This window comes from Pelosinus sp. sgz500959 (genome assembly GCF_042610375.1).
Classification (GTDB): domain Bacteria; phylum Bacillota; class Negativicutes; order DSM-13327; family DSM-13327; genus CTSoil-075.
In genome coordinates, this window is sequence record NZ_JBGJZL010000002.1 from 1 (window position 1) to 57,671 (window position 57,671).

Annotated in this window: 65 protein-coding genes (1 of these 65 running past the window's edge); 63 read left to right on the forward strand and 2 right to left on the reverse strand. The window is 36.5% G+C overall.

What is annotated here, in order from left to right; all coding sequences use genetic code 11:
* The 37 genes from ACAN52_RS02630 to ACAN52_RS02810 all read left to right on the forward strand — a co-directional run.
* On the forward strand, positions 1 to 161 hold a 161-nt coding region (locus ACAN52_RS02630; protein ID WP_378953076.1), incomplete at its 5' end, for a flagellar basal body rod C-terminal domain-containing protein.
* 61 nt (positions 162 to 222) lie between these two features.
* Positions 223 to 417: a flagellar FlbD family protein gene (locus tag ACAN52_RS02635; RefSeq protein ID WP_378951830.1), complete on the forward strand. Its 195-nt coding sequence runs from the start codon at positions 223 to 225 to the stop codon at positions 415 to 417.
* Positions 418 to 565: 148 nt separating this feature from the next.
* The gene (gene fliL, locus ACAN52_RS02640; protein WP_378951833.1) at positions 566 to 1,039 is read left to right on the forward strand and encodes a flagellar basal body-associated protein FliL; all 474 of its coding nucleotides are present in this window, start codon (positions 566 to 568) and stop codon (positions 1,037 to 1,039) included.
* Between the two features lie 62 nt (positions 1,040 to 1,101).
* Positions 1,102 to 2,106 (forward strand): flagellar motor switch protein FliM, encoded by a 1,005-nt coding sequence (gene fliM, locus ACAN52_RS02645; RefSeq protein WP_378951836.1) that lies wholly within the window; start codon positions 1,102 to 1,104, stop codon positions 2,104 to 2,106.
* A complete protein-coding gene (gene fliY / locus ACAN52_RS02650; RefSeq protein ID WP_378951839.1) occupies positions 2,099 to 3,196 on the forward strand; it encodes a flagellar motor switch phosphatase FliY in 1,098 nt (365 codons plus the stop codon). The genes fliM and fliY overlap by 8 nt, the downstream gene beginning before the upstream one ends.
* Before the next feature lie 50 nt (positions 3,197 to 3,246).
* Positions 3,247 to 3,609: a response regulator gene (locus ACAN52_RS02655; protein WP_378951842.1), complete on the forward strand. Its 363-nt coding sequence runs from the start codon at positions 3,247 to 3,249 to the stop codon at positions 3,607 to 3,609.
* A gap of 2 nt (positions 3,610 to 3,611) precedes the next feature.
* Complete coding sequence (gene fliO / locus ACAN52_RS02660) at positions 3,612 to 4,178, forward strand: flagellar biosynthetic protein FliO (protein ID WP_378951845.1); 567 nt, start codon at positions 3,612 to 3,614, stop codon at positions 4,176 to 4,178.
* A 32-nt stretch (positions 4,179 to 4,210) separates the two neighbouring features.
* Entirely contained in the window at positions 4,211 to 4,948 is a 738-nt protein-coding gene (gene fliP, locus ACAN52_RS02665) for a flagellar type III secretion system pore protein FliP (RefSeq protein WP_378953077.1), read from the forward strand.
* 11 nt (positions 4,949 to 4,959) lie between these two features.
* Positions 4,960 to 5,229, forward strand: coding sequence for a flagellar biosynthesis protein FliQ (gene fliQ / locus ACAN52_RS02670; RefSeq protein WP_378951848.1), 270 nt, complete (start codon positions 4,960 to 4,962; stop codon positions 5,227 to 5,229).
* Between the two features lie 18 nt (positions 5,230 to 5,247).
* Entirely contained in the window at positions 5,248 to 6,033 is a 786-nt protein-coding gene (gene fliR, locus ACAN52_RS02675) for a flagellar biosynthetic protein FliR (protein WP_378951851.1), read from the forward strand.
* Positions 5,981 to 7,138, forward strand: a complete 1,158-nt coding sequence (gene flhB / locus ACAN52_RS02680) for a flagellar biosynthesis protein FlhB (protein WP_378951853.1) — start codon at positions 5,981 to 5,983, stop codon at positions 7,136 to 7,138. Before fliR ends, flhB begins: the two co-directional genes overlap by 53 nt.
* A gap of 19 nt (positions 7,139 to 7,157) precedes the next feature.
* Positions 7,158 to 9,230 carry a flagellar biosynthesis protein FlhA gene (flhA, locus tag ACAN52_RS02685; RefSeq protein ID WP_378951855.1) on the forward strand — a complete coding sequence of 691 codons (2,073 nt, stop codon included), beginning with the start codon at positions 7,158 to 7,160 and terminating at the stop codon, positions 9,228 to 9,230.
* Complete coding sequence (gene flhF, locus ACAN52_RS02690; protein ID WP_378951857.1) at positions 9,231 to 10,415, forward strand: flagellar biosynthesis protein FlhF; 1,185 nt, start codon at positions 9,231 to 9,233, stop codon at positions 10,413 to 10,415.
* A complete protein-coding gene (locus tag ACAN52_RS02695) occupies positions 10,412 to 11,302 on the forward strand; it encodes a MinD/ParA family protein (RefSeq protein ID WP_378951859.1) in 891 nt (296 codons plus the stop codon). Before flhF ends, ACAN52_RS02695 begins: the two co-directional genes overlap by 4 nt.
* Before the next feature lie 36 nt (positions 11,303 to 11,338).
* Positions 11,339 to 11,986, forward strand: a complete 648-nt coding sequence (locus ACAN52_RS02700) for a flagellar brake protein (RefSeq protein WP_378951862.1) — start codon at positions 11,339 to 11,341, stop codon at positions 11,984 to 11,986.
* A 23-nt stretch (positions 11,987 to 12,009) separates the two neighbouring features.
* Positions 12,010 to 13,053, forward strand: a complete 1,044-nt coding sequence (locus ACAN52_RS02705) for a chemotaxis response regulator protein-glutamate methylesterase (protein ID WP_378951865.1) — start codon at positions 12,010 to 12,012, stop codon at positions 13,051 to 13,053.
* 17 nt (positions 13,054 to 13,070) lie between these two features.
* The gene (locus tag ACAN52_RS02710; RefSeq protein WP_378951868.1) at positions 13,071 to 15,137 is read left to right on the forward strand and encodes a chemotaxis protein CheW; all 2,067 of its coding nucleotides are present in this window, start codon (positions 13,071 to 13,073) and stop codon (positions 15,135 to 15,137) included.
* A gap of 14 nt (positions 15,138 to 15,151) precedes the next feature.
* Positions 15,152 to 15,616: a chemotaxis protein CheW gene (locus tag ACAN52_RS02715; RefSeq protein ID WP_378951871.1), complete on the forward strand. Its 465-nt coding sequence runs from the start codon at positions 15,152 to 15,154 to the stop codon at positions 15,614 to 15,616.
* Between the two features lie 37 nt (positions 15,617 to 15,653).
* Complete coding sequence (locus ACAN52_RS02720; RefSeq protein WP_378951874.1) at positions 15,654 to 16,274, forward strand: chemotaxis protein CheC; 621 nt, start codon at positions 15,654 to 15,656, stop codon at positions 16,272 to 16,274.
* Positions 16,274 to 16,759: a chemotaxis protein CheD gene (locus tag ACAN52_RS02725; RefSeq protein WP_378951877.1), complete on the forward strand. Its 486-nt coding sequence runs from the start codon at positions 16,274 to 16,276 to the stop codon at positions 16,757 to 16,759. The genes ACAN52_RS02720 and ACAN52_RS02725 overlap by 1 nt, the downstream gene beginning before the upstream one ends.
* Positions 16,760 to 16,774: 15 nt before the next feature.
* Positions 16,775 to 17,092 (forward strand): hypothetical protein, encoded by a 318-nt coding sequence (locus tag ACAN52_RS02730; RefSeq protein WP_378951880.1) that lies wholly within the window; start codon positions 16,775 to 16,777, stop codon positions 17,090 to 17,092.
* Positions 17,093 to 17,123: 31 nt separating this feature from the next.
* Positions 17,124 to 17,882 carry a FliA/WhiG family RNA polymerase sigma factor gene (locus ACAN52_RS02735; RefSeq protein WP_378951883.1) on the forward strand — a complete coding sequence of 253 codons (759 nt, stop codon included), beginning with the start codon at positions 17,124 to 17,126 and terminating at the stop codon, positions 17,880 to 17,882.
* A gap of 27 nt (positions 17,883 to 17,909) precedes the next feature.
* Positions 17,910 to 19,538 carry a DUF342 domain-containing protein gene (locus ACAN52_RS02740; protein ID WP_378951886.1) on the forward strand — a complete coding sequence of 543 codons (1,629 nt, stop codon included), beginning with the start codon at positions 17,910 to 17,912 and terminating at the stop codon, positions 19,536 to 19,538.
* Positions 19,539 to 19,594: 56 nt separating this feature from the next.
* On the forward strand, positions 19,595 to 19,933 hold the full coding sequence (locus ACAN52_RS02745; RefSeq protein ID WP_378953079.1) for a hypothetical protein: 339 nt from the start codon (positions 19,595 to 19,597) through the stop codon (positions 19,931 to 19,933).
* 33 nt (positions 19,934 to 19,966) lie between these two features.
* Positions 19,967 to 20,476, forward strand: a complete 510-nt coding sequence (locus tag ACAN52_RS02750) for a DUF6115 domain-containing protein (protein WP_378951889.1) — start codon at positions 19,967 to 19,969, stop codon at positions 20,474 to 20,476.
* 161 nt (positions 20,477 to 20,637) lie between these two features.
* Positions 20,638 to 21,339: a 30S ribosomal protein S2 gene (gene rpsB, locus ACAN52_RS02755; protein ID WP_378951892.1), complete on the forward strand. Its 702-nt coding sequence runs from the start codon at positions 20,638 to 20,640 to the stop codon at positions 21,337 to 21,339.
* A 75-nt stretch (positions 21,340 to 21,414) separates the two neighbouring features.
* Complete coding sequence (tsf, locus tag ACAN52_RS02760; protein ID WP_378951895.1) at positions 21,415 to 22,062, forward strand: translation elongation factor Ts; 648 nt, start codon at positions 21,415 to 21,417, stop codon at positions 22,060 to 22,062.
* Between the two features lie 169 nt (positions 22,063 to 22,231).
* Complete coding sequence (gene pyrH / locus ACAN52_RS02765) at positions 22,232 to 22,957, forward strand: UMP kinase (protein WP_378951898.1); 726 nt, start codon at positions 22,232 to 22,234, stop codon at positions 22,955 to 22,957.
* Complete coding sequence (gene frr / locus ACAN52_RS02770) at positions 22,957 to 23,514, forward strand: ribosome recycling factor (protein ID WP_378953081.1); 558 nt, start codon at positions 22,957 to 22,959, stop codon at positions 23,512 to 23,514. Before pyrH ends, frr begins: the two co-directional genes overlap by 1 nt.
* A 3-nt stretch (positions 23,515 to 23,517) precedes the next feature.
* Positions 23,518 to 23,721, forward strand: coding sequence for a hypothetical protein (locus ACAN52_RS02775; RefSeq protein ID WP_378951901.1), 204 nt, complete (start codon positions 23,518 to 23,520; stop codon positions 23,719 to 23,721).
* A gap of 4 nt (positions 23,722 to 23,725) precedes the next feature.
* Positions 23,726 to 23,893 carry a DUF362 domain-containing protein gene (locus ACAN52_RS02780; RefSeq protein ID WP_378951904.1) on the forward strand — a complete coding sequence of 56 codons (168 nt, stop codon included), beginning with the start codon at positions 23,726 to 23,728 and terminating at the stop codon, positions 23,891 to 23,893.
* Between the two features lie 61 nt (positions 23,894 to 23,954).
* Positions 23,955 to 24,722, forward strand: coding sequence for an isoprenyl transferase (locus tag ACAN52_RS02785; RefSeq protein WP_378951907.1), 768 nt, complete (start codon positions 23,955 to 23,957; stop codon positions 24,720 to 24,722).
* A 19-nt stretch (positions 24,723 to 24,741) separates the two neighbouring features.
* Positions 24,742 to 25,569: a phosphatidate cytidylyltransferase gene (locus ACAN52_RS02790; RefSeq protein WP_378951910.1), complete on the forward strand. Its 828-nt coding sequence runs from the start codon at positions 24,742 to 24,744 to the stop codon at positions 25,567 to 25,569.
* Positions 25,570 to 25,612: 43 nt separating this feature from the next.
* Positions 25,613 to 26,767, forward strand: a complete 1,155-nt coding sequence (locus ACAN52_RS02795) for a 1-deoxy-D-xylulose-5-phosphate reductoisomerase (protein ID WP_378951913.1) — start codon at positions 25,613 to 25,615, stop codon at positions 26,765 to 26,767.
* Positions 26,768 to 26,856: 89 nt separating this feature from the next.
* Positions 26,857 to 27,888: an RIP metalloprotease RseP gene (gene rseP, locus ACAN52_RS02800; protein WP_378951916.1), complete on the forward strand. Its 1,032-nt coding sequence runs from the start codon at positions 26,857 to 26,859 to the stop codon at positions 27,886 to 27,888.
* A 75-nt stretch (positions 27,889 to 27,963) separates the two neighbouring features.
* Positions 27,964 to 29,031 carry a flavodoxin-dependent (E)-4-hydroxy-3-methylbut-2-enyl-diphosphate synthase gene (gene ispG, locus ACAN52_RS02805; protein WP_378951919.1) on the forward strand — a complete coding sequence of 356 codons (1,068 nt, stop codon included), beginning with the start codon at positions 27,964 to 27,966 and terminating at the stop codon, positions 29,029 to 29,031.
* Positions 29,032 to 29,034: 3 nt separating this feature from the next.
* Positions 29,035 to 30,738: a proline--tRNA ligase gene (locus tag ACAN52_RS02810; RefSeq protein WP_378951922.1), complete on the forward strand. Its 1,704-nt coding sequence runs from the start codon at positions 29,035 to 29,037 to the stop codon at positions 30,736 to 30,738.
* A 4-nt stretch (positions 30,739 to 30,742) separates the two neighbouring features.
* Here ACAN52_RS02810 and ACAN52_RS02815 read toward each other — a convergent pair whose 3' ends face one another.
* Entirely contained in the window at positions 30,743 to 31,081 is a 339-nt protein-coding gene (locus ACAN52_RS02815; RefSeq protein WP_378951925.1) for an arsenate reductase family protein, read from the reverse strand.
* A gap of 85 nt (positions 31,082 to 31,166) precedes the next feature.
* On the opposite strand from ACAN52_RS02815, the gene ACAN52_RS02820 reads away from it, so the two are divergent.
* The 5 genes from ACAN52_RS02820 (at position 31,167) to ACAN52_RS02840 (ending at position 35,195) form a co-directional block, all read left to right on the forward strand.
* Entirely contained in the window at positions 31,167 to 32,000 is an 834-nt protein-coding gene (locus ACAN52_RS02820; RefSeq protein ID WP_378951927.1) for an RMD1 family protein, read from the forward strand.
* A 102-nt stretch (positions 32,001 to 32,102) separates the two neighbouring features.
* Complete coding sequence (locus ACAN52_RS02825) at positions 32,103 to 32,495, forward strand: CoA-binding protein (RefSeq protein ID WP_378951930.1); 393 nt, start codon at positions 32,103 to 32,105, stop codon at positions 32,493 to 32,495.
* Positions 32,496 to 32,499: 4 nt separating this feature from the next.
* Positions 32,500 to 32,823: a thioredoxin gene (gene trxA, locus ACAN52_RS02830; protein WP_378951933.1), complete on the forward strand. Its 324-nt coding sequence runs from the start codon at positions 32,500 to 32,502 to the stop codon at positions 32,821 to 32,823.
* A 145-nt stretch (positions 32,824 to 32,968) separates the two neighbouring features.
* Positions 32,969 to 34,891, forward strand: a complete 1,923-nt coding sequence (gene feoB / locus ACAN52_RS02835; protein ID WP_378953083.1) for a ferrous iron transport protein B — start codon at positions 32,969 to 32,971, stop codon at positions 34,889 to 34,891.
* A 76-nt stretch (positions 34,892 to 34,967) separates the two neighbouring features.
* Positions 34,968 to 35,195 (forward strand): ferrous iron transport protein A, encoded by a 228-nt coding sequence (locus tag ACAN52_RS02840; protein WP_378951936.1) that lies wholly within the window; start codon positions 34,968 to 34,970, stop codon positions 35,193 to 35,195.
* A 113-nt stretch (positions 35,196 to 35,308) separates the two neighbouring features.
* Here the strand turns inward: ACAN52_RS02840 and ACAN52_RS02845 are convergent, their stop codons facing one another.
* Entirely contained in the window at positions 35,309 to 35,527 is a 219-nt protein-coding gene (locus ACAN52_RS02845; RefSeq protein ID WP_378951939.1) for a DUF1858 domain-containing protein, read from the reverse strand.
* 146 nt (positions 35,528 to 35,673) lie between these two features.
* Between ACAN52_RS02845 and ACAN52_RS02850 the strand changes: the two genes are divergently transcribed.
* The 21 genes from ACAN52_RS02850 to sigE all read left to right on the forward strand — a co-directional run.
* Positions 35,674 to 36,492, forward strand: a complete 819-nt coding sequence (locus tag ACAN52_RS02850) for a polysaccharide deacetylase family protein (RefSeq protein ID WP_378951942.1) — start codon at positions 35,674 to 35,676, stop codon at positions 36,490 to 36,492.
* 175 nt (positions 36,493 to 36,667) lie between these two features.
* A complete protein-coding gene (gene mraZ / locus ACAN52_RS02855; protein ID WP_378953085.1) occupies positions 36,668 to 37,099 on the forward strand; it encodes a division/cell wall cluster transcriptional repressor MraZ in 432 nt (143 codons plus the stop codon).
* Positions 37,100 to 37,149: 50 nt separating this feature from the next.
* Positions 37,150 to 38,088 (forward strand): 16S rRNA (cytosine(1402)-N(4))-methyltransferase RsmH, encoded by a 939-nt coding sequence (gene rsmH, locus ACAN52_RS02860; protein WP_378951945.1) that lies wholly within the window; start codon positions 37,150 to 37,152, stop codon positions 38,086 to 38,088.
* 54 nt (positions 38,089 to 38,142) lie between these two features.
* On the forward strand, positions 38,143 to 38,574 hold the full coding sequence (locus ACAN52_RS02865) for a cell division protein FtsL (protein WP_378951948.1): 432 nt from the start codon (positions 38,143 to 38,145) through the stop codon (positions 38,572 to 38,574).
* 24 nt (positions 38,575 to 38,598) lie between these two features.
* Positions 38,599 to 40,686, forward strand: coding sequence for a stage V sporulation protein D (locus ACAN52_RS02870; protein ID WP_378951951.1), 2,088 nt, complete (start codon positions 38,599 to 38,601; stop codon positions 40,684 to 40,686).
* 190 nt (positions 40,687 to 40,876) lie between these two features.
* Positions 40,877 to 42,373, forward strand: coding sequence for a UDP-N-acetylmuramoyl-L-alanyl-D-glutamate--2,6-diaminopimelate ligase (locus ACAN52_RS02875; RefSeq protein ID WP_378951954.1), 1,497 nt, complete (start codon positions 40,877 to 40,879; stop codon positions 42,371 to 42,373).
* On the forward strand, positions 42,373 to 43,728 hold the full coding sequence (gene murF / locus ACAN52_RS02880; protein ID WP_378951957.1) for a UDP-N-acetylmuramoyl-tripeptide--D-alanyl-D-alanine ligase: 1,356 nt from the start codon (positions 42,373 to 42,375) through the stop codon (positions 43,726 to 43,728). The genes ACAN52_RS02875 and murF overlap by 1 nt, the downstream gene beginning before the upstream one ends.
* Positions 43,729 to 43,745: 17 nt before the next feature.
* Positions 43,746 to 44,717, forward strand: coding sequence for a phospho-N-acetylmuramoyl-pentapeptide-transferase (gene mraY, locus ACAN52_RS02885; protein WP_378951960.1), 972 nt, complete (start codon positions 43,746 to 43,748; stop codon positions 44,715 to 44,717).
* A gap of 1 nt (position 44,718) precedes the next feature.
* Positions 44,719 to 46,077 (forward strand): UDP-N-acetylmuramoyl-L-alanine--D-glutamate ligase, encoded by a 1,359-nt coding sequence (murD, locus tag ACAN52_RS02890; RefSeq protein ID WP_378951963.1) that lies wholly within the window; start codon positions 44,719 to 44,721, stop codon positions 46,075 to 46,077.
* A 30-nt stretch (positions 46,078 to 46,107) separates the two neighbouring features.
* A complete protein-coding gene (spoVE, locus tag ACAN52_RS02895; protein WP_378951966.1) occupies positions 46,108 to 47,211 on the forward strand; it encodes a stage V sporulation protein E in 1,104 nt (367 codons plus the stop codon).
* 49 nt (positions 47,212 to 47,260) lie between these two features.
* A complete protein-coding gene (gene murG, locus ACAN52_RS02900) occupies positions 47,261 to 48,367 on the forward strand; it encodes an undecaprenyldiphospho-muramoylpentapeptide beta-N-acetylglucosaminyltransferase (protein ID WP_378951969.1) in 1,107 nt (368 codons plus the stop codon).
* A 101-nt stretch (positions 48,368 to 48,468) separates the two neighbouring features.
* Positions 48,469 to 49,848 carry a UDP-N-acetylmuramate--L-alanine ligase gene (murC, locus tag ACAN52_RS02905; protein WP_378951972.1) on the forward strand — a complete coding sequence of 460 codons (1,380 nt, stop codon included), beginning with the start codon at positions 48,469 to 48,471 and terminating at the stop codon, positions 49,846 to 49,848.
* Between the two features lie 89 nt (positions 49,849 to 49,937).
* Positions 49,938 to 51,191, forward strand: a complete 1,254-nt coding sequence (murA, locus tag ACAN52_RS02910; RefSeq protein ID WP_378951975.1) for a UDP-N-acetylglucosamine 1-carboxyvinyltransferase — start codon at positions 49,938 to 49,940, stop codon at positions 51,189 to 51,191.
* Between the two features lie 12 nt (positions 51,192 to 51,203).
* Positions 51,204 to 52,136: a D-alanine--D-alanine ligase gene (locus tag ACAN52_RS02915; RefSeq protein ID WP_378951978.1), complete on the forward strand. Its 933-nt coding sequence runs from the start codon at positions 51,204 to 51,206 to the stop codon at positions 52,134 to 52,136.
* 127 nt (positions 52,137 to 52,263) lie between these two features.
* Complete coding sequence (locus ACAN52_RS02920; RefSeq protein ID WP_378951981.1) at positions 52,264 to 53,019, forward strand: cell division protein FtsQ/DivIB; 756 nt, start codon at positions 52,264 to 52,266, stop codon at positions 53,017 to 53,019.
* 61 nt (positions 53,020 to 53,080) lie between these two features.
* Positions 53,081 to 53,773, forward strand: a complete 693-nt coding sequence (locus ACAN52_RS02925; protein ID WP_378951984.1) for a DUF881 domain-containing protein — start codon at positions 53,081 to 53,083, stop codon at positions 53,771 to 53,773.
* A complete protein-coding gene (locus ACAN52_RS02930) occupies positions 53,774 to 54,103 on the forward strand; it encodes a small basic family protein (protein ID WP_378951987.1) in 330 nt (109 codons plus the stop codon).
* Between the two features lie 146 nt (positions 54,104 to 54,249).
* On the forward strand, positions 54,250 to 55,446 hold the full coding sequence (gene ftsA, locus ACAN52_RS02935; protein WP_378951990.1) for a cell division protein FtsA: 1,197 nt from the start codon (positions 54,250 to 54,252) through the stop codon (positions 55,444 to 55,446).
* A 31-nt stretch (positions 55,447 to 55,477) separates the two neighbouring features.
* Complete coding sequence (gene ftsZ, locus ACAN52_RS02940) at positions 55,478 to 56,527, forward strand: cell division protein FtsZ (protein ID WP_378951993.1); 1,050 nt, start codon at positions 55,478 to 55,480, stop codon at positions 56,525 to 56,527.
* Between the two features lie 213 nt (positions 56,528 to 56,740).
* Complete coding sequence (locus tag ACAN52_RS02945) at positions 56,741 to 57,664, forward strand: sigma-E processing peptidase SpoIIGA (protein ID WP_378951996.1); 924 nt, start codon at positions 56,741 to 56,743, stop codon at positions 57,662 to 57,664.
* A protein-coding gene (gene sigE, locus ACAN52_RS02950) for an RNA polymerase sporulation sigma factor SigE (protein ID WP_378951999.1) crosses the window boundary here: on the forward strand, positions 57,655 to 57,671 show its beginning. The gene runs 721 nt beyond the window's last position; only the first 17 of its 738 coding nucleotides appear in the window; the start codon lies at positions 57,655 to 57,657; the stop codon falls past the right edge of the window. Before ACAN52_RS02945 ends, sigE begins: the two co-directional genes overlap by 10 nt.

Sequence of the window (57,671 nt, forward strand, 5' to 3'; positions counted from 1 at the left end):
GACTAGGGACTTTCAATTCTGGTTCATTAGAAATCTCTAATGTGGATTTATCACAACAATTTAGTGATATGATTGTTACACAACGTGGTTTTCAGGCTAACTCAAAAATTATTACGACAACTGATTCAATGTTAGAAGAATTAATAAACCTCAAACGTTAGTGGTGGGGGGGATTTCCCCCTCTATTCATTTAGTTTTGTAAAAAGATAGGGAGGTGTTTTTATGATTAAAGTAGCGCGTCTTAAAGCTCAAGATGAGTTTATTTTAAATGCCGAATTAATTGAAACAATTGAGGAAACTCCTGATACAGTCATTACTTTGACCAGTGGACGGAAGTTGATTGTTGAAGAATCAATGGATCAAGTTGTACGCAAAATAATGGATTATCGGCGAGCTCTTCAGGGGAAATTTAGATAAAATATAAATGCTCTTTGTGATAATGGCTATGTATATGTTATTAACGATTTTTTAAGAAGAACCTTAGTCATTCTTACCTAGAATCAAAAAGTGATTTACTTTTTAATTCTGATAAAAATAATGATTAGCCTAAAATGGAGGTGTAATAGTGGCTGAAGGTGGAAAAAAATTACCTATGATGCTTATTGTTGGGATGATTGTAGTCGGCTTATTGTTAGCTGGTGGTATCTCATATTTTATTGCGACCAAAATTGTCGCTGATAAATCTGGTGAAAAAAGTTCTTCTCAACATGAACCAGGAGTATTCATCAAATTAGGTGATATGAAAGATGGTTTAATTATCAATATTGGTGGTTTAAATAGTGGGCGCTATTTAAAAATTGGCATGATTTTAGAATTAAAACCTGATAAAAAGGCAGCACCTGCTACAGGTAAATTACCTTCTCCTGATGAAATCAAAATACTTGATACTGCCGTAACAGTATTACGATCACAGAAAATTGAAGATTTTGATCCACTTAAACAAGAACAATTAAAAGAGCTTGTTAAAAATGAGGTCAATAAAGCTTTTGGTGAGGAAAAGGTTTACGAGGTGTATATTACCAACTTTGTATTACAGTAGATTTTAGTGTTGATATTGTATTATAATAGTAACTAAAAAGGTGTCGGAAGGGGGGAGGGCTATTGGCAGGATCTGATATATTATCCCAATCTGAAATTGATGAATTATTATCAGCATTGTCCACTGGTATGGTTTCCGCTGAAGAAATTAAAGACGAGCAGAAGCAAAAGAAAATTAAGGTTTATGACTTTAAACGCCCTGATAAATTTTCTAAAGATCAGATTCGGACTTTATACATGTTACATGAACATTTTGCCCGCCTGGTAAACACCTATCTTTCTGGTAGTCTTCGAACAATTGTGCATATTGATGTTGCTTCTGTCGATCAATTAACATATGAAGAATTTATTCGTTCGTTACCTAGCCCGAGTGTGATTGGTGTTTTCCAAATGGCTCCACTTAAAGGAAATGCAATATTAGAAATAAATCCCAATATTGTATTTTCAATTATTGATCGATTGTTTGGCGGACCTGGATTGCCGCCCGCCAAGATTCGTGCACTCACTGATATTGAGGATGCAATTATCCGCCGGGTGATCAATAAGACTTTAGAGTGTTTTCAGGAAGCTTGGAAACAAGTTGTTAACATTCAACCCAAGATAGATGTGATAGAAACAAATCCTCAGTTTACCCAAATTGTACCTCCTAATGATATGGTTGTCATTGTGACGTTGCATATTAAGATTGGACAGGCTGAAGGATTGATTAATCTTTGTATACCTTATTTGGTAGTAGAACCCATTATGTCTAAGTTAACTACGACTTATTGGGTAGCATCTTCAACATCAAAACAAGATTCAGCTGAACATAATAATGCAATTCAACGTAAAGTAGAGAAGACCTTAATACCTATGCTAGTAGAATTGGGTCGTGCTACAGTTACCGTACAGGAATTGTTAGGTTTAGCGGTTGATGATGTGTTACAATTAGATAGTAAAATTGACAATGACCTTAATATTATTATAGGTCAAAGTGAAAAATTTAGAGGTAAACCAGGAATTTCAGGACGAAAAGTTGCGATACAAATTACACAGTTGGTTTCCGAAGGAGATGATAATAATGAGTGAAGGTTTCCTTTCCCAAGAAGAAATTGATGCCTTGTTAAGGGGCGATCCAATTTCATCTCCTACAGTGCCTGATTTATCAGATATGGAAAAAGATGCTCTTGGTGAAATTGGCAATATTTCTATGGGAAATGCAGCAACTACCTTATCAGTATTACTAGGTCGACGAGTATCTATTACTACGCCTCGCGTATCTGTTGTGAGCATGGAAGAAATTAAAGGGCAATATCCTCTGCCTTATGTGGTTATTGAAGTTGGATATACTCACGGTATTTTAGGAACGAATTTGCTTGCAATTCGAGAACAAGACGCTTTAATTATTTCTGATCTAATGATGGGAGGCGATGGGACAAATCCACCAGCCGAATTAAATGAACTTTATTTGAGCGCTGTGAGTGAAGCGATGAATCAGATGATGGGTGGAGTCGCTACTTCTATGTCAACCATGTTTCGCAAGAAAATTGACATTTCACCCCCCAATATTAATTTAATTGATTTTGCAGTGGCTTCAACTATTACGGATGCTGTAGGTACCGATGACTATGTTGTCAGTATTGCTTTTCGCATGGAAGTTGAGGAGTTAATCGACAGTGAAATTATGCAAATCCTTCCGCTTAATGTCGCAAAAGAAATGGTAGACAATCTTATGAATCCAGTACAAACACCTGCAGCACCCGTAGCGGCTCCTACACCACAAAAACCTGCTGCTGCCGCACCTCAACAAGTGCAACAACAAGTTGCAGCACCAGCTCCTAAGGCACAACCCACACAACATGTGAATGTTCAACCAGTACAATTTGCTCCATTAGTACAACCAACTTTGCCGAGTACCGATGGTAATATTAATTTATTGATGGATGTTCCTTTACAAGTAACCGTAGAATTAGGACGAACTCGTAAATTAATTCGCGATATCTTAGAACTATCACCAGGTTCGGTGATTGAGCTTGATAAATTGGCTGGAGAACCTGTTGATATTTTGGTTAATGGTAAATTGATTGCTAAGGGTGAGGTTGTAGTCATTGATGATAATTTTGGTGTAAGAATTACTGATATTGTGAGTCCTTTGGAGCGTTCTTATAGTTTGCAGTAGACTTTATCCATTTTAATAAAAATATTTAATAATTAAGGAGAGATATAGTAATGGCTATTAGAGTATTAGTTGTTGATGATGCAGCGTTTATGCGCATGATGGTAAAAGATATTTTGAGCAAAAATGGGTACGAGGTTGTTGGTGAAGCTGAAAATGGTCTTAAAGCAGTTGAAAAATGGCAGGAATTAAAGCCTGATTTAACAACAATGGATATTACTATGCCAGAAATGGATGGTATCAGTGCTGTTAAAGAAATTAAAAAGTTAGATCCAAGTGCAAAAGTAATTATGTGTAGTGCTATGGGGCAACAAGCTATGGTTGTTGAAGCCATACAAGCTGGTGCGCGTGATTTTATTGTTAAACCATTTCAGCCTGATCGGGTATTGGAAGCTGTTCGCAAAGCAGTAGGTTAATAATGAGTAAGAAGTATTATCTAGGTTTGTATATGTTATTGCTGATGTTTTTTTTCTTTGGAATAGCTTTTGAAGGAATTGTATATGCAGCAGAACCTACGGGTGAATATTTACAATATCAAGAATCAAAACCAGGAGCATATTCATCTGGATTATCAACTCTTGCTTATGTATTTTCTTTATTAGTAACTTTTGCGATTGTTATTGGTCTTGCATATTTTGCTTCTCGCTTTTTAGGAGAAAAGATGGGAAGCAAATTGGCAATGGGCAATCAGAAGATTATTGCTACATTGCCAATGGGGGCTAATCGTGCTATTTATGTTGTTGAAATTGCAGGTAAGTTCTTGATCGTTGGAGTTACAGATCATAGTATTAATGTCTTACAAGAAATAACCGATCCTGTGGAAATAGAAAAAATGCAGGCAGAAAAAGTGTTATCACCTGAAATTCCATTTGATAAAGTATTTCAACGGCAACTTGCTTCCTTACAACGACTATCTCCTAAATTCCCTAATGTTTTTAATACTCATCAGTCGAATGAGGAAAAACATGAAGGCGAGAAGAGGTAATGCAAGTGTCTAATTATCAACATATAGTCAGAATGATGATTCTGTTATGTTTTCTACTACTAATACCAATATTTGCAGAAGCGGCTCCATTGGTTCCAATTCCCAATATTAATATTGGTGTAGAAGCTGCCGCAAATCCTAAAGATGTTGCAATGAGTTTGCAAATTTTATTTACATTAACAGTGCTCACATTAGCACCGTCAATTTTGATTATGATGACATCTTTTACACGTATTATTGTTGTCTTATCCTTTTTGCGTAGTGCTCTTGCGACTCAGCAAATGCCACCGAATCAAGTATTGGTTGGTTTGGCTTTGTTTATTACTTTTTTTACGATGTCCCCATACTTAGAACAAGTCAATAAAGATGGATTACAGCCTTATTTAGCGGGGACAATCAATCAAGAAACGGCAATGACAGCGGCTTTAAAACCAATGCGAACTTTTATGTTTAAGCAAACGAGAGAAAATGATCTGGCTTTATTTGTAAATTTATCAGAAGGACCACGTCCAAACTCTCCAGATGATGTACCGACCATGACTTTAATACCCTCGTTTATTATTAGTGAACTTAAAACAGCATTTCAAATTGGTTTTTTGATTTACATTCCGTTTATTGTGGTTGATATGGTGGTAGCAAGTACTTTGATGTCCATGGGGATGATGATGGTGCCGCCAGCTATGATTTCATTACCTTTTAAATTGCTATTATTCATATTAGTGGATGGCTGGCATTTAATTATTAGTTCTCTGATTGCCAGTTTTCATTAAAGGAGGATCTTATGTCAGGTGATATGGCAATACAAATTGGTCGTGATGCCCTATATATGGTGATGCTTATATCAGCACCAATGTTGGGGTTAGGCTTATTAGTTGGTGTTATGGTGAGTATCTTCCAAGCAACCACACAAATACAAGAGCAGACATTGGTCTTTATTCCTAAAATTATTGCAATTTTTATTGCGATTGTTGTGTTTGGTCCTTGGATGCTCAGTTTAATGGTTGATTATACTCGTGAGATTTTAAGTAGTATGCCTAACATGATACGCTAATTTGAGGAGTAATTATTTGTGGATTTTTTTACCTTGATTCAAGGTCAGTTAGGTTTTTTTTTACTAATCTTTGTACGGATTAGCGGTATTTTTATGATTGCGCCAATATTTGGTAGTCGTAATATTACAGGACGTGTCAAAGCATGTTTGGCTCTTATTATTACCTATATCATATTCCCTTTAATTTTCAATAGTCATACTCCGATACCAGAGCAATTTTTGCCTTATTTTTTTATGGTAATGGGAGAATTGATCATTGGATTAATTTTAGGGTTTGTCAGTTCTTTGATATTTTCGGCGATACAAATGGCAGGGCAATTGCTCGATATGCAAATTGGTTTCGGTATTATTAATATGCTTGATCCTTTATCTGGGCAACAAGCACCATTAATCGGTAATTTTAAGTATATATTAGCTCTTATTCTTTTTTTAGCAATGAATGGTCATCATGTATTATTATCAGCCTTGTTTGCCAGCTTTAAATTAATACCTGTTACAGGTCTAGTTGTAAATGTGGCGATCGCTGAATTTATGATTAATATGATTGGCAATATGTTTATTCTAGCGTTAAAAATAAGTCTCCCTGTTATTGTATCCTTGCTACTTACGGATATGGCACTGGGCATTTTAGCGCGGACAATGCCGCAAATGAATATTTTTGTTGTTGGTGTGCCGGGTAAAATTATTATCGGCATTTTTGTCCTATCTATAGGATTACCGTTTTATATCTTTTTTTTGGAGCTGGCGTTTGATGGGATGTATAAAAATGTTTTTCACCTCTTATCCTTTTTCTATTCAAGTTGAGTCTAAGTCTTTGCATACAGTCCACATCATTGAGTCTTTTGATTTGCAATTATTTGCTGGTGAAAAAACTGAAGAAGCAACTCCGAAGCGTAAAGAAGAAGCGCGGCAAAAGGGACAAGTTGCTAAAAGTATGGAAATTAATTCCGTATTTGTTATTGTTGCAGCTTTTTTAACTCTCAAGGTCATTGGTTCTTACCTTTATGATCAATTGGCTGGATATATGAAATTCATATTCTCGAATCTCGTATTGGATGATTTTACAATTACTTCTGTACAACATGTATTTATTGGTTTTAGCATCGTTTTTTTGAAAACGGCACTACCAGTGATGTGTGTGATTGTAGTCGTTGCTTTATTTATAAATTTCATGCAAGTCGGTTTTGCTTTTTCTTTAGAACCCTTAATGCCTAATTTTGATAAAATAAATCCTTTATCAGGTTTTGGAAGATTATTTTCGAAACGTTCTTTAGTTGAATTAAGTAAATCTTTATTAAAAATCGCTATTGTTGGTGGTTTTGTTTATCGTTTTATGATGAAGCAGACTAAACAAGTCCCAACTTTGATCAGTTCTGAATTAATTGATTCTTTACACTTAACTGCATCTCTTATTTTAGATTTAGTATTTAATATTAGTACAGTATTATTTATTTTGGCTGTGTTCGATTATATGTATCAATGGTGGGAAAATCAAGAAAGTATGAAAATGAGTAAAGAGGATATTAAACAAGAATATAAGCAAGCTGAAGGGGATCCACAACTTAAAGGGAAAATTAAAGAACGACAGCGTGCGATGGCTATGCAACGTATGATGCAAGATGTACCAAAAGCCGATGTAGTTGTGACTAATCCAACACATTTTGCTGTTGCCTTAAAATATGATCAAAATATGTTAGCCCCTGTTGTAGTTGCGAAAGGTCAAAATTTGATCGCGCAAAAAATCAAAGATCTTGCTAAAGAACACAAAGTGCCTGTTGTTGAAAATAAAATGTTGGCAAGAGCGTTATACGCTGGAGTTGAAATTTCTCAACCTGTGCCACACGAGTTATATCAGGCTGTTGCCGAAGTATTAGCTTATGTTTATAAATTAAAAAAACGTTTGCTGTAAATTAGAAGGAGCGAAAAAGTTGGCTACACAAACATCGCCATTTGCCGTTTTATCCAAATTAGCTAAATATAGTGATATTGTAGTAGCTCTTGGGATTATTACAATAATCATTATGATGATTATTCCGTTACCGTCTTTTTTACTCGATTTATTGTTATCATTGAATATTACTTTCGCTCTTGTTATTATCATGGTTGCTGTTTATAATATAGAACCTTTGGATTTTTCAGTATTTCCTTCTTTACTATTAATTACGACTTTGTTCCGATTAGCACTCAATGTCTCTTCAACTCGACTTATTTTGCTTGATGGTTATGCGGGTGAAGTCATTATGGCTTTTGGTAACTTTGTGGTGGGTGGTAATGCAGTTGTTGGTTTTATTATCTTCGTTATTTTAATTATTATACAATTTTTGGTTATTACCAAAGGTTCTGAGCGTGTCGCCGAGGTTGCAGCCAGGTTTACTCTTGATGCGATGCCAGGCAAGCAAATGAGTATTGATGCTGACCTAAATTCCGGTGCCATTACAGATGCACAAGCCCATCAACGGCGTAAAAATATTCAAAGAGAAGCAGATTTTTATGGAGCGATGGATGGTGCAAGTAAGTTTGTAAAAGGTGATGCGATTGCAGCGGTTATTATTATTGTCATTAATATCGTTGGTGGTTTTATTATTGGTATGGTGCAGCGTGATTTAAGTCCTTTACAAGCGTTACAAAGTTATACACTGCTGACTGTCGGTGAAGGATTGGTTAATCAAATTCCAGCCTTGTTGATCTCCACAGCAACAGGTATTGTAGTGACAAGAGCTGCCTCCGAATCAAATTTGGGCCATGATATGGTCGACCAGCTTTTTAACAATCATCGGGTATTCTATATTGTTGCAGGTGTATTAATTTTAATGGGATTTGTTCCAGGGTTACCACTTCTCCCTTTTCTAAGTCTTGGTAGCATTAGTTTCCTAATTGGTTATATTCTGCAAAGCACAGAGAAACATGTAGCAGAGTCTCAGATCACAAATCAAGAGGAGCAAGAAAAAGAAGAAGTGCGTAAACCTGAGAATATTGTATCGTTGTTACAAATTGATACAATGGAACTTGAGATCGGTTATAGTCTGATTCCAATGGTTGATGTTTCCCAAGGCGGAGATTTACTTGATCGTGTTGTTATGATTAGACGACAATGTGCCATTGAACTTGGGCTTATTGTTCCGACCATTCGTATTCGTGATAATATTCAATTAAAACCTAACATATATGTTATAAAATTAAAAGGGATAGAGATCGCTAAAGGCGAATTATTATTAGATCACTATTTAGCAATGAATCCTGGTACTGTATTTGAGGAAATCGTTGGAATTGAAACTGTCGAACCAGCCTTTGGTTTACCAGCATTGTGGATTCAAGAAACAAAACGTGAGGACGCAGAGCTTGCAGGGTATACCGTCGTAGATCCTGTATCGGTACTTGCTACTCATCTTACAGAAGTGATTAAATCCCATGCTGCTGAGGTACTTGGTCGACAAGAAGTGCAGACGTTGGTTGATGCTGTCAAACAAAATAATCCTGCAGTAGTCGATGATGTCACGCCTAATTTATTGTCAATTGGTGATATTCAAAAAGTACTTGCCAAGCTGTTACGTGAACGTATTTCAATTCGTGATATGGTGACAATTTTAGAAACTTTGGCTGATTATGCACAACTGACTAAAGATACTGAGATTCTAACTGAATATGTTCGTCATGCTTTGGCTCGCCAGATATCAAAACAATATGCTCAAAATAATACTCTGACATGTTTAACTGTTGATTTACAATTAGAAAATAAGATTACAGGTGCAGTCCAACGTACTGAAAGTGGCTCCTATGTGGCACTTGATCCTAATGTATTACAGGCTATTATGGCAAGCATATCAAGAGAATTACCTAAAATTACTAATTTAGGTTATCAACCTATTGTGTTGACCAATCCTGCAGTTAGAACTTATTTCCATAAGTTAATTGAACGCAGTGCCCCTAATTTAATTGTTTTATCATACGCTGAATTAGAACCTAAAGTCGAAGTGCAAGCATTAGGGATGGTGAGAATATAAGTGAAGGTTAGATTTTTTACTGCAGATTCGATACAAGATGCAATGGCGCAGGTGAAGAATGCTCTGGGGCGTGATGCAATTATTTTGCATACACGTACTTTTCGCAAAGGTGGCATTTTTGGATTTTTCGCGAAAGAAAAGGTAGAGGTGATGGCTGCTATTGATACACCTGTTGCTAATGTGAGTGAAAAACAAGTAGAACCAGCAACAGTACAACCAACAGTACAGCCTATAGTACAACCTAAAATAGATGTAGTCACACCAAATGTTCCCGTTCTTCCTATCATTGAAAAGAAAATTTCACAGCCACCAGATAAAGATGACAAAAATTTAGTTGCAGTGCAACGTGAACTGATGAATATGCGTACTCTATTAGAGCAAGTTTTACGTAAAGAATCACCTGAAGTTAAAAAGTCAGCAGTTCTTGATTTTTTAATTAATAATGATATTGAGCTCCATATTGCAGAAGAAATCATAAAGAGTATGCCCGTTGACAGTGAAAATGATGCTTTTGTTAGTTTAGAATTTAAAAAAATGATTTTAGAACAGATTAAAGAAAAATTACAGGGGATTGAAGGAATTGAAGTTTCTGAAACGGGGAGAAAAATTGTTGCATTTATTGGACCAACAGGCGTTGGGAAGACAACAACTATTGCAAAGCTCGCCGCAAAATTTGCAATTCAAGACAAATATAGTGTTGCGCTAATCACAGCCGATACTTATCGCGTTTCTGCAGTTGAACAATTAAAAACATATTCAGATATTATGGGAATACCGATCCATGTTGTATATACTGCTGATGAACTTAAAAGAATTTTAGACTGTAATCAAGATAAACAGCTGATCTTAATTGATACAGCAGGCCGTAGTCCCCATAATCATGATCAGTTAGAAGAATTAGAAAATCTTTTAAAAATAGATGATACTATTGAAAAGCATTTAGTATTGAGTGCGACAACAAAATATAAAGATGCGTTAGATATTGTGGAAAAATTTTCACGATGTTCACCATATAAAGTCATTTTTACTAAGCTTGATGAAGCTAGGAATGCTGGTACTATGATTAATCTTTTATATCAGACTCCGATTTCATTATCTTATATGACCAATGGGCAAAATGTTCCTGATGATATTGAATTGGTTGATGCTCAAAAATTAGAACAACTGATTTTTAAAGACGAATGATGTGGGATCAAGCCGAAAAGTTACGGAAAATGGTGAAAGTTATCCCTAGCAAGCCACAAAGTGCAGTGATTAAAGCTAATCATAGTAAGGCACGTGTTATTGCAGTTACAAGTGGTAAAGGTGGGGTTGGCAAAACTAATTTTACTGTCAATTTAGCGATAGCATTAGCTAAATTGGAGAAAAAAGTATTAATTATTGATGCTGATTTGGGTATGGGTAATGTTGATGTGGTATTAGGTTGTTCTGCTCCATACAATATACTCCATTTATTGGAAGGTGGATTTTCCTTAAATGATATTATCATTGAAGGTCCTTTAGGAATAAAATTTATCGCAGGTGGGTCAGGGATACACAAATTGACTAACTTAACCAATTTACAATTGGCACATATTGTTAATCAACTGACTCTATTAGATAATTGGGCTGAAATTATTTTGATTGATACTGGAGCTGGTATCAATCAAAATGTAATGAATTTTGTAATTGCAGCTGATGAAGTGATCATTGTTACGACTCCAGAACCTACTGCAATTACAGATGCCTATGCAATGATGAAGACTTTTGTACATCATCGTGGAACAGGAATATTAAGGTTGGTTGTTAATCGTGTTGTTGAAGTAGATGAAGGTAAGATCGCAACTGATAAACTAGTTAAGGTTGCTTTGGATTTTTTAAATCTATCACTGACGAGTCTCGGCACGGTGTCTGAAGATAGTAATTTAATTCGAGCTGTAAAGAAGCAAATGCCTTTATTATTAGCATTTCCTACTACGATATCAGCACATTGTATCGAAAAGATTGCTACTCGCTTATTGTATGGTAAAAATAGTAAAAGAAGTAATGGAATCAGAGGTTTTTTCGATAAATTAGTAGGATTAATGCAATGAGTTATGGATAGTAAAGGAGGGGAATCGTTTATTACAGTGGAAAATTTTTTTAGAGTTAATCAGCGATTGGAAATTAGGTTATCGAAAAATATAAAAGATCAACAGTATACGAGTCGCATTGAGGAAATTATACATAATCATATGATCATTGCGATGCCTATGAAAAAAGGTTATCCTGTCTTTCATGAAAGAGGTAGCATATTTTATGGTAAGGTTTTTGATGGAAGAGGAGCTTATTCTTTTAAAAGTAATTTTGTAGATCGAAAAATGACTCCTTTACCAATATGGATTGTAACGATGCCTTTTGATATTGTTAAAACTCAGCAACGATCGTTCGTTCGTTTTAATGTTCCGCTACCTGTGGAGATCGAATATCCAGCAGATAATGAGCAAAATGAAGTGATATCGATTAAAGCAGTGACAAAAGATTTGAGTGCTGGTGGTTTATGTGTCATCTGTGACCAGACGATAAAAGTGGGGAAACAAGTTAACTTATTACTAGATTTTCCTGATCTTGGAATTTTTCAGGTCGACGGAGAAGTTGTTCGAATGAATCAGCCTCAAGAAGATCGGAAACTATATTGGATTAGTATTAAATTTGTAGGTGTTCATGAGGCGATTCGTGATAAAATAAGTAAATTCATTTTTAAGAAACAATTGGAACAGCGCCAAAAAGGATTATGACTTAGGGGAGGTAGGGTGATAGCATGATAAAAATATTAATTGTTGATGATTCTGCTTTTATGCGAAAGCTATTATCTGACTTATTTTCCGCTGAACCCGATTTTGTCGTCATTGACACAGCACGTAATGGTATGGATGCTGTGAATAAAGTTAAACAATTAAAACCTGATTTAATTACAATGGATGTTGAAATGCCAATCATGGATGGCATAAAATCTTTAGAAGTTATTATGAAAGAGACGCCAACACCAGTATTGATGATTAGTAGTTTAACACGTGACGGTGCAGAGGCGACAATACGTGCTTTAGAGCTAGGTGCTGTGGACTTTGTTGCTAAAACAGCTGGAATCATGTCGAGTATTGCTGGTATTAGTAATGAAATATTAACTAAAAGCCGAGCTGCAGTTCATGCAAAAATTTTTAGGCTTGTTGAAAAAACAGCTAAAGTGTTACCGGCGATTAAACCGATTGCATATACCCCTATATCGCCTGGTGATGAAAGGATCTTAGCGATTGGAACATCCACGGGTGGACCGCGAGCCTTGCAAGAAATTATCACAAAATTACCAGGTGATTTGCCTTGTGGCGTAGTAATTGTACAGCATATGCCGCCAGGATTCACTAAATCTTTATCGGATCGTTTGAACTCATTATCAGCATTAACTGTAAAGGAAGCTGAACATAATGATGTAATACGCCCTGGTTTAGTCTTAATTGCTCCTGGTGATTATCACATGGAAATAGGGCGCGAAGGCAATAAGAAAGTAATAAAATTAAATCAAGATCCTCCTATTGGAGGACATCGGCCCGCAGTAGATCCCATGTTTCAATCGGTTGCTAAGGTTTATGGACACCGAATTGTAGGTGTCATTCTTACCGGTATGGGTCACGATGGGGCCAAAGGCATAAAAGCGATTAAAGAGCAACAAGGTTATACGATTGCTGAAGATCAATCAACAGCAGTAGTTTTTGGGATGCCGAAGTCAGCCATTGAATTAGGTGTAGTGGATAAGGTAGTTCCCCTTCCAGCAATTGCTGCAGAAATTGTCAAAGCCGTTATTAAATAAATGTGGAGGCGACGATTATGGATACAAATCAATACATGGGAATGTTTCTAGAGGAATCTCGAGAACATTTACAAAATTTGAATAGTTGTGTATTGGACTTAGAGAATGCTCCTGATAACTTATCAGTACTTGGTGAAATATTTCGTAGTGCTCATACCATTAAAGGCATGTCAGCAACAATGGGGTTTACAACAATTGCAGAACTAACTCATGAGATGGAAAATATTCTTGATATGTTGCGTAAAAGTCAATTGCAAGCAAATCCTGAGATTATTAACACCATCTTTAAATGTGTTGATACATTAGAACAATTGGTGGAAAGTGTTGCTACAAACAGCGAAAGCTCAATTGATAGTAAACCTTTAATTGCTAAACTTAAAGCACTTGCGAAAGGCGAACCTGTGCAGAGTTCTGTGATTGAAACAAAGCCTAAGAATGCAGCGGTACAGCCTTCAACGATAGAGTTGAGTGAGACTGAATTATCTGTTGTTACTAAAGCCCAAACTCAAGGTTTGAGAACCTATGAAATACATATCTATTTACGTGAAGGCTGCCTTTTAAAATCAGCTCGATCTTATATGGTGATGAATGCCCTTGATGAAATTGGTGAAGTGATAAAAACCATTCCAGTCGTTGAGGATTTAGAAAAAGAAAAATTTGATCTTAGTTTTCAGGCGATCCTTATTACAGGCAGTGATGTGGAAAAGATAGAACAAACAGTTCTATCAATTTCAGAGATTGACAAAGCTGTTGTTGTCCCATATGTAATTTCTGAAGTTCCTACTATAAATGAAGAGCAGCAAGTTACTGTGTCTGCAAATGAGAAAATTGTGTCAACCAATAATGCTGTCTCTGCATCTACGCCTATCTCTGCACCTACGCCTGTCGTTGCGCCTACTCCGATGGCGATCAGTGGTGATAAAAAAAATAAAAGTGGTCAGTCTGTGCGGGTCGATATTGATAAATTAGATGCTTTATTAAATCTTGTTGGAGAACTTGTCATCAATAAAACCAGGTTGGAGCAAATTGGTCTTACTCATAAATTAACAGATCTAGTTGAAACGATTGAACAAATGGATCGTGTGACGACTGATTTACAAAGTGTAGTGATGAAGGTACGAATGGTTCCTGTAGGACAGGTATTTAATCGCTTTCCACGAATGGTACGTGATCTGTCCCATGGACTGGGTAAAGAAATTAACCTAATTATTCAAGGCGAAGAAACAGAATTGGATCGTACTGTAATTGATGAAATTGGTGATCCATTAGTTCATTTGTTACGCAATTCCATTGATCATGGTATTGAAAAACCTGAAGAAAGACAAGCTAAAGGGAAAAATCCTATTGGTGAAGTCCGCTTGATTGCTCGTCATGAAGGTAATAATGTTATTATTATGGTTGAGGATGACGGAAAAGGTATTAATCCAGATATTATTAAAGGAATTGCTGTGAAAAAAGGGCTCATTACTCAGGCTGAAGCTGATAAAATGGATGCTAACGAAGCTGTTAAATTAGTATTTATGCCAGGCTTTTCAACGGCTGAAGTTGTCACAGATGTATCAGGGCGAGGCGTTGGTATGGACGCTGTAAAAAATAAAATTGAATCTCTTGGTGGGATGGTTGATGTTGAAACCAAAATTAATGAAGGTAGTAAATTTAAGATTCGTTTACCTTTAACGTTAGCTATTATTCAGGCATTGCTGGTTAATATTTCCGAGGAAATTTATGCTATTCCTTTAGGATCAATTGATAGTACAATTAATATTAAGTCCACAGATATCAAAACCGTGCAAAACAAAGAAGTGATTTTACTAAGGGGCCAAATTATTCCAATTGTTCGTTTGGCAAAAATGTTAAATACTCCTGAAGCTGAACAACAAGATCAAGAAGAATTATTTGTTGTTATTGTACATATTGGTGAATTAAAAGCTGGATTTATTGTTGATAATTTGATCGGTCAGCAAGAAATTGTTATTAAATCCTTAGGGAAACTTTTAGCAGGCATCAAAGTGATTGCTGGTGCAACTATTTTGGGTAATGGTCAAGTGGCACTTATTTTAGATATTGCTTCATTGATTCAATAAGGAGGTAATGATAGATGTTAGAGCAAGAATATGCAAATCGTGAAATACAATTAGTCATTTTTAAATTAGGAAAAGAAGAATATGGTGTAAGTATTTTACAAGTCCAGGAAATTAAGCGTATTACTGAAATTACTCGAGTACCTCATACTCCTGAATATATTAAAGGTGTCATTAATTTACGCGGCAGTGTATTGCCAGTGATTGATTTAAAAAGACGTCTTAATTTACCTCAGCAGGAGTTGACAGAAAATACACGAATTATTATTGTAAAAGTGAAAGAAATATCAGTGGGTATGATTGTTGATGCTGTATCAGAAGTCATGACAATCAATCAAGAAAATATTGATTCTCCTGATGTTGTTGCTGGTAGTGTCTCCGCTAATTATCTAAGCGGAGTTGGAAAATTAGAAAATAGATTACTTATTTTATTGAACTTAGAAGAAATAACTGGAATCGGTCAAGAAGCAACTCCCGCATAGCTGACCTAACATGAGTTTATAAAAAGAGGTGGATATATTGTCCGAGGAAATTTTAAATTTATCCTTAATACAGTTGGATGCTTTAAAAGAAATTGGTAATGTGGGTGCTGGTAACTCAGCTACGGCCTTATCACAACTGATCAATCGTAAAATTGACATGACAGTACCACAAATTGCAATTATGCCACTTGGCGATGTGCCAGATGTAGTGGGTGGTCCTGACGCAATGGTTGCGGGTGTATTTTTACGCGTATATGGTCCTGCGCCAAGCAGTATTTTGTTTTTATTACCACGAGACAGTGCCTTTTCTTTAGTTGATATGCTCATGGGACGGGAGCAGGGGCATACCACTTCCCTTAGTTCGATGGATGAATCAGCCTTAATGGAAATCGGTAATATCCTAGCAGGAGCATACTTAAATGCCCTATCTCACTTTACAAAATTGACTTTGTTACCATCAATTCCTGCCTTGGCAATGGATATGGCTGGAGCCCTTTTAAGCGTTATTTTAATTCAATTAGGTGAAATGGGTGACCATGCCCTTGTAATTGAGACTGAATTCACAACAGAAAATGACGGTGTAAAAGGACATTTTTTCTTGATTCCTGATCCTGGTTCCTTAAATACTATTTTAGCGGCAATAGGGGTGAAGGAATAATGTCAGAACTAATTAAAGTAGGAATGGCTGACTATAAAACTGGTCGTAATCCCAATAGTCTCATTAGCTATGGGCTCGGTTCTTGTGTTGGTATTGCACTATATGATTCATTTAATAAAATTGGTGGACTTGCTCATATTATGCTACCCGATAGTACACAAGCTCGTTCAGCAGAAAATCCTGCTAAATTTGCCAATACGGCTCTCCCTCTCATGTTAGATGATATGATTAAAATGGGCGCTAGCAAAGGCCGGATTATTGCGAAAATTGCTGGTGGCGCTCAGATGTTTACTTTTGCAAATGCCACAGATGTGATGCGCGTTGGTGAACGTAATGCAGAAGCAGTAAGAATATTATTAAAAAAAATGGATATTAGAGTCATTGCTGATGATACAGGTGGAAATTATGGCCGAACTGTGGAGCTTCGATTAGATACAGGAATTTATCGCGTAAGAACGATTGCTCAAGGCGAAAAAGAATTATAATCAGGGGGGGATAGAGTGCTTAAGCTACGTATTGCTTTGTGCTTAGCGCTAGTCGTTGGTACCCTGACACTAACAAATGGTATTTTATATGGTGCTAGGCTTACGACTATTATTTATCGTGTACTCATTTCACTGATTGTTTTTGGTATTGCAGGTTATTTCTTAGGTTTTGTAGGTGAAAAGTTTTTTAAAGAACTATTATTGAAATACACCCCCCAAGAACAACATATTGATGTTGTTAGCCAACAAGAACAAATTGAGGATCTGCCGTCCGAAAATGCATTTAGTCCGTTTACATCTGAAAATTTTGAACAGATATCGCGCCCCAAATAATGGTGTATGCGGAGGTTGGGGGTACTGAAATATGACAGAAAATAACCAGTCGCAAATCGATGAAATTACGAATTTATGGTTAACATATCAACAAAGTAAAAAAACTCAAATACGTGAAAAAATAATTGAACATTATTTATCATTGGTGAAGTTGGTTGCCAGTCGTTTGGCAATGAGTTTACCCCAACATGTAGATAAAGATGATTTAATTAGCAATGGTTTTTTTGGTTTACTTGATGCCATTGAAAAATATGACCATGGACGAGGCATCAAGTTTGAAACCTATGCAGTAGTTCGTATTAGAGGAGCAATGCTTGATGCGATAAGGTCTCAAGATTGGGTACCGACAAGTGTTAGACAAAAAGCCAAACAATATGAGCAAGCCATTGCCCAATTAGAAAATCAGCTAGGTCGTTCAGCGACAGATGAAGAAGTTGCAGCAGAATTAGGGATTAGTACTAGTGAGTTATATACATTGATAAATCAGCTTAATGCGAGTACAATTATACCTTTGGAAGATTTCACTAAAATCGAAACATCATCTAATCATTTAGTAAATCCATCAGATCATATTGAGGTTGAAGAGGTAAAGCAAGCTTTAGCTAAAGCCATTGATAAATTACCTGAAAAAGAAAAACTTGTTGTTTCTTTATATTATTATGAGGGATTGACACTTAAAGAAATCAGTTTAATTTTAAAATTATCTGAAGCACGCATCTCTCAACTTCATACTAAATCAATTTTTAGATTACGAGGGGCGCTATCACGGATTAAGTCAAGTTTTATTTGAATTTTTTGAAGAGGGGGAGGGGTGTTGGTGGTTGACAATCAATTGGTTTTTAAAAAAAATGAGCAAAATGATATTGTTACTGAGGAGTATTCAATTGTTCTTAATGACACTGGTATATTTCTAACAATATATTCCTCTGATGTCGAAAAATCTTTAGTAAGTGAGGCAACAATCGTTGCACAGTTAAAAAAATGGGAAATCACTACATATAATCGTGAGATCATACTGCAGGCAATTGAAAAAGCCGATGGACAATCTGTTAAAGTGGCTGAGATACCGAAGCCAATAATAAAGACTGAACCCGATGTTCGTGTGCTTGTTGCACGTGATCGCATGGAAGCTTCATTGGAAGTGACTTTCCCGCCAGATAGTCGTTCTCTAAGCATGGATGAATTAGTTGAAAAAATTAATAAAATAGGTGTTATTTTTGGTATTGATTTGGAACTTGTAAAAAAAGCTCATGATTATCCTGGTTTTAGTGTAGTCTTCGCTAAAGCTAAAAAACCGATTGATGGTAGTCATGCATATATAAAACATCACGTTAATATTGAAAATAAAGGTCGTCCTGAGGAATTAGCTGATGGTAGTGTAGATTTTAAAAATCTTAATTTATTTACCATGGTACAGGAAGGCGATTTGTTGGCTGAAAAGATTCCAGCAACTTTAGGTATGCCTGGGATGGATGTATTGGGTAATGAAGTTAATGCAAAACCTGGAAAAGATATCATGGTTCCTGCAGGAAAAAATGTGCAAGTTGTTGATGGAAAACTGCTTTTAGCTATGATTTCAGGACAATTATTAATTGCAAATAATAAAATAAATGTAGTACCAGTGATTGAGATTAAAGAAGATGTGGATGTATCGACTGGTAATATCGAATTTATCGGTGATGTAATTGTGCGGGGGTCAGTACAACCAGGTTTTGTAGTTAAGGCTGATGGGAACGTAGAAATTTTTGGGACTGTAAGTGGCGGCACAGTCGAAGGTAGAAATGTCATTATAAAAATGGGTATACAAGGTATGCATCGTGGTCACATAAAAGCAAAAGAAAATGTCGTCGCTAAATTTATCGAAAATGCTACAGTGTATGCTGGTACTGATATTATAGTAAGTGATGTGGTGTTACACTCTCGAATTAGTGCTGGTAAAAAAGTCTTAGTAGAAGGAAGACGAGGATTAATTGTTGGTGGAACTGTTATGGCTGGTGAAGTCATTCGTGCAAAAGTCGTTGGCACTCAAATGGCAACAATTACTGCGTTAGAAGTGGGTGTCAATCCAATGCTACGCGAAGAATATCAACAAATTCGCGGAGAAATAAAAAAAGTAAATATATCTCTTGAAAAAACACAAAAAGCTTTAAGTATCTTGCGTTCAATGGATCAAAGTACAATGGCGCCAGATAAAAGAGAAATGCTTTTAAAGTTGACGAAGGCGCAATTTCATCTCGTTGGTCAAAGTGAAACCATGCGTAACCGTATGGCTGCCATTGAAGTAGAATTTGATGGAATGCGTGATGGACATATAAAAGTATCAGACAGTATTTATCCTGGGGTGAAAGTTGTTATTGGTACGTTAGTTAAACCCATTAGTGAGATTCTGAAATTTATATCTTTATATGGTGAGGATGGGGAAATAAAAATAGGAATTTTTAAATAAACAAATCTGTTGACCTGGAACCGTATATCTATGGATTTATATTATATAGTGGGATGGTGTTAATTTTGACGATTAGACCAGTCGATTTACAAGTCCTAATTCCTAGGGTTACAGAAGTTGGTAAAACACAGCATATTGTCGATCATCAAGATACGTTGCAACAACAACAGTTTGCTGATAAATGGCAACATATCTCAAGCAATCGCCAACAACAAGTACAAAGTACCGGCAAAAGTGACAGTAGCAAAGTAGGGCGGGATAACCATCCAAAAGAACAAAATCATTCCAAAAATGAACAAAATCAACATAATCCTAAAGCAACTGATGCTGATATGGAGAATCACGCCTCAAATGAAGATCCTGTCCGTGGTAATTTGATTGATATAAAAACATAACTGTGGTTTGGTAGATTGGCGTGATGAGGTGTTATGATGTTTTATGGTAGCCTAATTGTAGGTTTAATTTTTATCGTACTATTAATTTTTTATAAGCGAGATTTATTTATGAAAATGTTTTCTGGTTCAGTTACATCACCGACGAGTCGATTTCAGGAACAATTAGAACAAACAGGTGATCTTGTTATCAAACGTTTAGAAGAAAAAATTGTTCAATTAGAATATTTACTAGAGGAAGCTAACCAAAAAGTAACGTTGTTAGATCATAAAATTCAAATGGCGAATAAAATTTTGGATAAAGAACATACTGAAAAGAAATATTTAGATACTACAACAAATGTGGGTACAGTCAAACAAGTGGAAGTTACTAAAAAAGCTTTTACTGATTTGAATATTGAGCATTATCGAAGTATGCCGCGTAAAGATAAACGAAGTTTAATTATAGAAATGACGGATTTGGGATATGATATCACTGAGATTGCTAAAGCAACGGGTATCAGTAAAGGTGAAATTATGCTGCTATTGCAGTTAAATAAAAAATAAAAATAAAAATTATGGTTAATTATGTTGTTATGTAGATTATAGTATGCTATAATTATTGAGGTTACAAATCCACACGCAATCTAATTTTGTTACTGTGCCAGTTTATATTGGTGGAAACAAAAGATGCAGATGGCGGCGGTAAATTAACAGGAGGTGTAGGTATGTCAGTAATTTCTATGAAACAGCTTTTAGAAGCAGGTGTTCATTTCGGACATCAAACAAGAAGATGGAACCCTAAGATGGCTCCTTATATTTTTACGGAGCGTAATGGTATCTACATAATTGACTTACAAAAAACAGTCAAAAAAGTAGACGATGCTTATAATTTCGTACGCGAAATTGGTAAAGATCAAACAGTTCTATTTGTTGGAACAAAAAAACAAGCACAAGATGCCGTTAAAGATGAGGCAATTCGTTCTAACATGTACTATGTCAACGAAAGATGGCTTGGTGGCATGTTAACTAACTTTCAAACAATTCAAAAACGTATTAAACGTTTAAAAGAATTAGAAAAAATGGAAGTTGAAGGTGTATTTGAAGTATTGTCCAAGAAAGAAGTTCTTACACTTCGTCATGAAATGGAAAGACTACAAAAATTCCTTGGCGGCATTAAAAATATGACTAAGTTACCAGGAGCTTTGTTTATCATTGATCCTCGTAAAGAACGTATTGCTGTTGCTGAAGCTAAAAAACTTGGTATTCCTATTGTTGCAATTGTTGATACCAATTGTGATCCAGATGAAATTGATTATGTCATTCCAGGGAATGATGATGCAATTCGTGCAGTTAAATTATTGACTGCTAAAATGGCAGATGCAATTATCGAAGCTAGACAAGGCGAACAATTAGAAGAAGCTGAGTAAAATTTATATAATGAAGGGTAAGGGGGACAACATGTGTTTAACCCTTACCTTTAATAGTAGACAGGAGGATTTTATATGATAACTGCTGAAATGGTAAAAGAATTGCGCCAAACAACTGGTGCAGGTATGATGGATTGTAAAAAAGCTTTAGTGGAAACTAAAGGTAATATGGATCAAGCTGTTGACTATTTGCGTGAAAAAGGGTTAGCTGCGGCTGCAAAAAAAGCAGGACGGATTGCTTCTGAAGGCGTTGTTGAAGCCTACATACATGCAGGTGGACGAGTTGGTGTAATGGTTGAACTTAACTGTGAGACTGACTTCGTAGCTAAAACTGACAACTTCAAAACTTTGGCTAGAAATATTGCAATGCAAATTGCTGCTGCAAGCCCTAGTTGCGTGAGACGTGAAGAAGTTGATCCTGCTGTCCTTGAGCATGAAAGAGAAATATTACGCGCACAAGCTTTGAATGAAGGAAAGCCTGCTAATATTGTAGAAAAAATGATTACAGGGCGCGTAGAAAAATATTATAAAGAAGTATGTTTGATGGAACAAACCTTTATTAAAAATCCAGATCAAACAATCACCCAACTTATCAATGAAAATATTTCTAAAATTGGTGAAAATATTTCAATTAGAAGATTTACCCGTTACCAACTTGGTGAGGGTATGGAGAAAAAAGCAAATGATTTTGCTGCTGAAGTAATGGCTGCTGTTACAAAATAAGAGAACACTTTAGTGTTCTCTTATTTTCTAACGGAATCGGAAATAAAACATTTTCTTGATTCCAAGCAAGGGCAACTAAGACTTGGTACAAGCCAAGTCTTTTCTTTGGGTTCATTAGAGGATTTGGCAAAGTTTTGTAGAAATTATATTAAAGATAGGGGGGATACACTTGGATACGGCAAAATATAAGCGCGTAGTTTTGAAACTTAGTGGCGAGGCGTTAGCTGGGCAACAAGGGTATGGTATCGATCCAATCGTTGTTGATTCGATTGCTCGTCAGATAAAAGAAGTGAGAGCTACTGATCTTCAGGTTGCTATTGTAGTTGGTGGTGGAAATATTTGGAGAGGGTTAGCTGGAAGTGCAAAAGGTATGGATAGAGCTACAGCTGATTATATGGGAATGCTAGCTACTGTTATGAATTCTCTTGCTCTTCAAGATGCCTTAGAACAATGTGATGTAGATACGCGGGTACAAACTGCGATTGAAATGCGTCAAGTTGCTGAACCATATATTCGTCGTCGAGCGATTCGGCACTTGGAAAAAAATCGAGTGATTATTTTTGCTGCTGGCACTGGTAATCCTTATTTTTCAACTGATACGACAGCTGCACTGCGGGCAGCTGAGATTGAAGCTGATGTGATTCTGATGGCTAAGAAAAATACTGATGGTGTTTATGATTCTGATCCACGATTAAATCCAGATGCTAAAAAGTTTGATGAATTAGCATATATTGAAGTTTTACAGCGTGGCCTTGGGGTTATGGATTCAACAGCGATTAGTTTATGCATGGATAATAAAATTCCTATTGTTGTCTTTAGCATTGATGAGCCAGGAAATATTTTAAAGGCTGCTTTAGGGCAAGATATAGGTACTCTTGTGGGGGATAATAAATGATGATTAAAGAAATTTATGTTAGTCATGAAGATAAAATGAAAAAGGCATTAGATGCATTGCGGAGAGAATTCCTTACTTTAAGGGCTGGTCGAGCAACTCCGGCACTGCTTGACAAAATTACTGTAGAATATTATGGTACACCAACACCCATTAGCCAGGTAGCCAATATTTCCGTACCCGAACCAAGGATGATTGCCATCCAGGCATGGGAAAAACCTATGATTGCTCAGATTGAGAAAGCAATTTTAAAATCTGATTTAGGGCTTACACCAAATAGTGATGGGGTCGTTATTAGACTGAATATACCACAACTGACTCAACAACGACGTACAGAATTAGTGAAAGTTGTTCATAAAAAAGCGGAAGAAAGTCGAATTGCCGTTCGTAACTTCCGTCGTGATGCGAATGATATAGTGAAAAAAATGGAAAAAGAAAAAAGCATCTCTGAAGATGAAGGTAAAAAAGCACAAGATGATATGCAGAAATTGACTGATAAATATATTAAAGAAATTGATCAGATTATGAGTGCCAAAGAAAAGGAAATATTGGAAGTGTAAACAGTGAATACAGTTGCGCAATGTTTGTCTCTTGTAAAAAAGGAATTGGATGCAAATCATATAAATTATCGTATATCAAATTCACGGCCGACGCGTGCTGTTTCAAGTTTAGATGAAGAGTTGCTTTATGTCATACGGCAACAAATCGATATGGATGGTACTTATCATTTAACCGTTGCTGCTAAGATGGGAAAGGAGAAATGCTAAATCTATGGCCTATAAGATTAATGCAGAATGTATTTCCTGTGGTAGTTGTGCTACGATTTGCCCTGTAAAGGCTATTAGTGAAGGAAGTTCTCTCTACGTCATTTCAGATGAATGTATAGAATGCAGTGCCTGTGTGGCGGTTTGCCCTGTTGGTGCTATTTTGGCTCCATGATTGGAAACCCCCTCGCAAGAGGGGGTTTAGTTTGTTACTAGATTATTCTGGAGGTCATACTATGTGGAAAAAATGGTTTGCTAAAAAACCTGCAAAGAATAAAATATATGATACTGTAGAACGGGATAAAATGCCACAGCATATTGCAATCATCATGGATGGGAATGGACGTTGGGCTAAAGGGAAAGGATTACCACGTGCTTTTGGTCATCGCGCTGGTGTAGAAAGTTTACGTGAGATTGTTTACACTGCCATTGATATGAATTTAAAAGTGTTGACGGTGTATGCTTTTTCTACGGAAAATTGGAAAAGACCAGAAGATGAAGTGAATTTATTGATGAGACTTTTTTCTGAATATATTGATAGCGAAGTTGAGGACATGCACCGAAAAAATGTACAGATTCGATTTATTGGAAAACTTGATGAATTAGCAAGTGAACTACAAGAAAAATTTGAAAAAACTCAGATGCACACTGGGAAAAATACAGGTTTAGTCTTAAACTTGGCAGTAAATTATGGCGGCCGAGCAGAGATTGTGCGTTCTGTTCAAATAATTGGAGAAAAAATTGCCCGAGGTGAAATGTTACCTCAAGAAATTACTGAAATGAGTATTCATGACAACCTATATACTGCTGATTTGCCTGATCCTGATTTACTCATTAGACCAAGTGGAGACTTTAGGGTTAGTAATTTCTTACTGTGGCAATCAGCATATACAGAGTATTGGTTTAGTGATATTTTATGGCCTGATTTTAAACCAAATCATTTAATTGAGGCTATTATAGATTATCAGAAACGTGAACGAAGATTTGGTGGATTGAAGAAATAAGGTTCAGGTAGGTGTTTGAATGCTTGGTAAACGGATATTAACAGCAGTAATAGGAATACCCGTTGCTGCTTATGTAATTAATTATGGAGAATGGTTATTTGCGACAGCAATTTTAATTTTAACACTATTGGCTTGGCATGAATTTTATACGATGTTACAAAATAAAAATATTAAAATATATTATATTTTAGGATTTGTGCTTAATATTGTGATAGCAGGTTGTGCTTGGATTGGAAATTCTCAAGAACTAATCATGGTGATGTTTATAAGTACGTTGTTAGCATTGGTGAAAATAGTGACTTCTGGAGCTGAATTTACTGTGACCGATGCAGCTTTTTCACTATTGGGTATTTTCTATATTGGAGTTTCTTTTGCTCATTTAATATTACTTCGCTATACCGATAATTCACAATACATCTCGACTTCTTTAGGGCAATTATCTGCTGGTGCAGCTTATTTATGGATCGCTTTTATTGGTACTTGGGCGAGTGATACTTTTGCATATTTTGTTGGTACTTATTTAGGCAAGCATAAGTTATGTCCTAAAATTAGTCCTGGTAAAACAATAGAGGGAGCACTTGGTGGTCTGCTTGGCAGCGTAATTGTAATTGTACTACTTGGAAATTTATTTAAATTATCAATTATTCATAGTATGATCATGGGATTGTTAATTGGTATTGTTGCACCGATTGGCGATTTGGTGGAATCTGTAATTAAACGTTTTACAGGTGTAAAAGATTCTGGACGTATTTTGCCAGGGCATGGTGGTATTTTAGATCGTTTTGATAGTATACTATTTGTAGTACCTGCTATATATTACTATATACATGCCTTTGTATTGAAATAAATCACGTTGTCATAATTTGAGTATAGTAAAAGGAGAGTGTATAATGCAACATATAGGGATTTTGGGCAGCACTGGTTCCATTGGAACCCAAGCATTAGAAGTAATAGCCGCGAATCAAGATGATTTTTGCGTCACGGCTTTAGCTGCATATCATAATGATACATTATTAGAAGAACAAATCGAGTATTTTAAGCCAGAAATCGCTGTCCTTGTTGATCAGGCGGCTGCTGATCGACTCATTAGAAGATACTCAGGAGCAACCCGTATTTTAACTGGCGAAGAAGGTTTGTTGGAAGCGGCAACTCATTCTAAGATTGATACAGTACTTACTTCTCTGGTGGGATTTGCTGGATTAACACCAACCATTGCTGCCATTGAAGCTGGGAAAAATATTGCTTTAGCCAATAAGGAAACCTTAGTAGCGGCTGGTGAACTTGTGACAGCACTTGCAAAAGAAAAGGGTGTAAAAATTCTGCCCGTTGATAGTGAACATAGCGCGATCTTTCAATGTCTGCAAGGCGAAAATAAAGATCAGATCAGTCGTATTTTACTGACAGCATCAGGTGGTCCTTTTCGCGGATTGCATAGGAAAGATTTAGAGAACGTTACCCTTGAAGATTGCTTACGTCACCCAACGTGGTCAATGGGAAAAAAAATTACAGTGGATTCAGCTACACTTGCCAATAAAGGGTTAGAAGTTATTGAGGCCCATTGGCTCTTTGATGTTGATTATTCACAAATCGAGGTTGTTGTTCATCCTCAAAGTATTATTCATTCCATGGTCGAATTTAACGATGGATCCATTATTGCACAAATGGGAAAGGCTGATATGCGTGTACCCATTCAATACGCTTTTACATATCCAGACCGATCGTATACAAGTTATCCACGTCTTGACTTTAAGACATTAGCAACACTCACCTTTTCTGAGCCAGATTGTGTTGCATTTCCTGCCTTAGAACTTGCTTTTACGGCAGGACGTACTGGTGGAACTTTACCATGTGTATTTAATGCTGCTAATGAAGAAGCTGTATATGCCTTTTTGAAAGGTGAGCTTAGATTTCTTGATATTGCGGCAGTGATTGGCAGTGTGATGAAAAATCATGTGACGGTCCCTAGACCAAAGCTCAAAGATATTTATAATGCTGATTTATGGGCACGCACTCAGGCTTGTGACTTTTTAAAAACCATAAAATAATAAATGGAATCAATAGATTTGATAAGTAAAGGTAGCGTAGGTTTTTCGTTGCGTTTATATGATAATCAATAAGATAAGGGGGCGTTTTATTGTTAACGACAGCAGTGGCTACAATTTTTGTATTTGGTCTTTTGGTATTAGTTCATGAATTAGGCCATTTTTTTACAGCGAAGATGGTCGGAATGCGTGTGGATGAGTTTGCTATTGGGTTCGGGCCTAAAGTTATTAGCTATAAATATGGTGAGACTTTATACTCTTGGCGAATTATACCACTTGGCGGTTTTAACAAAATTGCGGGTATGGATCCTGAGGAAGAGCAAGATGAACAATCTTTTAATGCCAAATCTATACCAGCGAGGATGCTTGTGATTGTGGCTGGCTCTGCTATGAATTTTGTATTGCCCATCGTCTTATTTTTGACGATATTTTTGAATTCAGGTATTGATTCTCCAACAAATCAACCTATTATTGGGAATGTATTTGCGGATAAACCAGCAGCTCAGGCTGGACTGGTTGTGGATGATCGAATTGTAGCGGTCAATGATACTGAAATTGTGTCATGGCAACAATTTGTTAGCATTGTTCAAGTGAATCCTAACAATAAGTTAACTTTACGCTATGAGCATCAAGGAAAAATGCAAACAACAATCGTGACACCTGAATATGATGAGAAAGCTAATCGAGGCATTATTGGCATTATGCCTAAGCTAGAGAAATATCATCCTGGTGTTGTTGAAGCGATAGGTCTATCTTTTAAGCAAACCTATATGGTTGCAAGTAGTATGGTTGTTGGAATTGGACAAATGATTACTGGTAAAGCCGCTGCTGAAGTCGCTGGACCCATTGGTGTAGCTCAAATGGCTGGAGAAGTTGCACAATTAGGATTAATGCCCTTGTTGCAATTTGCTGCATTTCTCAGCATTAACTTAGGCCTGATTAACTTATTGCCAGTCCCTGTTCTTGATGGTGGACATTTAGTTACTTTGGCGATTGAAGGATTACGTGGAAAACCTTTAAACAAGAAACATCTGCAGTTTGTCCAAATGATCGGTTTTGCTTTACTCATGTTATTATTTCTTGTGGCTACATTTAAAGATATTGCCCGGCTAAAGTTATTTTAGTAACAATGACCGTTAAAAAGCTTTATCATGTTATAAAGCTTTATCATGTTATATAGTAAAGAAGTGGGTGGAATTATGGAGCGTAGAAAAACATCGTTGATATCCATTGGTAACGTACTGATTGGTGGATCATCCCCTGTGTCGGTACAATCGATGACGAATACTAAAACAGACAATGTGGAGGCTACTGTAGCACAGATTAAGGCATTAAGTTTAGTAGGTTGTGATATAGTGAGAGTAGCAGTACCAGATATAGCTGCTGCACGAGCGATCGCACAAATTAAATCAGCCGTAGATGTGCCATTAATTGCTGATATTCATTTTGATTATCGTCTTGCCCTCGCTGCGATGGAAAGTGGCGTGGATGCCTTACGCATAAATCCAGGAAATATTGGTGTGGAAGAACATGTTGCTCTAATTGTAAATCAGGCTAAAGAACGTCACATTCCCATTCGCATTGGAGTGAATGCTGGTTCTTTGGAAAAATCTATACTTGCTAAGTATGGGGGGCACCCTACACCAGCTGGTATGGTAGAAAGTGCGTTGCAGCATATTGCCATATTAGAGAAATTGGGATTCAATGATATTAAGATATCTTTAAAGGCCAATGATGTTCCCATGACCATTAAAGCCTATCAGTTGATGTCGAAGGCTGTGGATTATCCATTGCATTTAGGCATTACTGAAGCTGGCACAATCAAATCAGGTATCATTAAATCAGCAGTTGGTATTGGTGCTTTGCTGGCGCAAGGCATTGGCGATACCATCCGCGTATCCTTAACGGGTGATCCTGTGGAAGAAGTGCGAGCTGCCAATGAAATTTTAAAGTCATTGGGATTACGAGAATATGGTCCAACATTGGTATCGTGTCCGACTTGCGGACGCTGTAATATTGATTTAGCAGCCATTGCTGAGCAAGTCGAAAAAAAACTCACCACAATGAATAAACCATTAAAAGTTGCAGTCATGGGCTGTGTAGTCAATGGACCAGGGGAAGCCCGTGAGGCTGATATCGGACTTGCTGGTGGCAGAGGGCAAGGGATTATTTTTCGCAAAGGCGAAATTATACATACTGTTGCTGAAGATCAATTATTATCTGTATTATTTGCTGAAATTGATAAGCTTATTGAGGAGGAAAAATAATTTATGCGTGTGTCACAGTTATATGCTCCCACTTTGAGGGAAATACCGGCTGAAGCCGAAGTGGTTAGTCATCAATTAATGTTAAGGGCTGGTATGATTCGTAGAGCAGCTGGCGGTACCTATACCTATATGCCTCTTGCACTACGAATTTTAAGGAAAATTGAAAGTATTGTTCGTCAAGAAATGGATGCTAAAGGCGGACAGGAGCTATTAATGCCGATTATGCAGCCTGCTGAAATCTGGCGGGAAACTGGGCGTTGGGATGTATATGGCGATGAAATGTTTCGGTTAAAAGATCGTCATAACCGTGAGTTTTGCCTTGGGCCGACTCATGAAGAAATGATTACGACTTTGGTCAAGGCCGATGTACGATCTTATCGTCAATTACCGTTGCGCCTTTACCAGATTCAAAATAAATATCGTGATGAGCGGCGTCCACGCTTTGGTTTGATGCGTAGTCGTGAGTTTATCATGAAAGATTTATATTCATTTGATAAAGATGAAGAAGGACTCAATGAATCCTATGAAAAAATGTATGAGGCCTATACCAATGTATTTAACCGTTGTGGTCTCACATTTAGAGCTGTAGAAGCGGATGGTGGAGCAATTGGTGGTACTGGCACTCATGAATTTATGGTTATTGCTGATTCAGGTGAAGCCGCTATTGTCTATTGTCCAGTTTGTGACTACGCTGCAAATGTTGAAAAAGCTGAACTCAATCCAATCGATATGCCTGTAGAAGAATTAGAGGCTTTGACGATTGTCAGTACTCCTGGTACAAAATCCATTGAAGCCGTTGCTACATTACTTGATGTGAGTGCAGACAGAACGATTAAAACCATGGTATTTCAAACTGATAAAGGCTTGGTTTTAGCATTGGTTCGTGGTGATCATGAAGTCAATGAAGTTAAAATTCAAAACTTACTAGGCTGCTTAACAATTGAGCTAGCAGATGAAAAAGCAATAACAGAAGCCCTTGGAAGTGCTGCTGGCTTTATCGGTCCAGTTGGCACCTTGTGTTCCACTGTTATTGCTGATACTACGGTTATGAATATGTATAATGGAATATGTGGCGCTAATGTAGTAGATCAACATTACAAGAATGTGAATGCTACACGTGATTTTACTCCTACAATCGTCGGTGATATTCGTCACATTCAAGAAAATGATCCTTGCCCTCATTGTGCATTACCAGTAAAAACAGCTAGAGGTATTGAAGTCGGACAAGTCTTTAAACTCTATACTAAATATAGTAAAGCATTAAAAGCCACTTATCTTGATAATAATGGTAGAGAAGCTCCGATGGTAATGGGATGTTATGGTATTGGAGTGAGTCGTACAATGGCTGCAACAATTGAGCAGCACAATGATGAGTATGGTATTGTATGGCCAGCTGCCATTGCACCATATCATGTAGTGATTGTGCCGATCAGTGCCAAAGATGCGGCACAAATGTCCTTGGCTGAAAATATATATGAAAATTTAAATGCATATGGCGTTGAAACTTTATTAGATGATCGCAATGAGCGACCTGGTGTAAAGTTTAAAGATGCTGATTTGATTGGTTATCCCCTCAAGATAACTGTCGGTCCTAAAGCTACCAATGAGAATCTCATTGAAGTTAAGGTACGACGCACAGGTGAAATATTCAATTTTGCAATTGATAATTACCTGGATGAAGTTAAAAAATTGTTAGCTACCTTATAAATCATCAGTTTTGCCATTGTTTCCAAAGATCAGGACAGTAGCCGACAGTTGCAGCTACTGTCCCATTTCTAATAATGGGAGTTTTAAATAGTGCAGGATGTTCGAGCAGAATACTTTCTCGATTATGAACGATGTATTGTAAATTGCGTTTTTGGTATTCTTTACCTTGTGTATCAATAAGATCTTTAAGATCAATAAATCTTTGTACACTCTGTAATTCGCCTTTACTTAAGTTTTTTATTGTTAAATCAATAAACTGGTAACTAATTTTTCTTTCTTTAAAATATCGTTCTGCTTTACGCGTATCTTGACATTTTTTTGTACCAAATATTTGAATGTTCATAAATTCTCCTTATTTTATAAAATGATCTCTTATTAAAATATCCTATTCGGTAAATAAAAGCAATAAAATATCTGAGGTGTGAGATATGCTTCAAACAGAGTTTAAGGCAATTGTATTAAGTAATGAAATTGATTTAAATAAGATTGCTCAGCATTTTGGAATTGATCGTAAATTTAAATGGGAAGAGTCACTCGTACTTCATAGTGTGAACTTACAAGGCATAGTGCAGCAAACTGATATTAAAAAAGTATATATATTTTATTTTGGTAGCGTTGTATTCTTAAATTTTCAGCATCATGAAATCATGGATGTTATTAATTATATACAAAATATTGGGGTTGGTATCATTGATACCAATGGATTTAAATATGTTGATGAATATAAAATTGAAAGCAATCCAACTGGAATCTTTGCGATTAACAATGAATATATGGTAACTGGGGAACAAGCTGAATATCAATTTGATATTGTATCAACTGTTTTAGCCAAATCTGTTGCTTTAGATAAAATTGAAATGGATATTTCTTATCTTTTGGACGAAATTGAAGATGTTGTCAATGATCTTCATCAAGGTAAACTTGCAGTATCTGATGAAAAATTAGCAAAAATGTCGGCAAGTATTTTAGGGTTTAAATTAAGTGCGGTTTCCTATATCATGTTATTGGATAAACCAGCGATTACTTGGAATAATGAAGATGCTAGCGAGTTATTTGATGAACTGGTTGCTTTATTTGAACTTAGTGAGCGTTATGGCAATAATCGTCATAAAATCGATACACTTATGGATATTACAGAAGTTTTTTCAGGACTAGCTCATGCCAAACGAGGGACTCGTTTAGAATGGGCGGTTATTATTTTAATTTTGATTGAAATTGTTTTATCTGTATTTGATTTATTTTTCAAGCATAAGGTGCTATAAATAGATAGCCTGCTTATGAATGAGGGTATAGCTAGATATAGGTTGACCAAGAATGTTCCTAGCAATATAATGTAATTAACGTTAATATAAGGAGGAAGATCATTGAACACGATTAAGCAGATGTTACAATTGAAAACTTGGGCAGTAGTAGGTGCTACTGATAATAAAGAGAAGTTTGGATATAAAATTTTTAAAGTGATGTTGGAATCAGGGCTTGAAGTTTATCCTATTAATACAGGGGTGGCTGAAATTCTTGGACAAAAATGCTATCCAACATTGAAAGACTTACCTGTAAAGCCTGATGCTATCGATATGGTCGTACCACCAAGAGTCGGTGAGCAAATTTTACGTGAATGTGCTGAGCTTGGGATTCAAAATGTTTGGTTACAACCAGGAGCTGATACTCAATCTGTCATTAATTTGGCGAAAGAGTTAGGGCTTACAGTCGTTGATCATGCATGTATTATGGTGGAATTAAGAAATAAGGAGGCATAAGTATATGGCAAGTGTATTGAATGTTAATGATGAAACTTTCCAAGATGAAGTATTAGATTCAAAAGTACCTGTACTTGTAGATTTTTGGGCTCCTTGGTGCGGATACTGCACCAAACTTACACCTGTATTTGATGAATTGGCAGGTGAAATGGGTGAAAAGGTAAAATTCGTAAAAATTAATGTTGATGAGAATCGGGCAGTTGCACAAAAATACAGTGTAATGAGTTTACCAACCATGCTTTTCTTCAAAGAGGGTGAGCAAATCGAAAAATTAATGGGTTTTATGCCTAAATCCACAATTATTGGAAAGATTACACCTTTATTATAAGAAATAAAAAACACGGAACAGCAAGGCTGTTCCGTGTTTTTTTGTTCTAAATACAATATATTTTGAATAAAAGATAACATGGTCTTTCGTAGTGAATGATCTTGAATGTATTTTTAGTAGCTGGAGGGAAGATGTTTTGGCTAAAGTGGTGCTAGTAGGTTCACCCAATGTAGGAAAAAGTGTAATTTTTAACTATTTGACAGGTCAGTATGTAACAGTAGCAAATTATCCTGGTACCACTGTTGATATATCGCGTGGCTATAGTAAAATTAATGGTAAAAGATATGAAGTGGTCGATACCCCGGGTATATATTCCTTACTACCGATTACAGAAGAAGAAAAGGTAACTCGCAACTTATTATGTTTGGAAAAAGCGGATATTATTATACATGTAATTGATGGAAAAAATATTCAAAGAATGCTAAATATGACTTTGCAGTTGATTGATGCAGGTTTTCCTGTTATGTTGGATATTAATTTAATGGATGAGGCAAAAGAATATGGAATATATATTAATTTAGTTAAATTATCTGAAATTTTAAATATTCCAGTTGTTGGGACAATGGCGACAAAAAAAATTGGTTTAAGTAATTTGAAACAACTCATTGGACAGTATTCTTATTCTAAAAAAACATACACAGTAAAATTTACTGCTGAACTTGAAGAGATGATTACAGAAATTGAAAATTTGTTAAGGATTGATTATGGTCTTTCTCCTCGTATGGTTGCTCTTTTACTTTTGCAAAGAGATGAAAGTATACATCATTTAGCAAGTAAGGAATTTTTTATAGCAGAAATTTTAACGGTAGTAAAAAAGGCAGCAACTTTTTATGAATATGATATGGAATATGTTTTAACTGTAGAACGTCAGATGACCGTCGATGCTGTTTGCAGCGAGGTTCTAGAATATAGGAGTACAAGTGGACAAAATTTAGGGGATAAATTAGGTAAAATAACGAGAGAACCACTTACAGGTATACCTATTTTATTGATCATCTTATTTTTAGGATTATATCAATTTGTAGGAAAATTTGGTGCAGGATTTCTAGTTGATTATATGGATACAGCTGTTTTCTCTCAATACATTTATCCATTTGTAAAATTTACAATTGATCAGTATATCCCATGGGAGTGGCTACAATCCTTGATTATCGGCCAATATGGAATATTCTCACTAGGTTTTCGTTATGCATTTGTAATTGTTTTACCTATTATTGGAAGTTTTTTCTTGTTGTTTGCTATAATAGAAGATAGCGGATATTTACCGCGAGTTGCCATGTTACTTAATAAAATTTTTAAACCTTTGGGACTCAATGGTCGAGCTGTCATTCCTTTTGCTTTAGGACTGGGATGTGGTACAATGGCGGTCATGGTTACTCGCACGCTAGAAACACGTCGTGAAAGACTGCTAGCAACTTTTTTACTATCATTAGCAATACCCTGCTCAGCTCAGTTAGGGGTTATTTTGGCTTTACTATCTCATTCACCAGTGTCCCTTGTTATATGGGGAATGTATATAGGGATGATCTTTACAGTGGTTGGTTGGTTAAATGAAAAAATCTTATATGGAGCATCCAGTGCTTTTTATATGGAAATACCTCCTTTACGATTACCTCAACTTTCGAATATTGTAAATAAAGCTTTTATTCGGATGTGGTGGTATTTTATAGAAATATTGCCTGTATTTATGATGACGAGCTTAATCATTTGGTGCGGTGAACGAAGTGGTCTATTATTATATCTAGTACAAAGTGTAGAACCAGTTATGATATTACTTGGTCTACCAATCGAAACAGCCCACGTATTTTTATTAGGCTTTTTTCGCCGAGATTATGGAGCTGCAGGTTTATATGACCTATTTACTACGAATAGTCTAACAAATGAGCAATTACTGACCTGTAGTGTTATATTAACCTTATTTATGCCTTGTATTGCTCAAGTCGCTGTAATGATTAAGGAACGAGGGTGGTTGATAGCAGCAATGATGATTATGATCATTCTTTGTATCGCTTTCTTTGCAGGATGGTTATTACATTGTCTATTGTATTTAGGAAAAATTCATATATAGATTCCATTTTTAAATTGATCATATGATTGCTGATTGTCGTCTATAGAGATTTTGTTAATCGAGGGGTTGAAGTTTTGTGCTTGAATCGCTATCTCTAATTCATCTTCGAGTGGGACAAAAAGCACGTGTATTACGTTTACTACCAGTCGATGAAGGCCAATTACGTAAGTTAATCGTTTTTGGTATACTACCTGGGGTTGTAGTCGAAATATTACAAAGATATCCTCTCTATGTATTAAAAGTGGGGTATACACAAATTGCCTTAGATGATGATATTGTAAAAAACATCATTGTCACAAAATGAAAAATATATTATTTTAAAATTGATCTGGATAGTCCGATGCTTGATAGTTCTTGTTGATGATTTTGGGTTAAGTATAAGAAAAGACTTGGCTCATACCAAGTCTTTTCTTATACTTAGTCGCAGAAGCTGCAACCTTTTCCATCTATGACTTTGTTTAGGTCAATCATTAATGCATCAAGATCAATTCCATGGGCCGCTGCACCTTGCTCAATATTTTCAAAACGTGCAGCAGAGCAACCTAGACACCCCATGCCATAGTTGGTAAAAACATCAACAGTTTGTGGGTATACTTGTACAACTTCTAAAATACTCATTTTTGCAGTAATTAACATGATGGCAATCCTCCTAATTTTTATTAACCAAACATGACTTTCCAATATTATATCACAACAAGTTATCGATATATGCGTATTCACCCCTAGTATTTTTTTGTAATGTAGGGTAAACTAATTTAGTGATGAATAAGAGGGGGCTTGAAATGCTAAAAATGCGAAAGCAACAAGGATATATACTACTCGGCATACTCATTATTTTTTTATTTATGGCAGGTTCTAAACTCGGTACTAGCTCTGTTATAGCGAGCCGGAATGAGAACAATCTTATTAATCTTAAAGAGGTTCCTATCCTAAATTATCATAAAGTCGATGTATTAAATCATGCTTTATCTATTTCATCTCAAGAATTTGAAGAGCAGATGGAATATTTATATAAAAATGGCTATACAGCTATTACACCTGATCAATTAATGTCCTATTTAAAATATGGAAAAGAATTACCAACAAAACCGATTCTGATTACTTTTGATGATGGTTATCTTGATAATTATACGAATGCCTATCCTATTATGAAGAAATATGGTTTTACTGCAACTATATTTATAGTCACTAACCTGGTTGGTAGTGATCCAAGATTTATGACTTGGGATCAGGTTCGAGAAATGCAGCAAAATGGTATTGTTTTTGGATCTCACACAGTGAATCATCAATCGTTAACGGGTCTTAGTAATGAACAGATTATGAATGAACTCACTCAATCGCGAGAAGAAATTGCTCGTCAGCTTGGTAAGTCACCTAAATATTTTGCATATCCAACTGGCACATACAATCCTGAGATTGAAGAGATGGTCAGATCAGTCGGTTATAAGGCTGCGTTTACCATTAATTACGGTCAAGTAGGTGCTGATAGCGATTTATATGCCCTGGAACGTATTCCTATTTTTAAGGGACAAAAAACTTTTCGTAGCTTTTTTATTCGATTGAATGGTGCGCCGATCTTAGAGGGACTTGGTATTTATTAATTTTATAGTGTAAAAATGGACAAAAGGCCTAGTCAACAGGCCTTCTGTCCATTTTTTGTAAAAAAATAAGATTATTTCAAAAATAGAGAAGGATTTTTTTTCTCTGAATCGAATAGTAAAAGTGGGTCATAGTGGAGCAAAGTGGTGGATGTATAAATATGGTGGTGATAAGGCTATGTTGATGGGGGAATATCTGCATAGTATTGATGATAAAGGACGAATCATCTTGCCGGCTAAGTTTCGTGAGGAACTAGGAGCGAGTTTCGTTGTCACCAAAGGTCTTGATCATTGTCTATTTGTATATGATCAGAAAGAATGGGCTATTCTAGAAAGTAAGTTAAAACAATTACCCTTAGCAAAACCTGAGGCACGAGCTTTTATTCGATTCTTTTTTTCAGGTGGCGCTGAACTTGCATGTGATAAACAAGGAAGAGTCGTATTACCTAGTAATCTGAGAGAATACGCTCATATCGATAAAGATGTAGTGATTGTTGGTGTATCAAATCGTGTTGAAATATGGAATAAAGAAACTTGGGATAAGTATAACGAACAGATTGGCCCTACAGTGGCTCAAATTGCTGAGAATTTAGTGGATTTAGGAATATAAAGACTGTATATAAGATAAATATATAGTGTTGATAAAGGTGGTAAACTACGGTGGAATTTCATCATGTTAGTGTATTGTTAGAAGAAAGTGTATCTGCATTAGTAACGAATCCTGAAGGGGTTTATGTCGATTGTACCTTAGGTGGTAGCGGCCATGCTGCTAAGATTGTGAGCCAATTAAACTCTTTAGGTCGATTTATCGGGATTGATCAAGATCCAGCTGCCATTGAAACCGGAAAAAAAAGATTGGCTAATGCAAGTTGTCAAGTGGATATTGTACAAAGTAATTTTGAAAATATTGGTCGTGTTTTAGATGAGTTGCAGATTAATCAAGTAGATGGCATATTGTTTGATTTAGGAGTCTCATCCCATCAACTTGATATTGCTGAAAGAGGGTTCTCTTATATGCAAGATGCTCCGCTGGATATGCGTATGAACCCGACTGCAAAGTTCTCAGCATATGATGTTGTAAATCATTACTCTGAAGAGCAGTTAGCACAAATTATTATAGACTATGGCGAAGATCGTTGGGCAAAAAGAATTGCTAAATTTATTGTTGAAGGACGTATGAATCAGCCAATCGAGACAACAGGTGAATTGGTCACAGTGATAAAAAAGGCCATTCCCGCTGCAGCAAGACGTGATGGTCCCCATCCGGCGAAAAGAACTTTCCAAGCGATACGCATTGAGGTAAATAATGAACTAGGGATTTTAAAAGAAGCATTTACGACTTCGATTGAAAGATTGGCAATTGGTGGGCGATTGTGTATTATTACCTTTCATTCCTTGGAAGATCGTATTGCAAAACAAACACTGCAACAAATGGCAAAAGGATGTATTTGCCCAGTATCTTTACCTATATGTATGTGTAATCATAAACCGCAAATTAAAGTATTAGGTAAACCTAGAGTTCCATCAGCAATTGAGCTAGAAGAAAATCCTCGCGCACGAAGTGCTAAGTTGCGGGTTGCTGAAAAAATAGTTCAATAATAAGTCGTGTAATATCATAAAAATTTGGTCTAATTTTCAAGGAGGGGAGTATATATGTTAGTAAATCGAAAACAACAAAGTAATATTTATGAGCAACACGAAATCCCACCTGTTAGAAGGTCTTTGCCAAAACTTGATATTGCGCTACGCGCTAAGTGTTTAGCAACCGTTATGTTACTATTTGCAATTGCGATGGTTTCAACTGTACGCAGTGAAGCAATTGTTAGAAATGGTTATGATTTAGTACAGATGAAGTCGCAAGTCGTTAGTTTACAACGGGAGAATGAGCTATTAAGCCTTGATATTGCGAAATTAAAATCACCACAGCGCATTCAATCCATTGCGACAACTGAACTAGGTATGGTTGTACCCAAAGATGTATATTGTGCAGCGAATATTCCACAGAATGCCCCAACTAATACGGAGAAAGAAAAAGGTTTGGTTAGTCAAGTGGTCAATACTTTGAAGTCCAATAAAGGACTATAACTTCAACGGTAGGAGGAGAGGCTGTTGGCTTTATCCACACATGTTACCATTCGAAAACGGGTAACTTGTCTTTTCCTATTTATTGCAGTCATCATGGTAGCACTTGGTTTTCGTCTCATGTACCTTCAATTTTTTAAAAGTAATTGGTTAACTGAAAATGCCCTTGATCAGCGAATTCGAGATATTCCTGTAGAGTCAAAGCGGGGGACAATTTTTGATCGTAACGGTAGAGAACTCGGTGTAAGCATTAGTACGGAGTCTGTATATGCTATACCAGCTGAAATATTAGACGTAGATGAAACGGCAGCCAAGTTGGCTGCTATTTTGGCGTTAGATAGGGATAAACTATCTGAAAAATTAAGAAAACGTCAGGCTTTTACATGGATAAAACGTAAAGTGGATAATAATATGGCAAAGGATGTAAAAAGTCTGAACTTATCAGGGATTGGTCTGACTCAAGAAAGTCGGCGTTATTATCCTCAAGAAAATTTAGCATCTCATATATTAGGGTTTACGGGTATTGACAGCCAAGGGCTTGATGGCGTAGAGTTAACTTTTGATCATTATTTGAAAGGTCGTAGTGGTAGTATTGTCATTGAATATGATGCTCGAGGGCGAGAAATACCTTATGCATCCCATCGCTTTATTAAACCGATTGATGGGTATAATGTTTATTTAACAATTGACATCGTGATTCAACAAATTATTGAACGTCAGCTCGAACGAGTCATGCAAGAAACTGGTGCAAAGGCTGCTACCATCATCGCAATGGAACCTCATACTGGTGAAATATTGGCACTTGCAAATCGCCCTGATTATAATCCAAATCGGTTTGCCGAATATGCACCCAAATTATGGCGTAATATTGCTGTAGCTAATACATATGAACCTGGCTCAACCTTTAAAATTATTACAACAACAGCAGCTCTTGGGGAAAAGGTAGTGAGTTTGACCGATCGTTTTTTTGATCCTGGTTCCGTAGAAGTACAGGGACGTCATATCCATTGCTGGAAAGCTGGCGGACATGGCAGTGAAAGCTTTCAAGAGGTTGTAGAAAACTCATGTAATGTCGGTTTTGTTAATGTTGGTCTTAAACTCGGGAGTGATTCCTTCTATAAGTATTTAGATGCTTTTGGTTTAGGGCAACTGACAAATGTTGATCTAGCAGGTGAAGCAAAAGGAATTGTAATTGAAAAATCAAAGGTAAAACCTCTTGATATTGCAACAATGTCGATGGGACAGAGTATTGCTGTTACTCCTATGCAGTTAGCAACGGCAGTTGCAGCAGTTGCTAATGATGGTCAACGCCTAAGACCGCAAATTGTCAGAGAAGTAAGAGAGCAGACTGGAGAAGTCATCCGTGGTTTTCAACCTGATATTGTCACGCAAGTTGTTGATCCACAAACTGCCCAAGAAGTAAAAAAAGTATTAGAAAGTGTCGTTGAAAATGGTACCGGTAAAAGTGCATATCTTGATGGGTTTCGTATTGGAGGTAAGACTGGCACCGCGCAAAAAGTAGGATCTGGTGGTTATATGGCAGGCAAATATATAGCATCCTTTGCCGGCTTTACACCAGCAGATGATCCCAAAATTGTTATGTTAGTGGTTATCGATGAACCTGTTGGTTTATACTATGGTGGACAGATTGCTGCTCCTGCTTTTGCTGCTGTCATGAAAGATATCTTACAATATCTTAAAATTATGCCAGGTGATTTGAAAAAAACTGCTAGTGATAAGCAAGAAACTCACATCATAGTACCAAGTGTTATTAATTTATTGACTTCTGAGGCACAGCAAGAACTACATAAGGTCGGTTTGCAGGGGAGAATCGAAGAAATGGGTGATCGTATCGTTGATCAAATTCCTAAACCAGGCAGTCGTGTTCCTAAAGATTCAAGTGTACTGTTGTATACCATGACACCACGTTATGGAGTCGATGAAATTACTGTGCCTGATTGTGGGGGACGATCATTACGAGAAGTCATTGATTTACTGGCAGAAACAGGTTTGAGTGTTAAACCAGAAGGAATGGGTTTAAAAAGCTTCAAACAACAGCCATTACCAGGTGAAAAAGTACCTCCTGGAACAATTGTTACTGTATTTTTTGATTAAAAGATCAAAATCATAGGACTTTTTTAATTTGATCAATCACTTATCAAATTAAAAATAAGATTGATAGACATAAATTATAAATTATGGAATTAATCAATATAGCAATACGTTCTTTATTGTGATAAAATTGGTAATTACAGTAATAATAATAAAATGAGTCATAATCGTTGAGATATAGGAGGAATTTGACATGGCAAAAGCATTAAGAGACTTAGTCGCTTTATTACCTGATGCAAAAATTCAAGGGGAAGCAGATCTTTTGATTGAGGCATTGGCTCATGACTCAAGAAAAGTTGTACCAGGAACTTTATTTGTATGCTTAACAGGTTTCAAAACAGATGGTCACCAACACATTGCAGAGGCCTATGCACAAGGTGCAACTGCAGTACTTGTAGAAAAAGAGGTTGATCATATTCCAGAGAATTTGACAGTCATTACAGTTGCTGATACAAAGAAGGCGATCAGAATGATGACTCCCCATTTTTTTGGGTATCCTAGTCGTAAGTTGCGTATGATAGGAGTGACTGGTACAAATGGTAAAACGACAACGACCTATTTGCTGAAAAGTATTTTACAAGAAGCAGGATTTAAGGTCGGAGTGATCGGAACCATTCAAAATAGTATTGGTGAACGTATTGTTCCGAGTAAGAATACGACACCAGATGTGATTGATTTACAAAATCTTTTAACTGAAATGGTAGAAAATCAAGTCGATTATGTTGTCATGGAAGTATCATCTCATGCTTTAGAGCTTGAACGAGTCGCTGGTTGTGAGTTTGATGTTGGTATTTTTACGAATTTAACTCGTGATCATTTAGACTTTCATGTGACATTTGAGAATTATCTATCTGCAAAGGCAAAATTATTTCAGTCTCTTAGTGGCGAAGAAAATTATAAAAAGGGAAAAACTGCTATCATTAATGTAGATGATGAAGCTGCTGCTACTATTCTGCAACGCACCCAATGCAATACGATAACGTATGGGATCCATGCTGATGCTAATCTAAAAGCAGATCATGTCAATATACAGTCAACTGGAGCGCAGTTTGATATTAAGAGCAGCTCTTTTGGTCTCATGCCATTGGATCTTAAGATTACGGGGTTATTTAATGTCTACAATGTATTGGCAGCTGTTGGTGCAGCTTTCGCTGAGGGGATCGATCATCAGGTTATTAAAAAAACTCTTGAAAAGTTCCAAAGCGTCCCAGGACGTTTTGAACTTGTTCAGGTTGGCCAATCCTTTAGTGTGATTGTTGACTATGCACACACGCCTGATGGATTAGAAAATATTCTAAGAACTGCAAAACAGATCGCTAAGAAAAAAATTATTGTAGTATTTGGTTGTGGCGGTGATCGTGATCGAACGAAACGACCTATTATGGGCAAAATTGCTGCTGAGTATGGTGATATTGTCATTGCTACATCTGATAATCCTCGGAGTGAAGATCCCGATCTTATTCTGAATGAAATTGAGATTGGCATAAAAACTGGACTCACTGGGGGAAAAATCTATGAGAAAATTACTGATCGTCGTCAAGCTATTGAGCGAGCCTTACATATGGCTGAGATTGATGATATTGTAATCATTGCTGGTAAAGGGCATGAAGATTATCAAATTCTTAAAGATCGCACGATTTCCTTTGATGATAAAGAAGTGGCTAGGGAAATCATCAAGGAGATGATATAATGGCAAGGTTTACAATTCATGAAGTTTGCTTGGCCACCAAGGGTGTAGCCAGTGGAACTGTTCATGATGTTTTTACGCGAATTTCGACTGATACACGCGATGTTAAGCCCGGTGATTTATTCATTCCCTTGGTTGGTGAAACCTTTGATGGTCATGATTTTATTGAACAAGCAGTCAAAAATGGGGCTATCGGTGTTATTACGAGTCGTCCAAATCAAAAAAATCCATCTAATATCAGTGTGATCTTAGTTGATGATACACTTACGGCTTTACAAGATTTAGCGCGTTTTCATCGACAACGGTTTAGCATACCTATTGTTGCGATTACAGGGTCTAATGGTAAAACTACAACCAAAGATATGACCGCAGCCATTCTAAGTAGCCGGTTTAAGGTTTTAAAGACAAAAGCCAATTATAATAATGAAATTGGATTACCTTTAACTCTTTTAGAATTGACAGATGAACATGAAGTTGCAGTTGTGGAGATGGGGATGAGAGGCAAGGGACAAATTAGCCAATTAGCGCATATTGCTCTACCAACGATCGCTGTCATTACAAATGTTGGTGAGACCCATATTGAATTACTTGGTTCAATCGAGGCCATTGCTTCAGCTAAAGCTGAACTATTAGAAGTTATTCCTGAAAATGGTTTAACCATATTAAATGGGGATGATGACTATGTGAAGGCGATGGCGATGCACGTAACGAGTCGACTTTCTTTATTTGGTTTGGAATGTGGAGAGATAAGAGGAGATAAAATTCATGCTGATATTTCCAGCATGAATTTTGAATGTCATTCGATTCAAGGCGTTTTTTCTGTGCATCTTCCTACTGTTGGCAGGCATAATATATATAATGCCTTGGCTGCCATTGCTGTTGGCTTGGAAGTCGGTTTGAATTTTGAAGAAATTTGTGCGGGCTTAAGTCAGTTTAATGCCAGTCCCATGAGGCTACATATTGAAAAAATTGGTGATTATACTGTGATCAATGATGCTTATAATGCCAGTCCTATGTCAATGTTAGCTGCGATAAATACTCTCGGGGAAATTGCTATAAACAGAAAAGTAGCTGTATTGGGTGATATGTTAGAACTTGGTCATATTGGTGTGGAAGCTCACCGGCAGATTGGAGAAAAATTAGCACAATGTCATATTGATATTGTGGTCACTGTCGGTACATTAGCAAGTCATATTGCTCAGTCTGCTAAGGAACATGGGCTAGCAATGAGCATTGCTTGTCATAGCCATGATGAAGCGCAGGAAAGATTAAAAAAAATCATTCAACCTGGTGATACTATTTTGATTAAAGGATCACGAGGAATGAAAATGGAGAATATCATTACAATGTTTCGTTAAAAATTTGGGAGGTAATTATGCAAGAATTGTTGTATGCCTTAGGGATGGCATTTGTGATAGCATTAGTTGTTGGCCCCCTTGTTATTCCTTTGCTTAGGCGTTTGAAATTTGGTCAGAGCATCCGAGAGGATGGTCCTGAACGGCATTTTGCAAAGGCAGGAACTCCTACCATGGGTGGTATTATTATTTTAATTGCATTCGTGGTGCCTGTTTTAATTTATGGTGGTAATAATAATGAGATATGGTTGGCATTATTTGTAACCTTAGGCCATGGTTTAATTGGTTTCATTGACGATTTTATAAAAGTTGTTTTAAAACGTTCTCTTGGTCTCAAGGCTAGACAAAAACTTTTAGGGCAAATCATTATGGCTGTTGCCTTGTCATATATTGCTACGAACTATATGGGACGTGGTACTGATTTGTGGATACCAATACTTGATATGAATCTTGAACTTGGTCCCTTATATTATGTCTTAATCTTTTTTGTGCTAGTCGGTACGACTAATGCTGTAAATCTAACTGATGGCCTTGATGGTTTAGCTGCTGGTACTACCACTGTAGCAGCATTAGCTTATACTGTGATTGCTATGAGTTTTGGAAAACCTCACTTGGCGATTTTGTGTGTATCACTCGCTGGCGCTAGTCTTGGATTTTTAAAATATAATGCTCATCCAGCGAAGATCTTTATGGGGGATACCGGTTCATTAGCTTTGGGTGGTGCATTAGCAGCTGTGGCAGTGATGACTAAAACTGAAATCCTTCTTGCTATTGTAGGTGGTGTATTTGTTTTTGAAGCATTGTCGGTTATTATACAAGTTATTTCATTTAAATTAACAGGAAAACGAGTCTTTCGCATGAGCCCTATCCACCATCATTTTGAATTGTCAGGTTGGTCAGAAGTTAAGGTAGTAACTGTTTTTTGGTTGACAGGAATTCTTTTTAGTGCAATTGCTTTACTCATTTTAGCTATTAGTCGGGGAGGAATATAATATGCCTTTTACGAATAAAAAAGTATTAGTTCTCGGTGCAGGGGTAAGTGGTATTTCAGTTGCCCATGTTTTACAAAATAAAGGTGCGCAAGTTGTATTAAGTGATGCTAAGGCAGAATATTTATTTAAAAATACGAATTTTAGCCTCCCTCGTGAGTGTGGTGTTATATTGGCTTTAGGCAGACAAGATGAAGAATTACTTGAAGGGATTGATTATGTAGTTGTATCACCTGGTATATCGATTCATATCCCTCTTATAGCGGCAGCCCAAAATAAAGGGATCACCATTATGAGCGAAATTGAAGTCGCCTATCGCTTGTGTACAGTACCAATTGTCGCTATTACTGGAACTAATGGTAAAACTACGACAACCACGCTGGTTGGCGAGATGGTTAAAACTATGGGGCGTGATGTGGTTGTAGGCGGTAATATTGGTTTGGCATTATCTCAAGAAGTCGCACAAGTCAAGAATGATGGTATTGTCATTGCTGAAATATCTAGTTTTCAGCTAGAAGGAATTATTGATTTTAAACCGCATATTGCTGCTGTTTTGAATATTACTCCTGATCATTTGGATCGTCATTATTCTATGGAAAATTATGTCGCGATGAAAGAACGAGTTTTTGCCAATCAAACTCAGGATGACTATATGGTTCTCAATTATGATGATCCTATAGTTCGTGATATGGAGAGTCGAGTGCCTTCTAAAGTATTTTTCTTCAGTCGACAAACAGAGTTAACAACAGGAATTTTTATAAAAGATGGGATCATTACAATAAACTGGAATAATAAAGTGATTCCAGTGTGTTCTGTTGATCAGATACAATTGCGAGGTAATCATAATGTTGAAAATGTTTTAGCAGCTTGCAGTATTGGCTTTTTAACAGGGGTTAAATTAGAGGATATGGTGCAAACTATACATGACTTCTCTGGTGTTGAGCATCGCATTGAAATGGTTATGAGTATCGATGATGTTGTTTATTATAATGATTCAAAAGCAACTAATCCTGAATCTTCGATTAAAGCACTAGAATCCTTTGAAAAAAATATCATTTTAATTGCTGGAGGACGAGATAAAAATACAGATTTAACAGCATTTATGAATCTCGCTCACGAGAAAGTAGATCATTTGATTTTGATTGGTGAGGCTACTGAGCGTTTTAAAATAGCGGCCCAGCAGCATGATGTAAAAAATATACATAGTGTAGTGAGTTTGGCTGATGCGGTGTCTTTGGCTCATCAATTGGCGAAAAAACCTCAAGTGGTTTTGTTATCACCAGCATGTGCGAGTTACGATATGTTCCGCAGTTACGAAGAACGAGGTAGATTGTTTAAAGAGTTGGTTTGTGACTTGAAATAGGCTCCAATGATATGTTAGGGGGGAGTTGCTTTGACGGTTAGACCTAAGTCGCTGGATTTCATGCTTTTTTTCACTGTGATTGCATTATTAAGTTTTGGTGTAGTCATGGTATATAGCTCAAGCGCTGTCTCAGCCTATGTCAACTTCAATGATAGTTATTATTTTCTAAAGCGCCAAATTATCTGGGTGACTTTAGGAATTATTGCCATGCTATTGACTTTAAATATTGATTATCATGCATGGCGAAAGTTAGCTACACCAACTTTGATCGTGACAATTATACTATTGATTTTAGTGTTGATACCAGGATTGGGAAAAGTTGTTAATGGTGCTCGTAGGTGGTTAGGATTTGGTTCTTTATATTTACAACCATCAGAAATTGCTAAGCTGGGCATGGTGGTATTCTGCTCAGCCAGTTTAGCGCGACATCAGGATAAAATAACTAGCTTTATGAAAGGCCTTGTTCCACAGCTCATGATCTTATTAGTGGTATTTGGTTTAATTTTAAAGGAGCCCGATCTTGGTACTGCACTAGCAATTGGTGGAACTATTTTTATATTACTCTTTACTGCAGGAGCAAAATTATCTCATTTGACATCTCTTGGTCTCGTCGGTATTATTGGCATTATTGCTGCCATCATTCTTGAGCCATATCGTCTCAAGAGATTATTGGCTTTTAGTAATCCATGGGCCGATCCTCTTGATACAGGTTACCATATCATTCAATCCTTATATGCCCTAGGATCAGGTGGTATATTTGGTGTAGGCCTTGGACGTAGTCGTGAAAAATTTCTATATTTACCTGAACCTCATACGGATTTTATTTTTGCTATTTTAGGAGAAGAGTTAGGTTTTATTGGAACAATAACAGTGATATTATTATTTTTTTTATTTGCATGGCGCGGTTTTAAAGTAGCTATAGAAGCACCTGATCTTTATGGTAGCATGTTGGCCGCAGGTTTAACGACAATGATTATTATGCAAGCACTGATGAATATTGCTGTAGTGACCGCTTCCATGCCAGTGACTGGGATACCATTACCCTTTATTAGCTTTGGCGGGTCTGCATTAATATTTACTTTAACTGGAGTTGGTATCTTGTTAAATATATCAAGATATATACATGATAAATAAATATAAAAGTTGAGTCTTTTCTTATCTCACTTTAAGGGAGCTGTACAATATGCGCATAATCATGTCTGGCGGGGGAACAGGTGGGCACATCTACCCCGCTATTACTATACTTAGAGCAATTCAAAAAAATACCCAGTCATGTGAAGTCTTATTTATTGGTACACAGCACGGGTTAGAGTCTAATATCATACCTAAAGAGGGTTTTGATTTTCGTACGATTGATGTACGAGGCTTTGAACGACGTTTATCAATCCAAAACATACAAACCATCATCAAGACGCTCGGCAGTATCAATCAATCAAGAAAAATTATTCGAGAGTTCAAACCTGATCTCGTTATTGGGACAGGAGGGTATGTCTGTGGGCCGGTTTTGTTGACTGCTAGTATGATGGGTATTCCAACGATGATTCAAGAACAAAATGTTATTCCTGGTATTACGAATAAAATTCTATCCAGGTTTGTTGATAAAATAGCAGTCGGATATGGGGAAGCACAAAAATATTTTACACGTAAAGAAAAAGTATTTATTAGTGGTAACCCCATACGGCCAGAAATATTATCTGCAACTCGAGAAGAAGGGATTATTGCTCTTGGTCTTGACCCAGCTAAACGGACAGTTTTGATCTCAGGGGGCAGTCGAGGAGCGCGTAGTATTAATCAAGCTATGATACAAGTTTATCAGCAGTTTGCTGGTAGAAAAGATATACAACTCTTGCATGTTACAGGGCAAAACGAGTATAATGGCATAGTTGGAAAGTTACAGGAATGTTGTATAGATACAATAAAGGCTGGTAATATTATCATTAGACCGTATTTGTATAATATGCCGCAAGCTATGGCTGTAGCTGATCTTGCAATCTTTAGGGCAGGTGCTGTTGGATTAGCAGAACTAACCGCAAAAGGTATTCCTTCTATCCTGATTCCTTATCCTTACGCTGCTGAAAATCATCAAGAATTTAATGCAAGGGTAATGGAACAGCAAGGGGCGGCTGTGGTTATTCGTGATGCAGAGTTGACAGGATATCGACTGATTGAAGTGATGAATGAATTGATGAACAGTCCGCAAAAATTAGATGGAATGGCGGCTGCGAGTAAAAGAATGGGTTGTCCAGAAGCTGCTGAAACAATTGCAAAAATGGCCCTTACAATGATTTAATAACAATACAAATGGTAGCACCCTTGCTAATCTTTGCATATAATAACATACGCATAAGAACAGGTAAAAAAAGGGGTGGGCAAGAAAGGGGAGAATAATTTTTGCTGCAAAATATAAAAAAAATTCACTTTATCGGCATTGGTGGTGCTGGTATGAGTGCAATTGCCAAAGTATTATTGGAAATGGGATATACGATTACGGGGTCCGATCTTAATGAAAATGAAACAATCAATAAACTTAAGAAAAGTGGAGCCCAAATCTTTATGGGACATCATCGTGAAAATATTCATGATGTGGAAGCTATTGTCGTGTCAACAGCCATTTCTGAGAGCAACCCTGAAGTTCAAGAGGCAAAAGAAAAAGGTATTCCAATTTTTCATCGTGCCGATATGATAGCTCAATTAATGCTCAAATACCATGGTGTGGCTGTCGCAGGTGCTCATGGTAAGACGACGACTACAGCAATGATCGCTGTTATGCTCGAACATGCAGGTGTTGATCCTACTGTAATTATTGGTGGTGAAGTTGATTATTTGCATGGTAATGCCAAATTGGGCACGAGTAAATATCTAGTGGCTGAAGCTGATGAAAGTGATGGATCTTTTTTGAAGTTTTCACCTCATATTGCTGTTGTGACCAATATTGAAAATGATCATATGGATTTTTATAAAACCATGGAAAATATCTTACATACTTTTAATCAATTTTTGCATAAATTGCCAAAGGAAACAGGATTGGGGATTTTATGTTTTGATAATGCCTATATTCGTGATTTAGCTGTTAACTTAGAGAGACCTTATATTTCTTATGGAATTGAGCATGATGCTCAATATATGGCACGTAATATTCGTACCCAAGGAGCTATCACGACTTATGATGTTTATCAAGAAGGACAGTTGTTGGGGAATTTAAAGCTTAATGTTCCCGGACGACATAACGTAGCTAATTCTTTGGCTGCTGTTATTGTTGGAGTGACGGTTGGTCTTACTTTTGCGCAAATTGCTGAAGGATTGTCGCATTTTCAAGGGGCAAAGCGTCGTTTTCAAACCAAGGCACGGATCAATGGCGTTTGGATTATTGATGACTATGCTCATCACCCTACTGAAATCACTACAACTTTATTGGCTGCGCGCCAGACCGATCCTAAGCGATTGATCTGTGTGTTTCAACCTCATCGTTATTCACGTACCCAGTTTTTACGTGAAGAATTCGGTTGTGCCTTTGGACCAACAGATACATTGGTTATTACGGATATATATGCCGCAGGAGAACAACCCATTCCAGGGATTACTGGTGAGGTGTTAAAAGAAGAAGTTGAACGCCAAACAGGCATGCAGGTCATCTATATTGCCGATAAGGATAAAGTTGCCCGATATTTACGACAAATTGTTGAACCCGGTGATTTAGTAATGACCATGGGGGCAGGAAATGTTTATCTCGTAGGTGAAGAACTAGTAGAATTGTTAATGGTAAAAGAATAGATTTTGGTTTATTAATAAGATTATAAAGAAAATGTTTAGATAGAATATTTATTAGATAGGGTGATTGTACTTTTCTAGGAGGGGAGACGATGGAGAAATTTATCGTCAGGGGAGAAGTACGCTTAAATGGTAATATCAGAGTAAGTGGAGCTAAGAATGCCATATTGCCAATTATGGCAGCAACATTACTCTGTTCTGGTATTAGTGTTATTCATGATATTCCTTATCTGCGTGATATAAAGGTTATGCAAGATATTTTATCATTACTAGGAGCTAAAATTACCAGAGAAAATAATACTCTTATTATTGACACAACCAATATACAAGAGGTAGAAATTCCTGAACACCTTATGCGGGAGATGCGGGCCTCCGTTTTTCTTATGGGTCCGCTCTTAGGGAAATTTCGAAAAGTTAGGTTATCTTATCCTGGTGGTTGTGCCATTGGACCAAGACCGATTGATTTACATATTAAAGCGTTGGAGAAAATTGGTGCTCAGGTTGAGGAAAAGTTTGGTTTTATTGAAGCACGTGCCGATTGTTTGACGGGTGGTGAAATCAATTTTGACTATCCAAGTGTAGGAGCGACTGAAAATGCAATGATGGCCTCAGTGCTAGCCAGTGGTTCTACAATTATTAGAAATGCTGCTCGTGAACCTGAAATTTCTGATTTACAGACATTTCTTAATAAGATGGGGGCTCAGATTGTAGGGGCCGGTACTGACACAATTATAATTAATGGCATAAAAAAATTGATTCCTGTTGAGCATACCGTCATGTCTGATCGTATTCAGGCTGGTACTTTTCTAGTGGCAGCAGCCATGACCCATGGCGATCTGATCATAGAAAATATTTTATCAGAGCATCTATTTTCGGTTATTGATAAATTAAAGGATATTGGTGCACAAATTAATATAGGACGTAATTGCCTTCGAATAAAAGCAGGTGATCTACGTGGTGTTGATCTTAAAACCTTACCTTATCCAGGTTTTCCAACAGATTTACAAGCACCTTTATTATCTTTATTAACGATTGCTACGGGCACAAGTATTATTACTGAAACTATTTTTGAAAATCGTTTTAAGCATGTAAATGAATTAATTCGCATGGGAGCTAAAATAAAAGTTGAAGGACGTACAGCGATTATTCGCGGTGTACCGAAACTAACAGGAGCTATTGTTGCTGCGACAGATCTTAGAGCTGGCGGAGCATTAGTCCTTGCTGCTTTAGCTGCAGAAGGAATTTCTGAAATAGAAAATGTATATCATATTGATCGGGGCTATGAACGATTAGAAGAAAAATTACAGAGTTTAGGCGCTAATATTTCAAGGCACAAAATGGACTAGGAGGATTGTTATATGAAAAATAAAAAAATTGCAGTAGTCATGGGAGGAACCTCAGCCGAGAGAGAAGTTTCTTTAAATACTGGAGCAGCAATTTTGATGGCTCTTCAGGAAAAAGGATATAATGCAGTAGCGATTGATCTTGAGCCTACTCGTTTTGTGGAACAATTGACCGAGGCGGGGATTGAATTTGTATTTAATGCCATCCATGGTCAATATGGTGAAGATGGAGTCATGCAGGGGGCTCTTGAACTTTTAGGTATTCCCTATACTGGATCTGGTGTATTGGCCAGTGCCATGGCAATGGATAAAGGCATTACCAAGAAAATTTTTTTATCAGGGAATATTCCGACTCCACACTCGCGTTTATTTACGAAAGCTGATATGAAAACTGGTTTAGTAAAAATCATAGCAGAGGAGTTCAATATTCCTCTTGTTGTGAAGTCAGCTGCACAAGGTTCTAGTATTGGTGTTGTTATTGTTGAAAGAAGTGAAGATATTTCAGCGGCAATTGATCAGGCTTTTAAATATAGTCGTACTATTTTAGTTGAAGAATTTATCGAAGGTCGCGAATTAACAGTTGCGATTTGGGGGAATGATGAACCTGAGGCTTTGCCTATTATTGAAATTGTTCCTCATTCAGGACGTTATGATTATCAATCTAAATATACTAAAGGTGCTACCGACTATATTGTTCCCGCCAAATTGCCTGATGATACAACTAATCTTGTACAAAAAGTCGCTTTAGAGGCTTTTAGTCAATTAGGTTGCCGTGGTATTGCCCGAGTCGATATTATGCTTGGCAAAGATAATAAACCTTATGTATTAGAGGTAAATACGATACCAGGCATGACGGCGACAAGTTTAGTGCCCAAAGCTGCAGCCTCTGTCGGAATATCATTTGCTGATTTGTGTGAACGCTTACTATGTATGGCAGAATACAATTAAACTAGATGGCTAGGATATAGACAGCATCTGAGGATGCTGTCTAATTTTTCTATTGTATATATCATTAGATTTGTTGTATGATTACTTTTATAAGTGTATTGGCCAGGTTGTTGTAGGGAGTGATAGTATGATGTCTTCAGAAAAATTTCAATATCCACGCAAAGATAAATATCCTATGTCGGCATTAGGATTTGTATGGTTATTGTTAATACTTATTATATTAATTGCAGGATTATTATTTATTAAATCATCTTATTTTTCAGTTGGTTCAGTGGTTGTCGAAGGTAATAAATATGTATCAACCGAAGAGGTTTATCGTATTGCCAATATTCCTGAATCGATTAATATATTTAATTTAAATACTGCCAATATACAAACAAGGTTAATGCATGATTTGAGAATTGCTGAAACTGATGTATCACGACGATTTCCCGGAACAATTGTTATTAATATCAAAGAACGTAAGCCGATGGCATATATTGCGAGTAATTATGGATTTTTAGAGCTAGATGGACAAGGGATCGTGTTGGCTGTTTATAAAAATATTAAGCAAGTTAATGTACCGATGATTACAGGTATTCGCTTGGAGAATCAGTATGTTGGTGATACAATTGACAATGTAGTGGTTAAAAAAATCGTACAATATTTGTCCTTGTTAGATGAAAAGGCACTAAATCAATTCTCTGAAATTAATTCAAAAGCATCAGAACAAATTATTGCTTATACTATTAATTCAATGTATATTCGTCTAGGGAATAGTGAACGTTTACCTGATAAGGCGAATATAACAAATGAGATGTTACATGAGCTAAATGACAAAAAAATATCGGTTGAATATGTTGATCTTAATTTTGCCTCACCAGTGATTAAGTTCAAACAGTAATCATAAAATTTATAAAAAATCAATAGAGACAAGTGTGTATCAATGAAGGGAGCGAAAAAAGTTGTTACCTATTAAACAAGGGCAAGTTGCCATTGCTTTGGTATGTACAGTACTAGGGTTTATGTTAGCATTGCAGTTCCGTACAACCCAGGATATTAAATCAAGTATTCCTTTTCAACGAATTGAAGATTTATCTCAGCGTTTAAGTCAGACTGAAAAAGAACGTGATATTTTACTTAAGCAAATGCAAGAATTGCGTAAAACGCCAGGATTTGAGTCGGCAACTAAAGAAAGTGAAAATATTAGAATGGGTGCTGGCGCAGTTGCCTTAGAAGGTAAAGGTCTTATTATAACTGTTGATGATAGTAAAAGATTATCTAAAGTAGGCGATAATCCAAATTTATACTTAATCCATGATGAGGATATTCTGAAGGTAATCAACGAATTATGGGCGGCTGGTGCTGAGGCTATCTCCATTAATGAACAAAGATTAATTGCGACTTCTGAAATACGTTGTGCTGGCCCAACTCTCTCGGTAAATAATACTCGTTATTCACCACCATATGAAATAAGGGCCATTGGTGAGCCACAAACATTAGAAAATGCTCTTAAGATGCGTGGCGGAGTCATTGAAACATTACAATTTTGGGGCATTCAAGTATCTGTTAAAGTACAAGAACTTGTACAAATTCCAGCCTATAAAGGAACATTTCGTTTTGAATACGCTAAACCAGTAAAGGATGGTGGTAAATAAATGGTTTTACCGCTGATTGGACTCATGGTTGGTATTTTCGTTGGAACTTTTTTCCCTTTAACGATACCCGTAGAATATGCTAAATTTATGTCAGTTGCATTACTCGCTTCTTTGGATTCTGTTTTTGGTGGTTTAAGAGCTGGTGCCGAAGAAAAATTTGATAATACAGTCTTTATTACTGGTTTTTTTACCAATGCATTAATGGCGGCAGGTTTAGTATATGTAGGTGAACGATTAGGAATTGATCTATACTATGTCGCATTATTAGCTTTTGGGTTACGGATATTTCAAAATTTAGCAATTATGCGTCGATATTTTCTTAAAAAATAATTTATTTTTTTAAAGTAGTTATTTTTCTAGGACTTTTGATGTATTTTTCTAGGAATTATGTATTTTTATTATAATCAAAAAAGGAAATTTTAAAAATGTGTTGAAATATATGGAAGTAATATAATATTTTCTAAGTGAGGGTAGACATGGATAATAGATACATCCTAGGAATTGATATAGGAACGAGTACCATCAAGGCATTTATTGGCAATAAAATGAAAGATGGGACGGTTTTTGTTGCAGGTAATGGTACTATGCCAACAGTAGGTATTGCCAAAGGAACGATTACAGACGTTGAGCAGCTCGCAATGGCAATTAGTCAAGCTGTTGAGTGTGCCGTTATGGCCACTCATATTTCGGTCAAAGATGCTTATATTGGTATTGGCGGAGTGGAACTTAGTTCTATAAGTGGTATTGGTAGTATTTCCTTATCAACGACTGATGTTATTATTCATGATGATATTGAACGGGTGTATCAGGCTGCTATATTAGCGAGTATACCTGATGATCATGAAGTTTTACATATCTTACCTAAAAGTTTCTTGGTTGATAAACAAAGGCAAACTCATTTACCATTACAGCAACAATGTTCTCATTTGGAAGTAGAAGCACAGATTGTCAGTATGCCTAGAGAGAGCGTTTATAAGTTAATTGATACTGTTGAGCGTTTAGGTATTCATATTGTTGGCGTTGTAGCAAATCATATTGTCGCTTCACAAGTATTGTCAAATATAAGTACAGAAAATTATGTATTTATGGATATTGGAGCGGGGACAACAGAATTGATGGTAGTTCGTGATGGACAAGTCCATTTGTCGGCGGCATTGGCACTTGGTGGTCATTATATTACGAGTGATATAATGAATGGTTTTGAGATTACTTATCAACATGCTGAAGAAATTAAAAGATACTATTCAAAATTAGACAAGAATTTGCGAGGAAAAAATATTATTTTAGATTGTAATGGTTACGGAACAATTGATAAACAGTTTTCTTATGATTTTTTATATGATATTATTGAAAGTCGTATCGAAGAAATTGTTTATTTAATCCATGAGCATTTGAAATCGACGATGGAACTTAGTAAATTTGATAAGATCTTGCTGACGGGTGGCTGTAGTGCCATGCTAGATATTCGAGATCATATCCAAAAGTTATTTGGTATTCCAGTTGAGGAAGTGAATCTAGAAGAATTACTTCCTGAATATGCTAATCATACTAATCTTGCTTGTTATGGAGTATTAACATATGCTGTAAATCATATACCCGATGCTCCTGTTGCCAGTAGTCATAATGCTTGGCGTACATTAGTAAGTAAGTTTAAGAATTTGTTAACTAGTTAATATACTGTAACTAATAAGGGGGAGAATTTTCATGCTTGAATTAGATATGGATTTAGATCGATTTGCGGCAATTAAAGTAATTGGTGTTGGTGGTGGTGGAAATAATGCTGTAAATCGTATGATTGCTGCAGGTCTCAATGGTGTAGAGTTTATATCAGTTAATACGGATGCTCAAGCGTTGATGCATTCTCAAGCTCCTGTTCGTATTCAGATCGGCGAAAAACTGACTAAAGGGCTTGGTGCAGGTGCGAATCCAGATATTGGAGAGAAAGCTGCGCAAGAGAGTCGTGAAGAAATCATCAAGGCATTAAGAGGCGCAGATATGGTATTTGTTACAGCTGGCATGGGAGGCGGTACAGGGACTGGCGCTGCTCCTATTGTGGCTGAATGCGCAAAAGAGGTAGGAGCGTTAACGGTCGGAGTTGTTACTAAACCTTTTTCCTTTGAAGGACGCAGGCGACAAGGACAGGCTGAACTAGGGACTGGAAAACTGAAAGAAAAAGTAGATACCTTGATCACCATACCAAATGATCGTCTATTGCAAGTCGCTGATAAACGTACATCAATGATTGATGCATTTCGTATTGCTGATGACGTTCTTAGACAAGGCGTACAGGGTATTTCTGATTTGATCGCAGTACCAGGGTTAATTAATTTAGATTTTGCAGATGTTAAAACCATTATGACAGATACAGGTTCGGCATTAATGGGGATTGGTTACGGTTCAGGTGATAATCGAGCCGTTACGGCAGCCGAAGCAGCGATTAAGAGTCCATTATTAGAAACTTCCATTGAAGGAGCACGAGGTGTTCTGTTAAATATTACTGGTGGATCGAGTTTGGGTTTATTGGAAGTAAATGAAGCCGCTGCCATTATTTCAGATGCTGTTGATCCACAAGCCAATATTATTTTTGGTGCAGTGATTGATGAAACTTTTCAGGATGAAGTACGCGTTACTGTTATTGCAACAGGATTTGATGGTAAGCCTATGCAGATCAATACTGGTAAAAATGAAAGTACTCCAGTCATTGAGCCATTTAAAGTTCGGGATTTGGATATACCAGCCTGGATGAGACGCTAATAAAAAACAAACAAAAAAAGTACATGAAAACATTTGTTTTCATGTACTTTTTTTGTTTGTTTTTGTAATGTTTATTTGTAAAAACTTACCATGATTTTACAAAAAAAAGAAGTTTAACTTGTTATAATAGGAATAAATTCCAAACTATTTTTAAAATTTAAAAAAAGATAGAATAGGAGAGCTGCTATAAATATCGATAGGTAGGGTGGGAGAATGTATGTGTATGCTGATGTGATTTTTTTTATAAATTTTGTGATGAATAGTGTGATCTTATTATTAACAGCTTGGACAGCCGATATAAAATATAAAGTTTGGCGTATTTTATTATCTGCTACTGTTGGTAGTTGTTATGTTTTGATTTCTTTATTGCCGGGGATGCTGATGATGGCTCATTTTTGGTTTAAGATGCTGATGGCTTTTTCATTAATCCTATTAGCCTTTGGTTTTCAACCAAGACGTATTATATTTTTACTTGTGGCTTTTTTTTATGTTATATCTTTTATTTTAGGTGGATCTGTAGTGGGCTGGTTGTACTTTGGGCAAACCAGCTATTACTTGGGAAATTCGATCATACTGACTAACTTATCTTGGACACATCTGCTCTGGGGAAGTTTATTAGGTATATCTTTAGTTATGATTGTTGTAAGACGTATGATCGTGCGTGCGACTCGCCATAGTCATTTATATCAGGTAATACTTGAATACGAAAAGCGAAGGATTGAACTTACTGCCATGCTTGATACAGGTAATGGATTATATACACTCATTGACCGTAAGCCTGTTATATTAGTTAATCAACATGCTATTGAACCACTTCTAAGTCAGCAAGTGAAGTATTTTTTGCAAAATCATAGTCCAGAGACATGGTTGTCTAATCTAAATGAATGTATGGATCTAGTATGGTTATCAAGAGTGCAAATTATTCCATACCATTCCATCGGTCATAAAAGTATGTTATTAGCGTTTCGCCTTGATTATTTTATGATCACAGGCAAAGGTGGAGATATTGATATTGGTGATGTGATGATTGGTATTTATAGTGGAACGTTATCAGGGGATGGGGCCTATGATGTATTGCTACACCCTCAGATCATGAATAAACTAAGTAAAAAAGAGGAGGTAAGTATATGCGCATAACATGGCC

Excerpts from the sequence above, each read along its gene's own strand:
- ACAN52_RS02920 (WP_378951981.1), top strand. The coding sequence starts at position 52,264 with ATGATGTCTTCAGAAAAATTTCAATATCCACGCAAAGATAAATATCCT.
- mraY (WP_378951960.1), top strand. The coding sequence starts at position 43,746 with ATGCAAGAATTGTTGTATGCCTTAGGGATGGCATTTGTGATAGCATTA.
- ACAN52_RS02790 (WP_378951910.1), top strand. The coding sequence starts at position 24,742 with ATGCTTGGTAAACGGATATTAACAGCAGTAATAGGAATACCCGTTGCT.
- ACAN52_RS02845 (WP_378951939.1), bottom strand. The coding sequence starts at position 35,527 with ATGTTAATTACTGCAAAAATGAGTATTTTAGAAGTTGTACAAGTATAC.
- ACAN52_RS02785 (WP_378951907.1), top strand. The coding sequence starts at position 23,955 with ATGTGGAAAAAATGGTTTGCTAAAAAACCTGCAAAGAATAAAATATAT.
- ACAN52_RS02705 (WP_378951865.1), top strand. The coding sequence starts at position 12,010 with ATGATAAAAATATTAATTGTTGATGATTCTGCTTTTATGCGAAAGCTA.
- ACAN52_RS02945 (WP_378951996.1), top strand. The coding sequence starts at position 56,741 with ATGTATGTGTATGCTGATGTGATTTTTTTTATAAATTTTGTGATGAAT.
- mraZ (WP_378953085.1), top strand. The coding sequence starts at position 36,668 with ATGTTGATGGGGGAATATCTGCATAGTATTGATGATAAAGGACGAATC.
- frr (WP_378953081.1), top strand. The coding sequence starts at position 22,957 with ATGATTAAAGAAATTTATGTTAGTCATGAAGATAAAATGAAAAAGGCA.
- ACAN52_RS02875 (WP_378951954.1), top strand. The coding sequence starts at position 40,877 with ATGGCAAAAGCATTAAGAGACTTAGTCGCTTTATTACCTGATGCAAAA.
- ACAN52_RS02710 (WP_378951868.1), top strand. The coding sequence starts at position 13,071 with ATGGATACAAATCAATACATGGGAATGTTTCTAGAGGAATCTCGAGAA.
- ftsZ (WP_378951993.1), top strand. The coding sequence starts at position 55,478 with ATGCTTGAATTAGATATGGATTTAGATCGATTTGCGGCAATTAAAGTA.
- ACAN52_RS02780 (WP_378951904.1), top strand. The coding sequence starts at position 23,726 with ATGGCCTATAAGATTAATGCAGAATGTATTTCCTGTGGTAGTTGTGCT.
- ACAN52_RS02695 (WP_378951859.1), top strand. The coding sequence starts at position 10,412 with ATGATGTGGGATCAAGCCGAAAAGTTACGGAAAATGGTGAAAGTTATC.
- fliQ (WP_378951848.1), top strand. The coding sequence starts at position 4,960 with ATGTCAGGTGATATGGCAATACAAATTGGTCGTGATGCCCTATATATG.
- murG (WP_378951969.1), top strand. The coding sequence starts at position 47,261 with ATGCGCATAATCATGTCTGGCGGGGGAACAGGTGGGCACATCTACCCC.
- ACAN52_RS02795 (WP_378951913.1), top strand. The coding sequence starts at position 25,613 with ATGCAACATATAGGGATTTTGGGCAGCACTGGTTCCATTGGAACCCAA.
- murD (WP_378951963.1), top strand. The coding sequence starts at position 44,719 with ATGCCTTTTACGAATAAAAAAGTATTAGTTCTCGGTGCAGGGGTAAGT.
- ACAN52_RS02930 (WP_378951987.1), top strand. The coding sequence starts at position 53,774 with ATGGTTTTACCGCTGATTGGACTCATGGTTGGTATTTTCGTTGGAACT.
- flhB (WP_378951853.1), top strand. The coding sequence starts at position 5,981 with ATGGGATGTATAAAAATGTTTTTCACCTCTTATCCTTTTTCTATTCAA.
- tsf (WP_378951895.1), top strand. The coding sequence starts at position 21,415 with ATGATAACTGCTGAAATGGTAAAAGAATTGCGCCAAACAACTGGTGCA.
- ACAN52_RS02915 (WP_378951978.1), top strand. The coding sequence starts at position 51,204 with ATGAAAAATAAAAAAATTGCAGTAGTCATGGGAGGAACCTCAGCCGAG.
- ACAN52_RS02715 (WP_378951871.1), top strand. The coding sequence starts at position 15,152 with ATGTTAGAGCAAGAATATGCAAATCGTGAAATACAATTAGTCATTTTT.
- ACAN52_RS02735 (WP_378951883.1), top strand. The coding sequence starts at position 17,124 with ATGACAGAAAATAACCAGTCGCAAATCGATGAAATTACGAATTTATGG.
- ACAN52_RS02635 (WP_378951830.1), top strand. The coding sequence starts at position 223 with ATGATTAAAGTAGCGCGTCTTAAAGCTCAAGATGAGTTTATTTTAAAT.
- ACAN52_RS02655 (WP_378951842.1), top strand. The coding sequence starts at position 3,247 with ATGGCTATTAGAGTATTAGTTGTTGATGATGCAGCGTTTATGCGCATG.
- murF (WP_378951957.1), top strand. The coding sequence starts at position 42,373 with ATGGCAAGGTTTACAATTCATGAAGTTTGCTTGGCCACCAAGGGTGTA.
- fliO (WP_378951845.1), top strand. The coding sequence starts at position 3,612 with ATGAGTAAGAAGTATTATCTAGGTTTGTATATGTTATTGCTGATGTTT.
- ACAN52_RS02865 (WP_378951948.1), top strand. The coding sequence starts at position 38,143 with ATGTTAGTAAATCGAAAACAACAAAGTAATATTTATGAGCAACACGAA.
- ftsA (WP_378951990.1), top strand. The coding sequence starts at position 54,250 with ATGGATAATAGATACATCCTAGGAATTGATATAGGAACGAGTACCATC.
- ACAN52_RS02725 (WP_378951877.1), top strand. The coding sequence starts at position 16,274 with ATGTCAGAACTAATTAAAGTAGGAATGGCTGACTATAAAACTGGTCGT.
- ACAN52_RS02810 (WP_378951922.1), top strand. The coding sequence starts at position 29,035 with ATGCGTGTGTCACAGTTATATGCTCCCACTTTGAGGGAAATACCGGCT.
- rpsB (WP_378951892.1), top strand. The coding sequence starts at position 20,638 with ATGTCAGTAATTTCTATGAAACAGCTTTTAGAAGCAGGTGTTCATTTC.
- ispG (WP_378951919.1), top strand. The coding sequence starts at position 27,964 with ATGGAGCGTAGAAAAACATCGTTGATATCCATTGGTAACGTACTGATT.
- ACAN52_RS02820 (WP_378951927.1), top strand. The coding sequence starts at position 31,167 with ATGCTTCAAACAGAGTTTAAGGCAATTGTATTAAGTAATGAAATTGAT.
- fliP (WP_378953077.1), top strand. The coding sequence starts at position 4,211 with ATGATGATTCTGTTATGTTTTCTACTACTAATACCAATATTTGCAGAA.
- ACAN52_RS02850 (WP_378951942.1), top strand. The coding sequence starts at position 35,674 with ATGCTAAAAATGCGAAAGCAACAAGGATATATACTACTCGGCATACTC.
- ACAN52_RS02750 (WP_378951889.1), top strand. The coding sequence starts at position 19,967 with ATGATGTTTTATGGTAGCCTAATTGTAGGTTTAATTTTTATCGTACTA.
- ACAN52_RS02815 (WP_378951925.1), bottom strand. The coding sequence starts at position 31,081 with ATGAACATTCAAATATTTGGTACAAAAAAATGTCAAGATACGCGTAAA.
- fliY (WP_378951839.1), top strand. The coding sequence starts at position 2,099 with ATGAGTGAAGGTTTCCTTTCCCAAGAAGAAATTGATGCCTTGTTAAGG.
- trxA (WP_378951933.1), top strand. The coding sequence starts at position 32,500 with ATGGCAAGTGTATTGAATGTTAATGATGAAACTTTCCAAGATGAAGTA.
- murA (WP_378951975.1), top strand. The coding sequence starts at position 49,938 with ATGGAGAAATTTATCGTCAGGGGAGAAGTACGCTTAAATGGTAATATC.